Source organism: Geitlerinema sp. PCC 7407, from assembly GCF_000317045.1.
Lineage (GTDB): Bacteria > Cyanobacteriota > Cyanobacteriia > PCC-7407 > PCC-7407 > PCC-7407.
The window spans coordinates 2663107-2720777 of record NC_019703.1 but is presented as its reverse complement, the minus strand read 5'-3'; the positions used below and the strand labels follow the sequence as shown (position 1 = coordinate 2720777).

At 56.0% G+C, this 57671-nt stretch carries 40 protein-coding genes (2 of these 40 only partly in view); 12 read left to right on the top strand and 28 right to left on the bottom strand.

Annotation, left to right across the window (positions count from 1 at the left end):
- The 4 genes in view from GEI7407_RS11065 to drmD (GEI7407_RS11050) are tightly spaced (at most 49 nt apart) and all read right to left on the bottom strand, a layout consistent with a single transcriptional unit that may run on beyond the window.
- A protein-coding gene (locus GEI7407_RS11065; protein ID WP_015172256.1) for an Eco57I restriction-modification methylase domain-containing protein crosses the window boundary here: on the bottom strand, positions 1-596 show its 5' portion. Its footprint begins 3349 nt before the window's first position; the window shows 596 of its 3945 coding nt (coding positions 1-596); its start codon is at positions 594-596; its stop codon lies off the left edge, out of view.
- A gap of 49 nt (positions 597-645) precedes the next feature.
- Positions 646-2121 carry a hypothetical protein gene (locus GEI7407_RS21060; protein WP_015172255.1) on the bottom strand — a complete coding sequence of 492 codons (1476 nt, stop codon included), beginning with the start codon at positions 2119-2121 and terminating at the stop codon, positions 646-648.
- 3 nt (positions 2122-2124) lie between these two features.
- Positions 2125-5286, bottom strand: a complete 3162-nt coding sequence (drmD, locus tag GEI7407_RS11055) for a DISARM system SNF2-like helicase DrmD (protein ID WP_015172254.1) — start codon at positions 5284-5286, stop codon at positions 2125-2127.
- Between the two features lie 18 nt (positions 5287-5304).
- Positions 5305-8562 (bottom strand): DISARM system SNF2-like helicase DrmD, encoded by a 3258-nt coding sequence (drmD, locus tag GEI7407_RS11050; RefSeq protein ID WP_015172253.1) that lies wholly within the window; start codon positions 8560-8562, stop codon positions 5305-5307.
- 356 nt (positions 8563-8918) lie between these two features.
- Here drmD (GEI7407_RS11050) and GEI7407_RS11045 point away from each other — a divergent pair, with 356 nt between their 5' ends.
- On the top strand, positions 8919-9398 hold the full coding sequence (locus GEI7407_RS11045; protein WP_015172252.1) for a hypothetical protein: 480 nt from the start codon (positions 8919-8921) through the stop codon (positions 9396-9398).
- A gap of 414 nt (positions 9399-9812) precedes the next feature.
- Here the strand turns inward: GEI7407_RS11045 and GEI7407_RS11040 are convergent, their stop codons facing one another.
- Entirely contained in the window at positions 9813-11327 is a 1515-nt protein-coding gene (locus GEI7407_RS11040) for a leucine-rich repeat domain-containing protein (protein ID WP_015172251.1), read from the bottom strand.
- 314 nt (positions 11328-11641) lie between these two features.
- Entirely contained in the window at positions 11642-13216 is a 1575-nt protein-coding gene (locus GEI7407_RS11035) for a B12-binding domain-containing radical SAM protein (protein WP_015172250.1), read from the bottom strand.
- A gap of 649 nt (positions 13217-13865) precedes the next feature.
- Between GEI7407_RS11035 and GEI7407_RS11030 the strand changes: the two genes are divergently transcribed.
- Positions 13866-16634 carry a bifunctional acetate--CoA ligase family protein/GNAT family N-acetyltransferase gene (locus GEI7407_RS11030; RefSeq protein ID WP_015172249.1) on the top strand — a complete coding sequence of 923 codons (2769 nt, stop codon included), beginning with the start codon at positions 13866-13868 and terminating at the stop codon, positions 16632-16634.
- Positions 16635-16667: 33 nt separating this feature from the next.
- Here GEI7407_RS11030 and GEI7407_RS20195 read toward each other — a convergent pair whose 3' ends face one another.
- The 20 genes from GEI7407_RS20195 to GEI7407_RS10945 all read right to left on the bottom strand — a co-directional run bounded on the left by GEI7407_RS20195 (position 16668) and on the right by GEI7407_RS10945 (position 40477).
- Positions 16668-17831 carry an HNH endonuclease gene (locus GEI7407_RS20195; RefSeq protein WP_015172248.1) on the bottom strand — a complete coding sequence of 388 codons (1164 nt, stop codon included), beginning with the start codon at positions 17829-17831 and terminating at the stop codon, positions 16668-16670.
- A gap of 222 nt (positions 17832-18053) precedes the next feature.
- Positions 18054-18506, bottom strand: coding sequence for an HNH endonuclease (locus tag GEI7407_RS20190; protein ID WP_015172247.1), 453 nt, complete (start codon positions 18504-18506; stop codon positions 18054-18056).
- Positions 18496-18735 carry a hypothetical protein gene (locus tag GEI7407_RS20185; RefSeq protein WP_015172246.1) on the bottom strand — a complete coding sequence of 80 codons (240 nt, stop codon included), beginning with the start codon at positions 18733-18735 and terminating at the stop codon, positions 18496-18498. The genes GEI7407_RS20190 and GEI7407_RS20185 overlap by 11 nt, the downstream gene beginning before the upstream one ends.
- Before the next feature lie 341 nt (positions 18736-19076).
- On the bottom strand, positions 19077-19586 hold the full coding sequence (locus GEI7407_RS11020) for a hypothetical protein (RefSeq protein ID WP_015172245.1): 510 nt from the start codon (positions 19584-19586) through the stop codon (positions 19077-19079).
- 171 nt (positions 19587-19757) lie between these two features.
- On the bottom strand, positions 19758-20591 hold the full coding sequence (gene blaOXA, locus GEI7407_RS11015; protein ID WP_396229534.1) for a class D beta-lactamase: 834 nt from the start codon (positions 20589-20591) through the stop codon (positions 19758-19760).
- Positions 20592-20906: 315 nt separating this feature from the next.
- The gene (locus tag GEI7407_RS20180) at positions 20907-22292 is read right to left on the bottom strand and encodes a hypothetical protein (protein WP_015172243.1); all 1386 of its coding nucleotides are present in this window, start codon (positions 22290-22292) and stop codon (positions 20907-20909) included.
- A gap of 301 nt (positions 22293-22593) precedes the next feature.
- Entirely contained in the window at positions 22594-23739 is a 1146-nt protein-coding gene (locus GEI7407_RS11010; protein ID WP_015172242.1) for a glycosyltransferase, read from the bottom strand.
- Positions 23740-23791: 52 nt separating this feature from the next.
- Complete coding sequence (locus tag GEI7407_RS11005) at positions 23792-25099, bottom strand: hypothetical protein (protein WP_015172241.1); 1308 nt, start codon at positions 25097-25099, stop codon at positions 23792-23794.
- A 69-nt stretch (positions 25100-25168) separates the two neighbouring features.
- Positions 25169-26344: a glycosyltransferase gene (locus GEI7407_RS11000; RefSeq protein WP_015172240.1), complete on the bottom strand. Its 1176-nt coding sequence runs from the start codon at positions 26342-26344 to the stop codon at positions 25169-25171.
- Positions 26341-27447, bottom strand: coding sequence for an acyltransferase (locus GEI7407_RS10995; RefSeq protein WP_015172239.1), 1107 nt, complete (start codon positions 27445-27447; stop codon positions 26341-26343). Before GEI7407_RS10995 ends, GEI7407_RS11000 begins: the two co-directional genes overlap by 4 nt.
- 5 nt (positions 27448-27452) lie before the next feature.
- Positions 27453-28907 carry a hypothetical protein gene (locus GEI7407_RS10990; protein ID WP_015172238.1) on the bottom strand — a complete coding sequence of 485 codons (1455 nt, stop codon included), beginning with the start codon at positions 28905-28907 and terminating at the stop codon, positions 27453-27455.
- Between the two features lie 22 nt (positions 28908-28929).
- A complete protein-coding gene (locus GEI7407_RS10985; protein ID WP_015172237.1) occupies positions 28930-29916 on the bottom strand; it encodes a glycosyltransferase family 2 protein in 987 nt (328 codons plus the stop codon).
- Between the two features lie 41 nt (positions 29917-29957).
- The gene (locus tag GEI7407_RS10980; protein ID WP_015172236.1) at positions 29958-30962 is read right to left on the bottom strand and encodes a glycosyltransferase; all 1005 of its coding nucleotides are present in this window, start codon (positions 30960-30962) and stop codon (positions 29958-29960) included.
- A gap of 14 nt (positions 30963-30976) precedes the next feature.
- On the bottom strand, positions 30977-32107 hold the full coding sequence (locus GEI7407_RS10975) for a glycosyltransferase (protein ID WP_015172235.1): 1131 nt from the start codon (positions 32105-32107) through the stop codon (positions 30977-30979).
- A 19-nt stretch (positions 32108-32126) separates the two neighbouring features.
- The gene (locus GEI7407_RS10970; protein WP_015172234.1) at positions 32127-33257 is read right to left on the bottom strand and encodes a glycosyltransferase; all 1131 of its coding nucleotides are present in this window, start codon (positions 33255-33257) and stop codon (positions 32127-32129) included.
- Positions 33254-34399, bottom strand: coding sequence for a polysaccharide pyruvyl transferase family protein (locus GEI7407_RS10965; protein WP_015172233.1), 1146 nt, complete (start codon positions 34397-34399; stop codon positions 33254-33256). The genes GEI7407_RS10970 and GEI7407_RS10965 overlap by 4 nt, the downstream gene beginning before the upstream one ends.
- Positions 34400-34444: 45 nt before the next feature.
- Positions 34445-35908, bottom strand: a complete 1464-nt coding sequence (locus GEI7407_RS10960) for a lipopolysaccharide biosynthesis protein (protein WP_015172232.1) — start codon at positions 35906-35908, stop codon at positions 34445-34447.
- Between the two features lie 38 nt (positions 35909-35946).
- Positions 35947-36864 (bottom strand): heterocyst development glycosyltransferase HepC, encoded by a 918-nt coding sequence (gene hepC, locus GEI7407_RS10955; protein WP_015172231.1) that lies wholly within the window; start codon positions 36862-36864, stop codon positions 35947-35949.
- Between the two features lie 165 nt (positions 36865-37029).
- Complete coding sequence (locus GEI7407_RS10950) at positions 37030-39285, bottom strand: polysaccharide biosynthesis tyrosine autokinase (RefSeq protein ID WP_015172230.1); 2256 nt, start codon at positions 39283-39285, stop codon at positions 37030-37032.
- 70 nt (positions 39286-39355) lie between these two features.
- Positions 39356-40477 (bottom strand): glycosyltransferase, encoded by a 1122-nt coding sequence (locus GEI7407_RS10945; protein WP_015172229.1) that lies wholly within the window; start codon positions 40475-40477, stop codon positions 39356-39358.
- A gap of 1221 nt (positions 40478-41698) precedes the next feature.
- Between GEI7407_RS10945 and GEI7407_RS10935 the strand changes: the two genes are divergently transcribed.
- From GEI7407_RS10935 to GEI7407_RS10920, 4 genes are all read left to right on the top strand, one after another.
- The gene (locus GEI7407_RS10935) at positions 41699-42127 is read left to right on the top strand and encodes a phosphomannose isomerase type II C-terminal cupin domain (RefSeq protein WP_015172227.1); all 429 of its coding nucleotides are present in this window, start codon (positions 41699-41701) and stop codon (positions 42125-42127) included.
- On the top strand, positions 42127-43230 hold the full coding sequence (locus tag GEI7407_RS10930; protein WP_015172226.1) for a glycosyltransferase family 4 protein: 1104 nt from the start codon (positions 42127-42129) through the stop codon (positions 43228-43230). Before GEI7407_RS10935 ends, GEI7407_RS10930 begins: the two co-directional genes overlap by 1 nt.
- Before the next feature lie 212 nt (positions 43231-43442).
- Entirely contained in the window at positions 43443-44651 is a 1209-nt protein-coding gene (locus GEI7407_RS10925; RefSeq protein WP_015172225.1) for a glycosyltransferase family 2 protein, read from the top strand.
- Between the two features lie 132 nt (positions 44652-44783).
- Positions 44784-46439 carry an ABC transporter ATP-binding protein gene (locus GEI7407_RS10920; protein WP_223294415.1) on the top strand — a complete coding sequence of 552 codons (1656 nt, stop codon included), beginning with the start codon at positions 44784-44786 and terminating at the stop codon, positions 46437-46439.
- Positions 46440-46742: 303 nt separating this feature from the next.
- Here GEI7407_RS10920 and GEI7407_RS10915 read toward each other — a convergent pair whose 3' ends face one another.
- Positions 46743-48131 (bottom strand): SLBB domain-containing protein, encoded by a 1389-nt coding sequence (locus GEI7407_RS10915; RefSeq protein WP_223294414.1) that lies wholly within the window; start codon positions 48129-48131, stop codon positions 46743-46745.
- An 856-nt stretch (positions 48132-48987) separates the two neighbouring features.
- On the opposite strand from GEI7407_RS10915, the gene GEI7407_RS10910 reads away from it, so the two are divergent.
- From GEI7407_RS10910 to GEI7407_RS10895, 4 genes are all read left to right on the top strand, one after another.
- Positions 48988-49623, top strand: a complete 636-nt coding sequence (locus GEI7407_RS10910; protein ID WP_015172222.1) for a hypothetical protein — start codon at positions 48988-48990, stop codon at positions 49621-49623.
- A 540-nt stretch (positions 49624-50163) separates the two neighbouring features.
- Entirely contained in the window at positions 50164-50637 is a 474-nt protein-coding gene (locus GEI7407_RS10905; RefSeq protein ID WP_015172221.1) for a chemotaxis protein CheW, read from the top strand.
- 109 nt (positions 50638-50746) lie between these two features.
- On the top strand, positions 50747-52039 hold the full coding sequence (locus GEI7407_RS10900) for a protein-glutamate O-methyltransferase CheR (RefSeq protein WP_015172220.1): 1293 nt from the start codon (positions 50747-50749) through the stop codon (positions 52037-52039).
- A 326-nt stretch (positions 52040-52365) separates the two neighbouring features.
- A complete protein-coding gene (locus GEI7407_RS10895) occupies positions 52366-53082 on the top strand; it encodes a TrkA family potassium uptake protein (protein WP_015172219.1) in 717 nt (238 codons plus the stop codon).
- Here GEI7407_RS10895 and GEI7407_RS10890 read toward each other — a convergent pair.
- The gene (locus GEI7407_RS10890) at positions 53039-54652 is read right to left on the bottom strand and encodes a sodium:proton antiporter (RefSeq protein WP_015172218.1); all 1614 of its coding nucleotides are present in this window, start codon (positions 54650-54652) and stop codon (positions 53039-53041) included. The genes GEI7407_RS10895 and GEI7407_RS10890 overlap by 44 nt on opposite strands.
- A 766-nt stretch (positions 54653-55418) precedes the next feature.
- On the opposite strand from GEI7407_RS10890, the gene GEI7407_RS10885 reads away from it, so the two are divergent.
- The gene (locus GEI7407_RS10885; protein WP_015172217.1) at positions 55419-57044 is read left to right on the top strand and encodes a methyl-accepting chemotaxis protein; all 1626 of its coding nucleotides are present in this window, start codon (positions 55419-55421) and stop codon (positions 57042-57044) included.
- A gap of 39 nt (positions 57045-57083) precedes the next feature.
- On the top strand, positions 57084-57671 hold the 5' portion of the coding sequence (locus tag GEI7407_RS10880) for a chemotaxis protein CheW (protein ID WP_015172216.1). 141 nt of this gene lie beyond the right edge of the window; the window shows 588 of its 729 coding nt (coding positions 1-588); the start codon lies at positions 57084-57086; its stop codon lies off the right edge, out of view.

Genomic DNA, 57671 nt, shown 5'->3' with positions numbered 1-57671 from the left:
ATCGCCTGTACCGGAAAAGTCAGATGCCCCGAAGACTCTCCTTTGGGTGCATAAACCAATCGAATTTCTGTGCCGTTTACCAGCAATCCGGCATATACACCCGTCTCCCGCAGCAACCGCTCAAACTTCGCTTGAATGCTGGCCTGCCAACCATGCCCAGCCACCGATGCCGGATCATCTTCATCAAAAGGCAACCCCGGCGCAACCTCCTGGATCAGGAGAACCCATTGCTCAGTATCAGGATCACGAACCGCATAGGTCGGTTGCAGCACTTCCCCATAGCCAGGCAAAGCGACCGATAGATTCTCGGGCAACTCGTCTGGGCACAAAGCGCCAGCAAGATCGCGATCGCGCCATCCCAACACCTTCTGCGTAAAGGCCGGGAAGTTCTCGATCCAGGCGATCTTGTCGTCCGGATGTCGAGAAATCGGCTCTGTTGAAATGACTCCCAGCAATCGATCTTGCAGATCAACAAGTTTCCCGCGATCGACTACCGCCTGGGCCTTGATGAGGGCTGGCGGTGAAACGACGAGACCGATTGGCTGAAGTAGCCCAAGCCATTCCTTATGCTTAAGAATGTCTAAATCGGTTGCCATTACATTAAAACCTCAATATCTATTGATACGTTGCCGCCATTGGCAACTCTTATCCATCATCCTCACTACTTTCAGGAATCCATCTTGGTCCCTTTGCTGGAGGAGGAGTATGAGGCATTTGAGTCGGTAACTTAAACTCGGGGGCATCGTAATCAGGAATAGAAAGCCCATAGGCGATTGAGAAGCGATGAAAGTCGTCCTCCTCTAGCCCACTCATACTAAAATCGCCAGGCACAGGAATGTTTCTCATTTTGTAACGGGGCATTCCAGTAGAGCCTAGGTGAAAAGCGTCATAAGTAGATTCGATTGTATCGATATAATAGTTAGACACCATGCCGCCGCCACCCAAGAAAACAGAAATATTTTGTATTTCATGCATAGGAAGCTTGCGTCTACAGTCTCCTAGAACAGCAGCTACCTGTCGGTGTATTAGTGATTGTGCCAGTATCAAAATCTGAGTGGCATACATATTAAAGTTATCAGGCCGGAGATCATTTTGAATAACCCTGACAGGAATTCCATGCTTGTTAGCGATGACATCCCCCGACTCTGATATCTTCAGCCTCTTTTTATAGAGCTTAGAAAGCTCATCAATTTTGGCGACCCATGCTGAACTGTTATTGATAATTGAAAATTCAATTTTTCTCTCAAGATCTAATGAGCTATGAGCGATTCTCTTGGCTAAAGCATTAACGCCAACGGGTTCAACCAAGCCTGATAGAAAGTCGATTTGAGGTGTTTCATCAATATTGTTTCTGTGAAACCGGAAGGCAGCGCCCTCCATAGTGCCACCCCCAATATCAAAAAAAACATAGGTGCCTCGTTTAGCTTGACGAGAAAATGTATATGAATAAACTGCTGCTGCCATTTCAGGAACCGTAAAGCAAGGCATCTCGCTAATATCAAGGCTAGAACGCAGTTTACGCAGATATTTGTCTACCGTCGACAGAGTGACTTGACCAACGTTGTAAACACTCAAATGCCACGCAAGACAAAGCACCCGATGGAATCGTGCTAGAGCAGGAGAATCGCAATATTCAACAGGTACACCTACAATTGCACTCCAATCAACTTCAACTCCTTTTAGTAAATCCGCATTGTATCGATAAATCCAGTCTTTAGATCGCCTGATTACTCGATACAGAAAAAACGCACACAGATTCTCATAGGATTCAGGATTTGAAAGATTAACTCCTTGTACCGTCGGTAACTTCGAGGTGTACCAGTTGCTTGCCTCACGACCTGGATCAAGGCGTGCAAGCCGCATTTTTATAAAATCTACGATGAATAAATCGGGATGAGTTGTAAGGTAGTGTCTCCATTCAGGTTGGGTTAATCCAGCAATCAGACGGCCATCTGAATGTATCCCTACTTGACTGGTGATTAAGCCACCCTCGATTCGTGTAGCAGGGTTGCCAGGAATAACAACCCAGGACTCGTCATGATCGGTATCTCGAACGCAAACCTTTGTATACTGGGTTCCAAAGTCAATGCCGAGATTGAGACTTAAGCTTGATGTAGCCATAGTTTAACTTGCCTGAGTGATGAAAATTAATCCTGCTGCCAGTTCTGGATTTTTATCTTGATACTTTCGCTTCTGATCAATCTTCTTTAAATTGACTTCGCAGTCCTGCTGAACTCTCTTTAATTGGCCTTCAAAAGCTGGAATAGGGCGTAACTTACCTTCAAGCTGCAATTTCTCAATCCTTTCGCGCAGATCCCGTATTTTCCTATTGGTATAGGCTCTAATACTTTGCTCTTGCACATTGCATCGATCGGTATTTTCTTGCTCAAAGGCGTCTCCAAACTTTAAGAAGTCTAGCTGGAGCCTCTCTTCGCACTCTTCATATAATTTGAATATTTCGTCTTGATTAACGAAGTTAATCACATTAGGCTTGGGTGATCCATAAACCAAAGCTTTGTCAAGCAAAGCTTCTATATCGTTATTCAGTAACCTTGACTTGTCTTCTACTCGAACTGCTTCAAAGGCAAGACGTGTTTCTGTCCGTATTCCCTGAAATTCCCAAAGATGTATAACATAAAGGTATGTACCCGGAATACAATTCACATGTTCATTGCTAACTTCTAATGCTGAGACACTATGGAACGGATGAGAAACTCCTGCATCTTTGACTTTCTTCTCATATTCATCCCGAATCCATTGAATTAAAGGATGTGTTGAATCTAGAAACTCAAACCCACCTTTGCCCATTGACTCAACTTCTTTGGGGTCAAAAAAGCAAGTGATAGGAGCTACCTGAAGCCTTGTTGGCGTTGCAAGTCGCCTTTTGTCACAAAACAGCCTGAGATCTATTCTCGCTTGTGAAGAAAGACTGATTTCAATAAAGCCATTCTGTTTGGAAGTGATCGTTGTTTCAGGGTAATAAAGTTGAAAGAAATCGTCGATGAAGTACTTTAAGTCCGCTGGTCTTAGCCATCTACCCTGCTGGCGACTTTGAGTAATCTCATTCAAGATATACTCCCCAAAGGCCATCATGTTGCCAGCTTCCTGTTCAAGCCTATCCTGTTCCCTTTTCTTAGTCTCAATCGCTGCCAGTGTGAGGTTTGCTCTTACTTCTCGCTCGTGTTCTGAAAGATCAGGATTCAGCAAATCCAAGATAAGGGTCTCGGTTTTATCTCCTAAAATCTCCTCAAGATCGCCTATGCTTTCTCTAAATACATCGATGCGATCGTAGAGCTTGTTCAAGATTCTCTCTTCAACCGTATCGTTAATCACATAATGAATAATTGAAATTCGATTGGCAGTTTGTCCTAATCTGTCTAAACGTCCAATTCGCTGTTCAACACGCATTGGATTCCAAGGCAGATCATAATTAATTAAAAAACGACAAAATTGCAAGTCGATCCCTTCACTTCCGACCTCAGAGGAAAGAAGCACAGAAATATTTGTGTCTTTGAAAAGCTTGAGAATACTATCCTTGCTGCTTGCAATACCGCCATGAATGATGCAGCTCGAAATCCTGTCTTCCTCAAGACGTTCCCTCAAGTACTCTAAAGTGCCTCGAAAATAGGCAAAAAGAACAAACTTTTCCTTGGGATTTCTTGAAAGCTCTTTGCGAAGCAGCTTAATCAATTCTTGATATTTGCTGTCATTTGTTTTGAGCTGTTCTAGATCTTCATCAGAAAAATCAATTTCTGAAAACGGATATTGATATTCACTTGCTTCTTCTTCATCAAATAGAATCCCTAAGTCTTCCCAAAGATTCTCTGCAAGGCTTTCATTGTCGGTATTTACATATTGCCTTAATATGCCTTTTGCTTTCCATTCTCTCAAAGCGGCAACCATGCAACTAGCCATCTGACGTTGCCGTACAATTAGGCTAAACAGGGCTATTCCAGTTTGATCTCTTGCAAGTTTCCGAATTTGATGTGAAATGTGATTATAAATTTGCTTTTCTATGAGTGAAAAGCTGATAGTTAGAGGCTGTGGCGATCGCTTGACCCGATTCTCAAGCACATCTCGTTTACGACTGCGAGTCATAAACTGCCCTAGCAAGGAGCAACTTTCTAAGGTCTGACGCCACTGAATGATTTTTTCTAGATCTGGAGCATCACCCTTACGGACTTCTCCTTCGAGATTCGCTAGTCTTGAGTTTGCACGAAAATACTGATTGCTTCTAGCCTCAGACAAACTTTCAAGAAGACTATATGTATCTGGCTCTGATTGTTCGAGAGCATTTTGAGCATTAATGATATGCCTATTCGCTCGTATCATATCTTCAAATATCTGCTGATACTCAAAGTCTTCAGGGCTGACTAGATGGAGTAATTGAAAAAGATTAACGTTGCTAATTTGAATGGGTGTGGCAGTCAAGAGAACGAGATGTCTGGATGCATCACGTAATAGCTGACCAAGAGTATTGTTAGAGGTTTCTTGGTTTCTTAAATAATGTGCTTCGTCAATGATGACTAAGTCAAAGATACTAAACTCATCAGTAGCGGGATTTTGATCTAGTAGTCTTGCTAATTCAGCACGCGGGCTTGTAGTCTCCGGCTCTATCCACCGTTTTGGCGGTCGAGTTCCTTCGAGGCTGGCAATGTGAATAAAGCTACTGTTTGATTGCATGCTTCGGTTTTGAAGCATGCGTTTGACTTTATCTCGTAAGCCTTGTGCGTTAATTAATTCAGCATCTACACTAAATCTGTTTTGTAAGTCTGCTTTCCACTTCTCTCTCAACATTGCTGGACACAAAATTAATAAACGACGAGCATCTTGTCGCGCCTGCAATTCCTTCCAGATAAACGTTGCTTCAATTGTTTTGCCTAGTCCTACTTCATCTGCAATGAGCAGTCGACCTACTGGAGAATCTAGAAATTTAAGCACTGGCTTAAATTGGTGAGGATAAAATTGCGTATTGCTAGACTCCATGCTGTAAAGAATATTCGTGAGTTGACCTTTGACTTTCTCATAAATGAGAATTCGTCGTAAATCAGATAGGGAACCATAGCTGCCCTTTCTGAGTAGGTCTTGAATCCCCTCTATTTTTACAACGGGTTCTAGCTGCTCAAATTTTCTCAATTTCTTCTCATTGGGACCAAAATCTACTTCTACTAGTAACCGTCCAGCAGACCCCACTACTTTGCCAGTGGTTTTTCCTTGCTTTCCAGGATTATTTCGCATCCTTACCAACTGATTTGCTTGGCTTGGATCCCAGGAGAGGTCAGTCATAGTCATTTTCTCCACTGCTCAGTTTGATACTGGCCATAGGTACACAACACCCACCGGCTCAATTCGTTCAGCTTTCACCTGATAGGTTTGCTGAATTCGCTCCGGCTCACTCAAAATCTCTTGCTCTAGCTCAGTGACACGCTTCTCCCAGTGCCGTCGATCGCTGTCGACTTGTCGGCGCTCTTCCGAGTTAAAGAACGAGAGCTGTTGAACGTTGTATTGCTTTACTTGCTTGAGAATGCGATCGCGCTGTTCCTCCAGCAAGGTCTTCATTTCTGCGGCTTCTTTTTCGCCCCGCTGCTCTAATTTGCGCTTTGCACGTTCAGTTAACTCTGTTGCACGTCGCTTCAAATGAGGCAGTAAATCTTCAACATCCCTTTCGGTGTGAGTTTTCAGCTTGTCAAGCAAAACGTTGGGCACATTTCTTAAGCGAGGATGCGCCAGTGAATCTTCTAAAATTTGCATCACATCCTTCTTCTCACCCTCGCTTAGGGGACGGAGCTTGCCTTTGCCTCTGGCCTCTGGATCAATCCATTCGGCTGCGACAATAACGATCTCGTCATGTAAACGAGCCGCGCGATCGCCATACAGTGATAGCCTCCCAAGAATTAGTACTCGTGGAACAGGATCATCAGTGCGGCAAACACAGGCACGAGTCAACTCATCATGCAAAAATCCCTGGGAGAGAAACCGCCCCAAAAGCCGCTGGGCAATCCGGTGTTCCAAATGTAGATGCACGACCTGACCATCCAATGAACCCGGATCTCGGAAAACAACTGGACGAATGGGAGCTTCTTTCCGCCAATCCCATAGCTTCTGGGTCTTCTGTCGGGGTGCCCGAAGGGTGTCCAATGTCGTTGCCCAAGTCGAATCAGCCCCCGCTTGTTGATCGAGCGTTGGTACAAGCCACTGGCTGCGTTCTTCATCCCCAACGGCGGTTGCTGCGTCCAGCGGTTTGAGCGGTTCTGCTCCCATCAGCTCCAGAGAGACCGATAGTGTATCTCGAAAATGGCGATCGTCTAGTCCTAGCCACAGCTTGGAATCCCTAAGCATATCTTCCAGTTCCAACTGCTGCTGGTAGAGCTTGCCCTGCCGTAACCGAATCGCCTCCAACTCCTCAGTAATCCTGCTGGTACGTTCAGTAGATTCTGGGTCAGCCTTGTCTGAAGAATCGATCGCCTCTGTTAGCTTCTGAATTTCCGCCTTACGAATTCCGCTATCCAACAGCTTTGAGACATTCTTCTCCACGACAGGAGACAAACTTCCCAACTCCTCCTGGATTTGCCTGGTCTTTTTCACCAATACATCCAGCACCCTGTCTTCCACCCGCTGAGCTAGCACAAAATAGTGACAGCGAACTGTAGCCTCACGCTGAAGCTTGCGATCAATTCGTCCGTTGCGCTGCTCCATTCGGCTGGGATTCCAGGGCACGTCAAAGTGAAACAGATCGGCACAATAGTTTTGGAGGTTCACCCCCTCCCGTGCCGCATCCGTCGCGATCAAAATCCTGAGGGAATGGCGAGCCGGGTCAGCGTTAAAGGCTTGTTTGATATACTCTCGCTGTTCTTCACCCATCCCACCGTGAAAGGTATCGATGCGTTCCCCGTAGGAAGTGCTACGCGAATCGGGACCGCGATCGGAGGGGGCAATGATGGCTCCCAGTTGCTCTTCTAAATAGCGTTTAGTGTCGGTGTACTCAGTGAAAATCAAAACCCGTCGATTGAGCCAGATTGCTCCTGATTTACCTAAATCTGGACAGAGGTGTTGTCGTATCCAGTCTTCCAGCTTCTTCACTTTGCTATCGGGCTGATGCCTTGCCTGCTCTGCAATTTGGGTCATTTCCTCCAGTAGATCAAGCTCGCGCTGTGAGATGAAGGCACTTGCTACTTGAGTCGCTTTTTCCATCTGAGCGGCTTCTTCCTTCAGCACTTCGTCCTCATCCAAATCCGCTCGATCATCATCGTTTCCTGGCGATTCTTGCAGTAGAGAGAAGTTCTGATGGACAGTGGATTGTTGTTCCGCCTGCCGCTCGATTGCCCGACGATGGACTTTCAGCGTGCGAGCAAACGCCTCGATGGATGACAGCAACCGCTTCTGCAAAGAAGTTAAAACTAAGAGAGCAGCTGTTTGTGTGGATTTCGGTGCATCCTTCAGCCGTTCCTCGCGACATTGTCGATACTCCTGAAGTAGTTGGGAGAGATTCAGCTCAGGGGCATCTTTGGGTAAGTCGTCAATGATGATTGGGATAACCTCCCGCTTCGGGAAATCCGCATTGTTGATTTCCCGCAAGTCTTGCTTGAGTCGCCGCACCATTACGGCATCTAGTAGTTTCTTGCTCCGTACCGGCACGCCACGACAAAACCGTTGTGAATCAAGGATTTCGAGCAGTGCTGTAAAGCTATTAGAGTGTCCATTGTGAGGTGTAGCAGAGAGAAACAATTTGTGCTCAAACCGGGGTGCTAGGTCACGCACTGTTCGAGTTAACTGAGAGTCGATCGCATATCGTGATGCACTGGCAGGAGCTGCATTGTGTGCCTCATCCAGAATGAGCATCGACCCAGCCGAAAAATCTTGCAGCCAATCTCGCAAGGGGGCTGCGTAGGCCTCATCCCGCAGCAGTGAATGGGAAATGATAAATCGAGTGTGGGTTTTCCAAGGGTTAATCCCATATCCCCGTTCGCGTCGTTTGGCAGCAACAAAGTCGCGATCGTAGATGATGAAGGTCAACCCAAAGCGGCTTTCCATCTCATCTTTCCACTGGCGCACGACTGAGGGAGGACAGGAGATAACCACGCGCTTAATTTTCTGCCGCATCAGCATCTCGCGTAAAATCAGACCTGCCTCGATCGTTTTGCCCAATCCCACATCATCGGCAATGAATAGATTAACTCGTGGCATTCTTAGAGCTTTCCGTAGCGGCTCTAGTTGGTAAGCCTTTACTTCAATCCCGGCGCGATAGGGGGCTTGGAATAATTTGGGGTCTGTCGAGGTAACGCAGTTCCATCGCAGCGCATGGAGGTAGGCCGAGAAGTACCGAGGATTATCAAATCCCCGTTGCGCAACTGCTTTCCAGGAGCTGGCCTCAAGAACTTGGGCGTCAATTTCTCGCTCCCAAAAAACCTCTAAGATTTCGCCTTGCGCATCATCCTCGAGGCAGGCTAAGCGAACTCTGGTGTCTCCATTAACTGCTGGGTTGGCGCAAATTACATCTTCGACCAGATACTGGCGAGAACGAACGCGAACGATCTGTCCAGGTTCGAGAATCGTAGATGTCATTTGTACTCCTTAACAGTCAATAAACAGCACGCAGACTTCTAGGTCACAGATGATGGAGCTCTGCCTTCATCGAGAGGGCGATCGCCCTTGACCTAGGATGCCCACTTTTACCTACAACTAACTAAAAAGCTACAAAGGTCGAGCAGATTAGGTGAGCAGCAGCTTGGTCGATGCTCATTGTGATAGGTCTATCTGCGTCAATATTTGGAGTAGGGAGTTTATTCGTGATGAGGAGTCTCTGGAGTGCGGTAGGACTTTTGGAGTAGCGTATTGAGCTGAGACGAGGTTTGAGGAATAGGGGCGATCGCTGCTGAAGAAAGAAGTAGTTGGCGATAGTTTCTGGGTGGGAGAGTGCTATGAAATCTCTATCTTTGTGTGTTCTTCTGTCTGCTGGTGTTTTGTCCCTTGGAGCACTGCCGTCCCAGGCGATGGCTCCGGCGGAGCTGGTCGAGACGCCGCCCAATCACTCGGTTGCGATTCATCGCAGCGAGGGTAACTGCCCGGCGCAGGTGGATCTGTGGGTGCAGTCGCGCTATTACGAGGGCGGAGGAGAGTTTAGTGCTTTGGTGGATACGGCCGCGATCGCCGGTCGCGCGGTCTTTCTGGAGGCCAAGCAAGACTTTGTGGAGTTTGCCGCGCCGCTGAAGCCTCAGTATGCCTCGTGCTATGGCTATGTCGTGAGCAGTGATGAGCCCCAATATAACCTTTGGTTTTACAAGGGGTATGTCTACTTCCGGTTTGATCTCCAGTCCCTGCCCGGTCGTCCCCTTTCGGAGATCACCTCGCAGGCCATTATTGAAGACCGGCCTTTCATGCGCTGGGCGATCGCAGATTAGGAGATCTTTGAGGTGCGCTGCCGCTTGACATATCTACTAGGGCGATCGCGCGATTAGGCAATAACGCTAACTGAGAGCGCGATCGCCCGATGAAGGCAATTTTTTTATTTCTTTTTCTATCTCTCTAAGGATGCTTAATAGAGAGTTTCTAAAAAAATAAGATCTACTTTTGATCTTTCTACACTTAGTAATGCTTAGCAATAAAGTAATTTGCTGTAGCTTTAAGCTCCCAAGAAAATGAGAGTCCCCCCTTGAAAAGGGGGATTTAGGGGGATTTCCACTCTGGCCATAAAGGATAAGACTCTTGAATCCCCCTTGCCCCCTGTGAATCCCCCCCTGCCCCCTGTGAATCCCCCCTGCCCCCCTTAAAAAGGGGGGTAAGGTTCTTCTTTATAAGGAATTGAGAGATCTCTTCTAGGAGGGGTTGGGGCGAAGCTCGAACTGGCAGATAGAGTCTGGCTGGACGGGACAGACCGGAGGAGAAACGGGATTTTCCCAGAGGCCCAAGATCCGCAAGTTGGTGAGGGTGGCGAGGGCGTCGAAGTTAGTGATGCGGTTTTGCGGAAGTTGCAAAACGGTGAGACCCGTCAGCGCTGCTAGGGGGGCGGGATCGGTGATCTGATTGTTGCCGAGGGTGAGCACCTTGAGCTGGCCGAGGGAGGCAAGGGGACGCACTGAGGTAATGCGGTTGCTGTCGAGCATGAGGGTTTGGAGACTATACAAAGCGGCGATCGCCCGCAGATCCGAAATTTGGTTTCCTCCGATTGCCAGATAGCTCAGGCGGTTGAGTCCGGAGAGACTCTCGAGCTGCTGGATTTGGTTGCCCGAAAGCACCAGAGTCTCTAGGTTGCGGAGGCCGCGCAAAGGAGTGATGTCGCGAATGCTGGCCTCGGAGAGATCGAGGGCTTGCAGCGTGGTCAGTCCGGCCAGGGGCCGCAGATCGCTGATGGGCCGATTGCCCGAAATTTTCAGCACCCGAATTGCGCCTAGGGAGGCCAGAGGACCGAGATCGGTGATCTGATTAAAGCTGAGGTCGAGCTCTTGGAGCTGGGGCTGGGAGGCGATCGCCCGCACCTCCGTGAGCTGATTGGACGCCAGAGAGAGACGCCGCAGGGCCGGAATCTGGCCGCCAAATTGGAGAGAGGCGATCGCGTTATTCGCCAGATTGAGAGACTCCAGCTTTCCCATGCTGGCCGGAATCGTCACGCGGGTGAGAGCGTTATTTTCGAGGTCGAGGGACCGCAGGCTGGGCATCGCGGGCAGCGCGATCGACGAGATCCGATTGGCGCTCAAGTTGAGAGTCTCTAGGCGCGGCTGGGGCGCGAGGGAGCGGATATCCCCGACTTGGCTGCCGCTGAGATCGAGCTGATGGAGATTGGGTAGCGTAGGCAGGGTGGAGAGATCGGTGACGGTGCTCCAGCCGAGGGTCAGAGTGTGCAGGCGCTGGAGCCCTTGGAGGGGCCGCAGATCCCGCACCGGATTGCCGCGCAGATTGAGAGCTTGGAGCGTGCCCAGAGTCCCCAACACCGTGACGTCGGTGAGGTTGGCGTAGGAGAGATCTAGCGCCCGGAGATTGGGGAGACTGCTCAGGGGGCGCAGATCGCTCAGGCTGCTGTTGTAGAGACTGAGGCCGGTGAGCTGGGGGAGAGAGACCAAGGGAGAGAGATCGGTGAGGCCCCGGCCACCGAGATCGAGGGTGCTTTGGCTGCGCAGGCGGGCCGCTGCGGCTTGGCAGTCGGGGGTCTGGGCGACTTCGAGGAGCGCACTGACGGTGCGCTGGGCACCCTCGCTGAGGCTGGCTTTGTCCACGCACCAGCTCTCGAAGCTGCGCAGAGCCCCTGGCGTGGCGGGCTGGGCGATCGCCTGTCCGCCCAATCCCAAAGACAGCAGCAGTCCCAGCGTGGTTGTTTGCAGCGATCTATTCAGCACGATCGATCTCTCCCGTCGGTGAAAAGGTGAAGAGGATACTTGGAGCCTATGAAGCTCTCAGACGCGATCGCCCGCCAAAAGTTCTGCTTTTCCCTTGGCGTTCATCAAATTATGTCGGGAGTAAACACAACCAGAATCTCACCCCCAAAAAACGCAAAAGCGCCCTGGAGGGCGCTAGAAAAAGAGGCTGGCTAAAGAATTGCCCTCATCCCCCAACCCCTTCTCCCAAGCTTGGGAGAAGGGGAGATGAAGTCTCTTTCCCCTCTCCTAAACTTGGGAGAGGGGAATAGAAGGGGTGAGGGCAATCACACTGTCTAAGAGGCGATCGCCTCTGGCGTTGCTTGGCGAACCTCGGGCTCCTGGGCCACGAACTCTTGGAGCTGCGCCTCGATCTCATCGCGGACGATCTGGCGATATTCCAGGAAGTGCTCATTGTGGGCGCACACCGAGATATAGTGCTCCCACACCGCCGGGTTGCGCTTGAGAATGCTGAAGAAATGGTGCCAAAACTTCCAGCGGGTGTGGCGCTTGACGCCCTGGCGCCAGCAGACCGTGAGCAGGGCGCGTACCTCCACCCACTGGGGCCACTTGAAGTCCGGCTTGCAGCGCGGCGCTCCCAGGGTCAAGAAGCACCGATACACCCGATCCAGGAAAATCTCGGGGTCGTAGATCGTCCAGAAGGCGTCCACATACTCCCGCGCGATGTCTTCCAAGGGCCGGGTCGGCACGAAGTTCATCAGCGTGGTCTGGTTAATGTTGCCGTCGCGGCCCCGCAGGCGACCCTCTTTCTCCAGGCGGTGCCACAGCGCCGTGTTGGGCAGGGCCTGGAGCATGGCGAAGGTGGTGGTAGGGATGGCGGCCCGCTCCACAAATTCCACAATCCGGCGACCGGCTCCGGGCTTCTCGCCGTCGAAGCCGATGATGAAGCCCGCCATCACCCGCAAACCGGCGCGGGTAATGGTGTCGATGGCGTCGGTGAGGGAGTCGCGGGTGTTCTGAAACTTTTTGGTCATGGCGAGGCTGTCTTCGTCGGGCGTCTCGACCCCCACAAACACCGCGTCAAAGAAGCATTCGACCATCAGCTCCATCATCTCGGCGTCTTGGGCCAGATCCACGGAGGCCTCAGTGTTGAAGCGGAAGGGGTAGCCGTGCTCGCGCTGCCATTCCTTGAGCTCGCGCAGCAGCAGTTTGACGTTGCGCTTGTTGCCGATGAAGTTGTCGTCCACCATGAAGACGCCGCGCCGCCAGCCCAGTTCGTAGAGATAGTCCAGCTCCTTGAGGAGCTGCTGGGGCGTCTTGGTGCGCGGCTTGCGGCCGTAGAGGACGATGATGTCGCAGAACTCGCACTGGAAGGGGCAGCCGCGAGAAAACTGCACCGACATGGAGTCGTAGGCGCTGAAATCCAGCAGGTCGTAGCGGGGAACGGGGGTTTCGGTGACGCTGGGCTTTTCGCCGTTGGCGCGGTAGATGCCGGAGGTCTCGCCCCGGGCGATCGCCTCCACAAACATCGGCAGGGTGATTTCCCCTTCGTCGAGGATCATGTAGTCTGCGCCCGCTCCCAGGGCTTCCTCCGGCACTGAGGTGGGGTAGGGGCCACCCACGGCGACGCGCTTGCCGTGGCGCTTGGCCTCGCGGATTTGATCGAGCAGGTCTTCTTTCTGGACGATCATGGCTGAGAGAATCACCAGGTCAGCCCAGGCCCATTCTTCTTCGGTGACGGCCCGAATGTTGCGATCGACTAGGCGAAACTCCCAGCTCTGGGGCAAAATGGCCGCTACGGTCACCAGGCCCAGGGGCGGCAGCAGAACCTTGCGGTCAATCAGTTCTAAAATTTTTTCGTAAGACCAAAACGTTTTTGGAAAAAGGGGATAAACCAGTAAAACCCGCATAGATTTCGACACCTTTTACAACACCTCGGAGAGAAAACCTGCTGTGCGATCGCCGCTGTTGCGATAGGCCGAAAAGAAATTTCTGCCAGGAGATAACCCTATTTTGCGGGCAAGCGCACCCAAAACCGGGAGATGCTCGGCGAATCAAGCCAGGAACACAGGTCAAGAACGGAAAAAGCGATTCGCTTTGGGCGCTGAAAGGTTCGGCAGAAAGCCATTTGCCTAAAGTTCGCCTAAAGTTCGCTCTTAAAGTCCGCCCAAAGAAGTAATGACTAAAATAATTTCGTGAATGTTCGTGAAAGTTGTTCGTGAATGTTCGTGAAAGCTGTCACCTCTAAACCCTTTGAGTGTAGCCTACAGCATTTGTTCGGGAGCGCTAGGGGCGCGGGGCCAAAAGTGGAGCTGGTTCTGGGGGGTGCTGTCGCTGAGGGACAGGCGTAAACTGTAGATAAGAGAATAAGTATTTATTCTCATCAGAGGAGCTACAGAGGGCTGCGCAACCGGCCTGAGCGGCGATCGCCTTTTAGGGTCAAGACGGCATTTTGGAAAACACTTGGACTAAATTTAGCGATCGCTCAGCGGTGAATTATCGTTGGGGCAGTCCAAGCCCTTGAGACTTTTTCCGTCCAGCTGTGCCAGGGAGCTAATCATGCAGACGACGCCACGAACCACCGACCCTGCAAACGACATTCTGCGGACCGATCGCCAGCCCCTCGACGCCATCTTCCGGCCCCGGGCGATCGCCGTCATCGGCGCCACCGAGCGAGAAGGCAGTGTCGGCCGGACCCTGCTGTGGAACCTGATCACCAATGCCTTTGGCGGGACTGTTTTTCCGGTCAACCCCAAGCGCAACAGCATTTTGGGCATTAAGGCCTATCCCTCGATCGCGGCGGTGCCCGATGCCGTCGATCTGGCCGTGATTGCCACCCCCGCCGCGACGGTCCCGGGGGTGCTGCGCGAGTGCGTGGCCGCCGGGGTCAAGGGGGCCATCGTCCTCTCCGCGGGCTTCAAAGAAATCGGGGCTGAGGGACTGCGCCTCGAGCAGGAAGTCCTCCAGGAAATTCGCCGGGGCAAGATGCGCCTGATCGGCCCCAACTGCCTCGGCGTGATGAATCCCCTCACCGGCCTCAACGCCACCTTCGCCAGCGCCATGGCCCGCCCCGGCAACGTGGGCTTCATTAGCCAGAGCGGGGCGCTGTGCACGGCCATTCTGGACTGGAGCTTCCGAGAAAATGTCGGCTTCAGCGCCTTTATGTCCATTGGCTCCATGCTGGATGTGGGCTGGGGCGACTTGATCTATTACCTGGGCGACGATCCCCACACCCACAGCATCGTCATCTATATGGAGTCCATCGGGGACGCGCGATCGTTTTTGTCGGCGGCGCGGGAGGTGGCGCTGACCAAGCCGATCATCGTGATCAAGGCGGGCCGCACGGAGGCGGCGGCCAAGGCGGCGGCGTCCCACACGGGCGCTCTGGCGGGGAGCGACGCGGTGCTGGATGCGGCGTTCCGGCGCTGTGGGGTGCTGCGAGTGGACCATATTTCTGACCTGTTCGACATGGCGGAGGTGCTGGCGAAGCAGCCCCGACCCAAAGGCCCCCGCCTGACCATCATCACCAATGCGGGGGGACCGGCGGTGCTGGCCACCGACGCGCTGATCGGCTCCCAGGGCGAGCTGACGCCCCTCTCGGAGGAGGCGATCGCCACGATGAGCGAGTTTTTGCCCCCCTTCTGGAGCCACGCCAACCCCATCGACATCCTCGGGGACGCCGATCCCGATCGCTATCTCAAGACCCTGGCCGTGGCGGCGGACGATCCCGAGAGTGACGGCCTGCTGGTGATCTTGACGCCCCAGGCCATGACCGACCCCACCCAGACCGCCGAGCAGCTCAAGACCTTCCTCAAAACCCAGAAGCCGGTCCACGCCAAGACCCGCAAGCCGATTTTGGCGAGCTGGATGGGCGGCGCGGATGTCTCGGCGGGAGAGCTGATCCTCAACGGGGCCGGGGTGCCGACCTATCCCTATCCCGATACGGCGGCGCGGGTGTTTAGCTATCTGTGGCGATCGAGCTACAACCTGCGCGGCATCTATGAGACGCCAACGCTGCCCTCGGACGATGATGCCCCCGATCGCGCCCAGGTGGCAGCGGTCCTGGAGCAGGTGCGGGCGGCGGGCCGGACCCTGCTAACCGAAGGAGAGGCCAAGCAAGTGCTGGCGGCCTACGGCATTCCCACGGTGGAGACGCGCATCGCTCGCACTGTGGAGGAGGCCGTGGCCCATGCCGAGGCGATCGCCTATCCGGCGGTGCTCAAGCTCTTCTCGGAAACCATCACCCACAAGACCGACGTGGGCGGCATCAAGCTGAATCTGCCAGATGCAGACGCGGTGCGCCGGGCCTACGGTGAAATCCAGACCTCCGTTACTGAGCGGGCCGGCGCGGAGCACTTCCAAGGGGTGACGGTGCAGCCGATGATCAAGCTGGACGGCTATGAGCTGATCATTGGCAGCAGTCTGGACCCGCAGTTTGGCCCGGTGCTGCTGTTTGGTTCGGGCGGCCAGCTGGTGGAGGTGATGCAGGACCGGGCGATCGCCCTGCCGCCCCTCAACACCACCCTGGCGCGCCGGATGATGGAGCAGACCCGAATTTATAAGGCGCTTCAGGGTGTTCGGGGCCGCACGGCCAGTGACTTGGCGGCCCTAGAAACGCTGCTGGTGCGCTTTAGCCGCCTGGTCGTAGAACAGCCCTGGGTCCAGGAAATCGACATTAACCCGCTGCTGGTGCGCAGCGCTGACGCCCCTGCGCCGCTGCTGGCCCTCGATGCCCGCATGGTGCTGCACCCGGCCAGCACGCGCCTAGAAGATCTGCCGAAGCTGGCGATCCGGCCCTACCCGAGCCGCTATGTCGCGCCGTGGCGGCTCAAGAATGACCTAGAGATCACCATTCGGCCCATTCGCCCGGAGGATGAGCCGCTGATGGTGGACTTTCACGAGTCTCTGTCGGAGGAGAGCGTATATTTCCGCTATTTCCACCTGATGAAGCTCAGCCACCGCGTCGCCCACGAGCGCCTAACGCGGATGTGCTTCATTGACTACGATCGGGAAATGGCGCTGGTGGCGGAGTACCACAACCCCGAAACCCAGAAACCCCAGCTCTTGGCGATCGGGCGTCTGAGCAAGCTGCACGGCACCCAAGATGCGGAGTTTGCGATGCTGGTGAGCGATCGCTGGCAGTGTCAGGGACTCGGGTCGGAGCTGCTGCGGCGACTGGTCCAGGTGGGGCGCGATGAGCACCTCCAGCGCATCACGGCGGAGATCCTGTCCGACAACCAGGGAATGCAGCATGTCTGCACCAAGCTGGGCTTCCAGCTCCAGCCCACCGCTGACCCGTCGGTGATGTTTGTCTCGATCGATCTATAGGGTGAGAGATAGAAAGAGGGCGATCGCTGTCTTTTAGAGATCTCGAAGAAGGCGATCGCTCTCATAGTAATTAACTACTAGCCTTTCAATCTCAGACAAGCCAGGATGACGCAGCCTACCCAAATTGTGATCTGTCAATTGAGAGAGAGATAGTTCTAATCCTTTCTTTAAAGATTTAACGAGAACAATACAAATACCATCTCGCAGATCTTCAATCTGTTTGCTAGTCAAGTCTTGTCTTTTTGCACAGACAATCGCCCAGTTCATTCTTCTATTTAGATTAAGATTTACGATAACTCCTTGAGGAGAAGGGAAAATTGTGATTGTAACTCCGTAAGGGATGCCATGATACTTCGTAAGAAATTGATTTGGATCTGAATTAGAGAGCTCTTTTTCATAATGAATATTTGGCTCTACATTTCCCTCTTTGAACCACAGAGCCTTATAGAGTTCCTCGGAATACTCTGAATTTCCTGCATGACGACCAAATAAAACATGTGACATGCCTAATGCAAGTTTAGCCATAAAACGCATATGACAGCGTCTGTCAATTAATATCTCACTCCTACGTCGTTTTCCCGATTTACACTGGTTGAGTATGTATTGAATTCGTAAATCGTCTAATTCATCTGGTTCGGAAAAACCAATAGCCCTGAGATCGGCACCTTTGATTTTGGTACACATAATTTTCTTGACTGGACGATCCGCAAAAGCATTTTTAAAAGCTCGCCAAGTTTGCAAGATATCTTCTTGTGACCTTTCAGAGCATATAAAGTAGGCTCTAGACGGTACTTTTTTGCCTGTTCTTGGATTACCACCAGAATACGAATTCATCCGCTTATCTTGTTCTCTCACCCAATAGACCTGCTCTCCTAAAGGTCCCTGCCAAGCTTCACATATCTCATTTTCCTCCATCTCAGGAATGATCAAATCTGAGATTCCCTTACATGTGAGAGGTAATGCAATAGCTTTCTCAGAGTTGAAGAAAAAATATTCAGACTCTTTTAGTGTATCGAAGACAAGAAAATCTTTTTCAAACGCTGCATCTACAAACAGCCCAAGATTGCTGTTGCACTTCCTGCATACATCTCTTGTTTTTAGCTTGTCAGGTGCCTGCGCACCGCCGAGAAACTGAGGAATAATATGTTCTAGCGTGAACCCATCATCAGATTTTTTGCAATAAATGCAGAGACACATGAGTGACATTTCATGGCAATCGTGATCTCCATACTAGATCATGTGCTTGATTACTTGCTGCTTAGATATCTCGAAAACAGCGATCGCCCCTGCAATAAATGAACTATGCTTTGGAACCTGTTTTGATAGTGAAATGCAGTGGCGGTGAGAACTTTGAATTTTCCCTAAAGTCCCTTGGCTGTCCGCTGTCACGTAGGGTTAGCTGGCTCACAATCATCTTTTTTAAGCCTGACACGGATTATCTGCTGGAGGGTGCAATCCAGTTTGCGTCCAAAATCGTCTCGCTGCTCGAATGGAATCGTTCTCTACATAGCGGTTATCGTTCAAATCAAGACGAATGCAAGTTGCGCGACCTGTTGGCGTAGTTCCTTCTATTAAAACTCCCTGATCTCGCCAGATAAAATGATCGGCCCACCTCTGTTTACGAGGATTAAAAATGGGAACGATGTCCTGAGTCTCCGGATCAATGCCAGCCACAAAGTTGTAGCGCCTCTCATTGCAACGACGACAGGCAAGTGCAAGATTGTTGAGCTCATCAGAGCCGCCCAAGGATCTGGGAACGAGATGATCGATGGTAAAGTGACTAGCGCTCAAGCGCTCTGGGGAATGACAATACTCGCAAAGATACTTGGCGCGTTCTCGAATGGCTTGCTTGAGTTCGTCACTAATGGGCATTTTGAGCAGCAAGCATTGCGTTTATATGGGTAAAAATACGATCTAGTTCTCCAATTGCATCTAATTCAGCGAGTTCATCAAGAGTGATTTGATCAGATTTTTTGATTTCTAGAAGATTTTCCATTCGCGCCTGAAGAGAGTCACTGAATCTGAATAAATTCCAGTTGCCAACTTTTTCGAGCTGGATTTCATGAATTAGAGCTGATGGACTTTTAAGAGTTGTAGCCATTTGACCCCCAAGACATCAAAGTTTTGCAAACCAGGCTGTGTCAACTTCTACCGACTCAATTATTTTGATTTTGACACTAAGTCCTGACTCTTTCAATCGTTGAACGAGCTGCTTGCCATCGATGCAAAGCCCAAGATGCGGAGTTTGTGATGCTGATGAGCGATCGCCCTCTCATCCTAAAACTCAAAGCTGTTAATCACCAAACCCCACAGAAGATCAACGAGCAATGCGCGCTCATTAATCTCTCGAAGCTGGTGGTTTGATATAGGAATATGGACCGAAGCATCTCGGGCCATCACCCGCTCAAGGCGAGCGCTCATCAGCGCTTTGATTTAAAGGCTTTAGAGGCCGCGTGACTTCTGCTGCTCGGGTTCACAAAGCGCCTCAAAGCCTCCCAAACCGTAGGCGTCGTCATAATCAAGTTCTGTGAGATGGTCGCGTATCTGTCTCGGCACCGAGCAATGGTACACCTGGCGACTGGAACGGGTGACATTGCCAACCGAGTCGATGAGGTAGTGGATGGTCCGGACCTTGGGAGGGGCGGTTTTCATTTCAAAGGCGGCATTCCGGAGAGTCTCAAAAGCCACCACAGTACAGCTTCCTAGGAGCTCTGGATCTTGAGAGTGAACGACTAAGGTTAGAGCCTGGCTCCCCACCTCGGGCTTGCTCCAGCGATGAAATGTAATGATCTCGCGGGTATCCCGAATATAAGAGCAGACCCATTGCTCAGCTCCCTCTAGGTAGCTGTAAAGCGTCTGAACATTGTCTTTCTCTGTTTCTGCCCATCCTGCTGACTGAAAAGTGAGCAAAAAAAGCGGCAGGCTACCTATGAGAAAAAACATGGTTTTCATGACGCAAGGTCCTCAAGATAGTGAAACTTGTAAACGAAAGCTGCTTGCTCTGAGTTGGTGACTGATATACAGAACTATAAACGACAAAAGGGCGATCGCTGTCTGAATCTCTAAAAGACGGCGATCGCCCCTGCAATATTAATAAACTCTGCTGCACTGTAAGCAAGTTGATTACAGCACTGCTAGATCTTGAAGGCAGCGACGCGTTAACTCCACTCGGGCTGCGGGGTCGCTCTCATTCCGAATGTCGATGTTGGTGGCAAAAAAGTAGACATTCTTTCCCTTCTCCACATAGCCAACATACCACCCAATTTTTGGGGTTACGTCATCTGCAACCCCCACCCAGCCCGTCTTTCCAGTGATTGTATAGTCTGGCGTTTTCTCCATGATCAGGATGTCTTTGACAATAGAGATCGATCGCTCAGAAAAGGGTAAATCATTCGTGTATAGACGGCGGAGAAACTGGATTTGCTCTTGGGGGGTGATTCGCAGATCTCCCCGGAGCCAGAATTGATCAATATCTTCGCTTCCACCAATCTGTTGGTTTCCGTATCCCACTTGGGTCACCCATTCTTGCATCCGGTCGTGCCCCACTTTGCGAGCCAGAACCTGATAGAACCAGATGGCAGAAATCTTGATGGCCTCTCTCATATTCAAGTCCCGATTCCAGACGGGAATCTTTCTGGAAATTCCGTCCCATGTCAGAACGGCAATTTCATCAGAAATGACTCCGGTTTCGAGTGAGATCAGAGAGTTGAGAATCTTGAAGGTTGATGCAGGCAAAAAAGCGGTTGTATTGCGCTGGGGGTTGTGCTGAAAGACTCGATCGTTACTCGAGTCGTAAATTATGATTGAGCCCTCAACTTCCAAATCCTGGAAGTGTCGCCCAAAATCTAAGTTTTGAGCAATATTTGCGGCAGGCAGCGTCACGATTGTTGACTGTTCTGGGGCCGGTGATGCTTGCGTTGCCTGAAAGAGGGTAAAGACAATACAGATCAACGAAATAAGAACAATCCCTGCAAAGCGAACTGCTCGGCTCATAGTCCTCCTTGTCGATGCTGTCTTAATGTGAGCAAACAAGAGTTATGCTCGGTGAACAAAATCTTGCTTGCTCTTAGCTCGCGATCGATATGTAGGACTATAGACGAAAAGAGGGCGATCGCTGTCTAAACCTTTGGCATAAATATACAGCGATCATCTTGTAATAAGTGAACTAGATTGTAGATCCTACTTCCTCCGTGCTTAGCGGTTCTAGGTATCTTTAATTAAGCACCAGTAGCCTATCTAAATTTGCTGTACTCAAGTTGTTTGCTGCCTAAGCTACCAACTTGACTCTCTCTGGGAAAGGTCATAACGAGGTTGGATTCCCTGAGTTGAATATAGGCTTCTCTTTCTATATTGCCCTCCATAACCAATTCTCCACAGAACTACCTCATCTACCCATTGGATTGCTTTTTGTACAACCTCCCATTCCTCAATTGCAGTTAGATTGCTAGGTTTGAGTCCTGCATGAGTTGCATTATTGCGAATTCTAATGAATTTTATAACAAGGTCCCTGTCGCTAGATATACCAATTCGTTGTAAAAGAGTATCAATTCTATATTCACTAATTCCATTGTATCCGTTGCGAGATGCTAAACTTCTATTGTTAAAATCTTTTTCTTGTTGACTTGGATTAGAAGCATCATCAACTAAAACTAAACGTGCTAAATTTTCTAGCAATGTTCCAAGTGCATTGGCAACAACAGGTAAAAAAACATTTCTTCTACGTCCAGATACTCTTGGAATTGCTTGAAAGTACCACTCCAAAAGAACAATCCATTTCTCCTTCCAATGAGTGGTTTGCAGCATTCGTTGAAAAGTTGGAAAACATTGAAGAAGATCTAATAAGTCGTTCATGCCAAAATATCTAATGCAACCTTGTCCTAGTTCTTCTTGCGGAACAATGAGAGGCGCTTCAGCTAATGAGGCTACATCTTCAATTACTATTTGACCCTCCTCCATGTTCACGAACTTCCTTGCAACTGCATAAATCGATTTAATATATCCTCCATTTATATATGACAGCATTAAACATAAGTCTGAGAGAATTGTGCTGGCGTCAGATAAAGATTTATTTGATAGCTCCTGAATTTTTGTGGAATGTTGTTTGCTTTGAAATAACTGAATCTTTAAAGTGATCATTGATCCTCTATTCTGAGCTTCTGGCTTCAGCCAATCTAGAGCATCTTGGTTTGTGGAAAGTTCAATGCTCCAATTGTTACTAATTTCTACTAAGAAAGATTCACATTTTAATGCCTTACTGACATCTGCAAGCTTACAACCTGTAGCCTCTCTTAAAAAATCTGTATTCGGTAGATAAAAATCAAAATAGTGAGCATCTGCGTTTATATCTCCATATAAAGCTCGCTCTGCATAGCCTCTAATTTGTTGTCTTCTGCCGCCTCGAAATGTAAATGTTGGCTTCTCAACTACAAACTGAGGATCTGAACCATTCCAAGACGTTAGTTTTTGAGATGTCCAGTTAAGAGAGGTAAAGTCAGAGTTATATCCTCCTCGAGCTGCTTCGAATTCCCAGTGAACTCGTGGAGTTTGATGAATTGCTAGCCAAACCGTTAAACGGCCTTCAAGATTATCTATACATCCAATATTGTTAAATAGTTCTATGTTGTTCCCTTGGCCTATTAATTCTTCCTTGAAAAACATTTTTTGCTTATTTCTCCCTGTCGCTCAAAAAGCAATACTATCTAACCAAAACCAATCTTGGATAATTCTATGAAAATCTTTACTACTTCATTTGCTGACACTGTAATCCTTTAAGGATTGATTATTGAAATTACAAAAATATAACGACCGACGTAAAAATGTAAATTACTGTTCTTTCTTAAAATTTTGAGTTGATCTTGAGAATATTTGATGCTTCAAGATAAAACTTCCGCGAGATATGCAAACCGTCTCTGTATTGTGAGTGAATACAGAGGCGGTTTGGGGTTGTATGGAGACGGGGTTAGCTGGCTTGGCGGGTGGGCTGGGTGAGGAGGTCGGCGAGGACCTGGAGATACTGGTCGGTGATGTTTGCTACCGAGAAGGACTGGGCGCGGGCGATCAGCTCTGGGGAGTTGCGGGGTTCGTCGAGGGTCTGGAGGACAGCGCGGGCGATCGCCTCCGGATCTCGAGTCGGCGTCAGGCGACCATAGCGGCCATTTTCCAGGATTTCGGCGGGGCCACTCTCGCAGTCTGTCGAGACCACCGGCGTCCCTGCGGCCAGAGCCTCCGCCACCACATTCCCGAAGCCCTCAAAGATCGACGACAGCACAAACACCGACGCCTGGGCCATGTAGGCGTAGGGGTTTTCGGCAAAACCGGGCAGCGCCACATCGGCCTCCAGGTTGAGCGATCGCACCAAGGCCTCCAACTGGAGCCGATCTTCGCCCTCACCCAGGATCATCAGGCGGGCCGGACGCTCCTTGCGCACCCGCGCAAACGCGCGAATCAGCGTCGGGAAATCCTTCTGGCTGACCAGACGGCCGACCCCCAGCAAGACCGGCGGCTCCCCGGGCGCGAACCAGGGATGCTCGACCGGCTCCTGCGTCTTGGCCAGCACCTCCGGCGTGACCACCGGGTTGTAGATCACGCGCACCCGATCTTGAGGAATGTGGGTCATCCGAGCCACGTCGGCGGCGACGCCCGCAGAGGCCGCCACCAGCGCATCTGCCCAGGGATACATCAGGCGCACCAGCTGGGGGCGCACCCGGCCAAAGGTGTGGGGCTGGTGATCGCGGAACTGCTGGGACAGGTTCGTCTGCACGCACATCACGACCTGGGTAGGCACCCCCGCCAGCCGCCGCGCCAAGGTGGCAGAACTCACGATATCCAGAGCCGAAAAGAGGGCCTCGGGCTGCTCGCGCTGAAGATAGCGCTGGAGGGCAAAGGTTTTGGAGACGACGACGGGCGATCGCGCCTGGAGATCCACCAGGCGCACCCCCGCTGGGATCTTTGAGAGATAGGCGCCCTCTGCCTCCGCCACGACCAGATCGGTTTTGAGGCCACGCTCCGCGAAGCCCTGGGCCAGGTGCATCATGGCGCGCTCGGCACCACCGCCCGCCAGAGCCGGCAAAAAAACGCTGACAGAAGAGACAGGATTCATCGTCATGGGGGCTTCTCCTAGAAAAATGGGGGTAAGACAGTCGAAAAGGCCTAGCAGCCTAGGCTGTGCGGGGCACTAGCTCGACCACCAGGGGATGGTCCGGCACGCTGAGGCTGAGCTGAGCGCCGTTGGTAAAAGAGGCGATCGCCGTTTCCGACTCCAGAGGGAGGTAGGTATTAGCGGTGACAAAAGGCTGCGCCAAATTCAGCGTCACGGTCTTAGCTGCTGGGCTCAGCACCTTGCGGTTGCGCAGCCCAAAGCCCGGCACCTCTTGCCACAGCACTAGATAAAAGCGGCCATCGCTCTTTTGCAGCAGGGTGTGGTGAACCTGTTTGGTATCGCCGCTCAGGTAGTACTGCATCGTTTGGGGGGCAACCACAGAGCCGCCATCTTCCAGCAACGCCAGCAAATTTTTTAGAGACGTAAAGGCCGGTTTGGGCGTGCCGTCGTTGCGCAGCAGCCCGAAGCGCTGCTCTTGCTTCTCGGCTTTGCGCTCGTCAATCAGCTGATAGAGAAAGGAGCGCACAATGCCCCGGTTGAAATACTCCAGGGCGAGGCGCGGCGCGTAGCGGCCCACCACCTCCTCGGGAACACCGGGCTGGGAGGCGCGGCGATCGCTCACCGCCGTGTGCCAGCCGCACTCCGTCGCCACCAGGGGCTTGTCAGGTCCGGTGACTGCCTGGGTTTGAGGGATCCAGCGCGTGTCGAGGTCCTGACTGGGCAGATTTCCCCCGGCGTAGCTGTGCATATTGCCCATGTCTCCGGCCTCCAGTTTGCCAAGCTTCCGGCCATTCTCCGGAATCGCCAGGGACGGCAGAAGAACCGGCAGATTTTGGGTGTCGGGATTGGCCTTGAGGGCGCGGTAGAGGCCAGTTTGGTAGTTGCGCACCCCGTCAGGAAAGGCCAGCCCCTGGTAGCGCAGCTTGGGGTGGACGTCCCATTCGTTGGGGCCTTCCACCGCTTCCACCGCGCCGAGCACCGGCTGCAACCCTTCGGCGATCGCGTTATCCGGGGTGAGGCCGTCGCGGGGGTCCATGACCAGGGTGGCCCGAATGCCGTAGCTGGCTAGGTCATTGAGCTTTTCATAAAAGCCCTTATTTTTGCCGCCATCGCGGATATGGTGCACCCCGAGCTCGAGCAGGCGGGGTTTGATGATGTCGTCATAGTGCTTGTAAGCGGTGTCGAGATAGCGCAAATGGGTGGCGACACCCACGGAGTTGACAAAGTCAGCGGCGGGGCGGGCCGTCTCGGTCTGCCACTGGGCGCTGGGAGACCAGGCGATGGGCAACATGACCAAACCCACAGCCAGCAGACTCAGCCAGACGGGTCGAAGGTGCCAGAGCCATCGGAGCAGAAGGCGTTCCATGGGAGTGAATGGGGTAAACAATAGGAGGGACTCGAAGTCGGGCGGGCGGAGGACCGCTAGCCCGAATGCTCAGGGCTTGAGGACGCTGGCGGGAAAGGGCGATCGCCGGTCGGGGGCGATCGCGGCGGTGAGCACCTGGGCCACCTGGGCCTGAATGGCTGGCAGCCCAAAGCGCTGGCGGGCCTGACGGCTGGCCTGCTGGGCGATCGCCCGGGCTCGCTCGGGGTCGCTCTGGCAGTCGGCGATCGCCGCCGCCAGGGCCAGGGTCGCGCCGGGGCGCACCAGCCAGCCCGTTTCGCCGGGGGTGATCAGCTCCGTGGCGCCCCCCGCATCGGCGGCGATCGCCGGTCGCTGGCACAGCTGTGCCTCCACGATCACCCGCCCAAAGGGCTCGGGGGCCGTGGAGCTGTGAACCACCGCGTCGCAGGCCTGCATCAGCGGGATCACATCGGGCCGAAAGCCGAGGAACTTCACCCGGTCCTGGAGGCCCAGGGCCGCCACCTGATCCTGCAACTGCTGGGCGTAGGCCGTCTCGCCAAACAGGGCATCCCCCACAAATAGGGCCGCCACGCTCTCGGGCAGGTGGGCGATCGCCTCCAGCAAGACATGCTGGCCCTTCCAGGGAGAGAGGCGGCTAAAGTGCCCCACCACAAAGCGATCGCCCAGGCCCAGCTCGGCCCGCAGCGCCGGATTGGGGGCCGCCTGGTAGGGCTCCAGGGCGAAGCCGTTGTAGATCACGCTGACCCGCTGGCGATCGCCCCCGGCCGCCACAAAGGCCTCCCGAGTCGCCTGGGAGTTGGCGATCACCCGCGCCGCGAACCCGTTGGCCAGCGTCACTGCCAGCCGCCGCGTCAGGGGGCTAAAGTGCTCCGGCGACAGGATGTCGTGGAGGTGATAGACCAGGGGGCGGCGGCTGAGGGCGCTGGCCAACGCCCCCACGACCAGGGCCTTTTGGGTATTGGCGTAGATCAGGTCGTAGTCTCGGCTCAGGCGGGCCACCCGCCCCGCCAGGGGCACCAGCGCGCCCACGCTGCTCAGGGCCTGCTGCCAGCCAGCGTCTTTGCGCACCTTCAGGGCCTGCTCGGTTAGGACCGTCACGTTGACGCCCGACTCCTCCAGGCGCTGGCGAAAGGGGCCGTCGGCCAGCAGGCCCACGGTGCTGTCGGGATAGGGCCGCACCAGGTCCAGCAGACACAGCTCGGCCCCGCCCAGATGCCCGCTTTGATCGAGAAAGAGGATTTTCATCGCTGAGCCTCCTTGGCTTGAGAACGAGACGGCACCAGCACCTGGCGCAGCAGGGTATTGAGGGGGGCCTCGATCAGGGCATAAACCCCAAAGCCCAGCCCGACGGCGATCGCAGTAATCCCCAGGAGAACCGGCTCACTGCCCCAGCGCGGCAGGCCGAGGGCGATCGCCCCCTTGAGCAGCACCGACAAACCGGCATAGTGAACCAGGTACAGCGAGTAAGACGCATCTCCCAATTGCTCGAAAAATTTCGGCACCGGTCGCGGCCGGTAGCGATCGCAGGAGGCCGCCCCCAGCACCATCAGCCCCGAGGGCAGGCCGTAGGCGACGACGTCGCTCACGGCCAGGGACCCCGCGTGATCCGCCGTCGCCGCCAGCCCAAACATCGCTACTCCTGCCATCAGCACGCTTTCTGCTTGGGGGACCGGCTCCCGCAGCACCCACAGCGCCGCCCCACAGCCCAGGGCAAACTCCAGATTGTGCCGACTCAAAAGAAAGCCCAGCCACAGGCCGGGCTCCACCAGGCTGAAGCGCTCCAGGCCAAACAGGCCCAGAGACGCCGCCAGCCACAGCCCGACAATCACCCGCGATCGCCGCCAGGGCAGAGCAATCAGCACACTAAACATCAGATAGAAAAACACTTCGTGGCTGAGGGTCCAGCCCACAATCACGATGGGAAAGTGGCTCTGGGGAATCAGCAGCAGAGACTTCACGATCACGTCGAGCTGGCGCTCGTGGCCAAAGCCGAAGGCCGGCGACCAGAAATACACCGGCAGCACTGCCAAGGTCACCAGCCAGTAAAGGGGATAAATCCGGGCGAACCGCTTGATCAAAAACGTGCGCAGCTTGGCTGGCTGGCCCCAGTCGCCCCGATGGACGTAGCAGATGATGAAACCGCTCAGGACAAAAAAGAAGTCGATCCCCGCGCCGCCAAAGGCAAAGCGATCGCCCAGAAAGCTCAAGCCCAGCTTGCTTTGGCTAAGCTCTGTGACGTGAAAGAGAACCACCAGCAAAGCCGCCAGCCCTCGCCCTGCCTGAATCAGCGTCAGCTTGGGCCGAACCGGCGCGATCGCGCTATTTCCAGCCGAAATCTGTACGGTCATCAGAATCACCGTTGGTGTTGAGAGAGAACAACTGAGTCCACAGCCGGGAAGGGCTCTAGCCCCTGGCGGGCGATCGCCGCTTGGTGCAGCAGGTACTGCCGCCCCGCCATCCCCATGCCCACAAAGCCCCACAGCAGCACCCCGAAAATTCCGGCCAGCACGTGGTTGAGGCCGATCTGGGCAAAGATCGCCAGGGCGATCGCCCGCGCCGCACTGCCAAAGGGATCCAGGGTCTTGGCGGAAAGCTGAAACAGCCGAAACATCAGCATCCCCAGCCCTCCCAGGTAGGGCAGCGTCCCCAGCCACCCCAGGGAAAACAGCATCGCCAAAATGCCGCTGTCATTGCTGCCCAGGCTGTTACTTTCGAGGACAAAGCCCAGGCCATTGCCCAGGCCCTGGGTCAGAGCCCGCCCCATCAGGGCGCTGTAGCCCTCGACCCGCGCGTTGTAGCTGACGTCGTCCTGGGTATTGCTCAGGGAGTCCAGCCGCTGGCCGATGATGTCAGCAAAGGGCGGCATCGCCGCCAGGGGCACCACGCACAGGGACATCACGGCGATCGCCACCACCAGCCGCATTTGCAGCCGGGGCCGCAGGGACGGCACAAAGGACACGATCGCCACCAGCCAGCCCAGCCACGCCGATCGCGCTGCCGACAGCAAAAACGACAAATAGCCAACCCCCGCTGCAGGCATCAGGCCCGCGCTCCGGTGATTGAGCAGCAAAATCAGTCCCGCCATCATAAACACCCCAAAGGGCTGGGGCGAATTGAGCGTGCTAAACACCCGAATCCCCAGCGGCTCCGGCGTTCCGAAGGCCACCGCATTACTGTTGATCAGCCAAAAGCGGTCCCACTCCGGCGCAACCAGATACTGCACAACCCCGTAGGCCCCCGTCACCAGCACCCCCCAAAAAAACACCCGCTCAAAGTTCTGGCGCATCTGGGGATACTGCCCCCAGTGGACAAACAGGTGAAACGCCAGCATCACCGGCATCAGCCACTCCAGCAGGGACACCGTCGCCCCCAGCCAGGGATTGGTCAACAGGCCAATGCAGTAGGCATAGAGGACCGCCAGGGCGCTCAGGATAAAGGGCAGGCCGCCGCGATAGAGCATCGTGGGGAAATAGCGGCCAAAGGTCAGCACCGTCAGCAGCGTGGCAAAGTAGGGGGCTAGCAAGACGATTCCCTGCTCGTCCCAGCCGCTGCGGTAGTCGATCAGGCGGCGAATCCACGGGCTGAGAATCCAGGTCCACCACGTGAAGCCCAGGTACAGCCGGGGATAGCGGAAATACAGCAGCGTCGCCACCCCAAAGGTGCCAAGGGGAAAGAACAGCCGCAGCAGGCCCCCGGCCCCTGCGAAGGCGCCCAAAATCGTCACGCCGAACAGGGCCAGGATGGCGGTCCAGGCAAGGGCTGGCTGGAGTCCCAGCGGTGGGCGGTTGGGAGAGCGGCCGACGACCATCGCGAGTGTTTTCCTCAAAATTTCACTGGGAGAGCAGCCGTGCCGGGTTGGGCACCGAGGCCAGGGCGGGGACCCAGCGCTCCGGGAGCCAGCTCAGGCCCCAGGCCGCCAGGGCGCGCAGGTTGAAGCCCTGGGCGCTCAGGGCCTGCTGGAAGTAGGGCCGCGCCGCCGCGCGATCGCCCGCTCGCAGCAGGCCAATGCCGAGGTTGGTGTGCTCCTCGGCCCACCGCCGCCGAAACTCTGGCCAGAAGGGCCGCAGCTGCTCGTCTGCCCCAAAGCGCTCGTAGCAGGCGATCGCCGCTTGGGCATTGCGAATTTTGGTTTGGGGATTGGGGCTGCGAAGTATCGAGATCGGAGACTGGCGGTACATGGCCAGCCGCTGGGGACAGTAGTAGGCCCCACCGCCCGCCCGACAGGCCAGATAGGCCGTGAAATAGTCCCAAAACACCCCTGCCACCGGCAGCTGCTCCCAGTCCACGGCGTCGCGCCGCAGCACCGTTGCGCAGGCCACAAAGGCCGACTGATCCACCACCACCGCTTCCCAGCAGGGCTGATGAATCCCAGGCCGCAGGCGATCGCGCTTTTCCTCGCGGCTCTTGCGGGCGGTGGCCTCGGGGTCCAGGCTGCCGTCTTCGTGCACCAGAGCGTAGTCACAAAACGCCATCACCAGCTCGGGCTGGGCGATCAGGGGCGGCATCAGGGTTGCCAAAAACTCGGGGTGCCACAAATCGTCGTCATTGAGGCTGGCCACCCATTCCCCTTTTGCCTCCTGAAAGGCCGCCATCGCGTTGCGGGCGATGCCGAGGTTCTGGGCATTGCGCCGCAGCCGGACCCGCGGATCGCCAAAGGATGCCACCACATCTGCTGGGCTCTCGGCGCTGGCGTCGTCCGAGACGATCACCTCCACCTTGGAGTAGGTCTGGGCCAGCACGCAGGCGATCGCCTCCCGCAGATACTCGGGGCGGTTGTAGGTCGGAATAATCACGCTCACCAAAGGCATTGAAGTCATAGGGCCTCCTCCAGGGCAGTCTTCAAAGCGATTTCTCAGGGTTACTTGCTGGCAGGCTGGGCTGTGGCTGGTGCTGTGGGGGCGCTCTCGTGGGAATGGGGCGATCGCCCCCAGCGCCGCAGCGATCGCCAGGCCCCCAGCACCTGCTCGTATCCCGCCCGTCCCAGCCACTGCCGCCCCCGGACAATCAGCCCCAGCCGCACATAGTTCCGGCTAAAGCGCAGGCCTGGATAGTACGCCAGCGCCTGACGGCGCAGAGCGAGGGCTTGGTCATAGTCCTCCGTCAGCAGCGGCTTCCAGGCCACAGACAGGTAGGCCCGTCCCTTGGCCCGCTGGCGCAGGTCCTCAAACTCTGGACCCAGATCGCCCAAACTCTTGTCAATCACCCGTAGACGGTGCTCCAGGTGAAAGGCCAGCCGGTTGGATTTGCTGCTGGGGCGCTGCCGATAAAACGTCAGGGGCTCGCGAATCACGCCCAGGGAATAGCGCGTGGCAATGCGCACCCACATGTCCCAGTCCTCGGCGGACTTCAGCGCCGGGTCAAACTGGCCCACCGTCTCAAAGCACGATCGCCGCAGCAGAGGAGAGCTGCCGCAAAACACCAGGTTTTCCTCGGCGATCTGGGGCCACACAAAGCCCTCCAGGTCGGAGGCCAGCAGGTGCTGAGTGAGGCGGCCTTCGGCGTCCGTGTTGAGCACCCAGGTGTGCACCCAGCCCCGCTCCGGATGGCTATCTAGGTAGGCCACCTGGCGCGCGAGCTTGGTGGGGTGCCACAGATCGTCGGAGTCCAAAAACGCCACATACTCGCCCTGGGCATGGTCTAGGCCCCGGTTGCGGGCGGTGGCGCAGCCTTGATTTGGCTGGGACAGATAGCGTAGACGCGGCTCGCCCAGGGCCTCGGCCCAGGCAGCAGTGCCATCGGTACTGCCGTCATCCACCAGCAAGATTTCCCAGTCGCTGAAGGTTTGCTGGCGCACGCTGTCTATCGTCTGGGGCAGATAGGCGAGGGCGTTGTAGGTGGGAATGATGACCGAAACTTTGACCATGACTTCCTTGGGGACTAGCGAGAAACCGGAATGGGCGATCGCCCGGGCGCGCTGGCGCTCAGGTTGGCGGTCACAGTGCGAATGAACCGCTCGACCTGCTGCTGGGGGTCAAACTCGGGCCGCTGGGCATTGGCGAGGGCTCGGGCCGCGCGATCGCTGTAAACCTGGGGATCTTGGAGGGTGCGCAGGGCCTCGATATAGGGCGCTGGGTCGTTGTAGGGATCGGCCAAAAAGCCCCCGTCGCCCACGGTGTAGGGAATGCCGCCCCGCTGGGCTGCCACCACCGGAATGCCGTTGATCTGCGCTTCTAGAATCACCCGGCCAAAGGTCTCGATGAACTGGGACGGGGCCAGCAGGGTGCGGGTCACTCGGTACACCGTGCGCATGTCGGCCTGGTTTTCCCAGATCGTCACGTTGGGGAGCGATCGCGCCGGTGCCAGTAGGCTCTCGAGGTAGTCGTCGCGCCGCTCCGACCATTTGCCCTTGACAAACAAAAATTCCTGGTCCGGCAGCTGGCGGGCGACCTCCAGGGCGATGTCTACCCCTTTTTCGGGCACCGGATTGATGAAGGTAACGTAGCGGCGCTGGTGGTCGCTGACCCGGTAGCGGTCCGGATGGACAAAGGGCAAAATCACCTCGATGGGCCGGTCGGTGACCCGGGCCAGGCCCTCGGCGGTGTGGGGCGCGTTGGCGATCAGGTGAAAGGCTTCTGGAATGACCGTGGTGTCGTCGATGAGGTAAAGGTTGCGGGCGAAGTAGAAGCTGGGAAAGCCCCGCTGGGCAGCGCGGCTGAGCAGGGGGCAGTGGACCTGAAACTGGCTCAGCACGGCGTCGGGCTGGAAGGCGTCCAGCCGCTGGTCGAGAATCTGCTGCCAGCGCGCCTCATCGGCGAACTTGGTGGGCTGGCGCCAGGCGGGGTAGCCCAGGTCGTGGTCGAGAAACGGGCCGAAGGGCGATCGCAGCTGGCCGAGGGCTTTGAGCGCGCCCCGCCGGAAATAGGGCGATCGCAGGGAGAGGCCGCACAGCACCTCGATTTGCCAGCCCCGCTGCTGGAGCTGCTCAAACAGAAACATCGCCGATCGCTGGGCACCGCCAGAGGAGTCGGGAAAAAACGGGGGTGGATTGACAAAAAGCAGTTTGGTCATAGCTCAAAGGTGGAGGGGGTCAACGTCGGGCTCGGCGGTGGGCGATCGCCTGCCGGTAGATCTCGTGGAGCTGGGCACCGATGGGCTCCCAGTCGTAGCGGCGGGCTTGGGCTTCGGCCCGGGCGCAGTACTGCTGCCAGCGATCGCGCGGCGTCATCAGCGCCCGCCGCAGGGCCACGCCTAGATCGGCGTCTTGGTCATAGCAGAGGCCCTGCTCGCCATCGGTAATCAGCTCCGGCAGCGCGCCGCGCTGGGGCACCACCACCGGCCGGCCAAAGGACAGGGCCAGCAGCGCCGAGCCCGAGTTGAGAATCCGGCGGTAGGGCAGCACCACCCAGTCCGCCGCCTCGAGGTACAGCTGCACCGCCGCATCCTCCACAAAGTCCAGGTGCAGGCGCACCCGCGGATCAGCGGCGGCTTCGGCGGCGATCGCCTCGCCCAAGGCACCGTCACAGGCCCCCGCGATCACCAGCACCGCCTCCGGATCGTCGATGGCCCGAAAGCAGCGCAGCAGCTCGTCCACGCCTTTGTAGGGCTTGATGTGGCCCAGGTGGAGCAGCACCCGCTGCTGGGGCCGCAGCCCCAGGCGCGATCGCGCCTCGTCTCGGCTGAGGGTGTGGGGATAGGCCCCGATGTAGTGGCCGTGGGGCACGCAGTGGACCCGCTTCCAGCGGCCGTACTTCTCGCCCAGCTCCTGGCGGCCGTACTCGCTCATCACCAGCACGTCATCGCACAGGTGGGCCAGAGCCCACCGAAATAGCTCCTCCGGCCAGGGAAAGGCGACGTCGTGGGAGCGGGAGTTGTGGACCGTCCACACGATGCTCACGCCCTGGCTCTGGAGATAGCGCAGATTGCGGAGGCTGCCCAGCAGCAGTCGCCAGGAAGCGAGGGGCCGGGCGGGGTCGTATTTGCAAAAGCCCTGAATCCAGTGCAAGTGCAGGATGTCCCCCCGGCGAGGGTCTGCTTTGAGTTCTGCGATCGGCCGGCGGGGCTCGTAGGGCTGCACGGTGACGCCCTGGCGGCGCACCGCGCCCCACAGACAACTTAGGTAGGGGTTGCCTGCCGACTCGAAGCTGGGGGTAAGCACTGTCAGGGCTTGGGGTGAGGCTGGATCGGCTGGGCGGGCGATCGCCGAGAGGGGCAGCTTCATCGGGCACCTCCCAGAACTTGGGCGATCGCTGCTTCCACCGAGGCCATGGGCTGGCGGTAGCGCTGGATTCCTTGCCAGACGGACTCCCGCGCCGCCGCGCGATCGCGTAAAAGGTCGTCCACCTGGGCCAAAACGGCGGCCTGCTCCACCGCCTCCAGGGGCAAGGTGCGATGGCTCTGGTCGATTTCGGCCATGAAGCCGCTCACCTTGGGGTCGTAGGCTAGGCCCACCACCGGCACCCCTTGCCCCGCCGCCAAAATCAGCGAGTGCAGCCGCATGCCGATCACCCCGTCCAGGCTCGACAGCAGCCGGGTCAAGTCCTCCAGGCGCGGAAAGCTGCGGTGGACCACGCAGCGGGCCGAGTGGCGGCTGTACTGGAGCAGTTGCAGGGTAGCCACGTAGTCATCGTCCCAGGGGTGATAGTGCTGGGAGTGGGTGCGCAGGGGCAGGAAATGCACCACGGCGTCGTAGCGCTCCACCAGCGCATCGGTGACGGCGGCCAGCTCCTTGAGCAGGGTGGGGCCGAGGTGCGGGTCCACCGAGGGGCCGCGGCGGGCCAGGTGGCGCACCGAAATGCCCAGGTGGGGCGATCGCCCCACCTGAGGCAGGGGAGCGGGCTGGCCGGACAGGGCCGCTAGGGCCAAGTCGCTCATCACCTGGACCGGCTGACGGACGCCGAGGGCCTGGAGCTTGGCCTGGGAAGCGCGATCGCGCACCGCCACCAGGTTGACGCGGTTGAGGACGGCAGGAATCAGCGCCTCGCTCTCGGGCCGGAAAATTTCCCCGACGCTGAGGCCCAGGGCCAGGGTGGGCCGCCCCAGGGCGATCGCCCGCTGCATGGGCTGGAGCCAGCGCTGGGCGATGGAGCTCTGCTGACTATCGCGCAGCAGGTCGCCGCCCCCCAGCACGAAAGCCCGACTGCCCAGCAGCTGACGCCAGCGCCCGAAAGCCGCGCGGCGACCCTGACGGGCGATCGCCGAGACGCCGTAGCGCTGGGCCGTGTCCGCCGGGTCGTCCGAGAACACCGTGACGGGGTCAGAGTCGGGCAGCAGCGTGAGCAGCCCGCTCAGCATGGCCTCATCGCCCAGATTGTGGTTGCCGTAGAAGCCGCAAATGGTAATGGCTTGGGATGAACCGATCATCTGTTTGCTTCGCTGTTTGCTTGGGTGTGTGGATCTGGGCATTCCCTAGGTTTTGCGCCATCGGCGATCGGGCAGCGCCGATCGCACCAGGTCCAGGGCGCGACGCGACAGGTCTGGCGCAATCACGAACAAAGCCGCGCTGTAGACCAGCCCGCCCGCCAGGACGTAGACGCTCACCGCCGCGCCCAGGGGCAGCCAAGGGCTCAGGGCTGGCTTGAGCAGGGCGATCGCCCCCACCATCAGCCCCGCCCCGGCAAAGGGCGCTGCGTACTGCCGGAAATAAGTCTTGAAATCCAAGCGAATCAGGCGATGCACCACCCAGACGGTCAGGGGTGCCATCAGGTAGCCCCGCAGCACATAGGACGCTGCCACCGCCACGATGCCCCAGCGCACCGCGATCGCGAAGGCCACCACATTGGCCAGAGCCTGCACACAGTTGAGCGCCAGGTTCCAGCCCGGTTTGCCCAGGGCCATGATCATCGGCCCGTTGTAGTAGAACCCGGCGTACAGCAGCCCAATCCAGCCCAGGATTTGCATCACCGGAATGCTGGGCCGCCACTGCTCCCCAAACACCAGCACCACCAGCTCCGGGGCCAGGGCCGACAGCCCTAGGAACACCGGAAACGCCACCAGGCTGGTCATCTGGATCGCGCTATAAAAAGCGCCTTTGAGGCGCTCTGGCTCGGCCTGGAGCTTCGAAAAGACGGGCATCGCGGTTTTTTGGATGGTGCCGATCATCAGCTGGGACAGAACCAGCAAAATCCGATAGGCCACGGTGTAGTAGCCCAGGGCCACCGGACCGAGAAAGTAGCCAATCAAGAAGTCATCGGCGCGGCGGTTCAAAAAATTCAGGGCGTTGATGCCCACCACGTTGATGCCGTAGGAAAACAGCTCGCGAAAGTGGCGGCGCGAAAACCGCAGCCGGGGCCGCCAGTCGCTGACCTGCCACAGCACCGCCACGCCCACGACGCTGTTGGTGAGCTGCTGCCCCACCAGGCTCCAGACGCCCCAGCCGGTCAGGGCCATGGCCACGCCAGTCGCACCGCCCGCCAGCAGGCCCACCAGCGATCGCCAGGCCAGGGTCTTGAAGGCGAGCTCCCGGCTGAGAATGGCCGTCTGGACGCTGTTGAGGGCGCCCAGGACAAAATTTAGGGACAGCCAGCCAATAATCGGCGTGAGCAGGGGCTGCTTGAACAGGGCGGCGATCGCCCCGGCCGAGGCAGCGCTGGTGATCGTCAGCAGCCCGCCGATCAGAACATTGGTCCAGAATGCCGTGTCCAGGTGGTCTGGCTCGAGTTCACGCCGCTGGACGATCGCCTGGGAAAAGCCCTGGTCCAAGAAGACCTGCATGAAGGCAAAAAAGACACTTGCCAATGCCACGAGGCCAAAGTCTTCGGGGTTCAGTAGTCGCGCCAAGACCAGGAACACGATAAACGAGATCGCCTGACCGCCCCAGTTCTGGATGGCCGTCCACAAAACCCCTCGCAGTGCCTTTTGCTTCAAACTCATGGTGCGTGCTGAATAGTGGGTGCCTAGGAGTCCTCGATCTAGTACGCGCCGAAGCCAGACAGCACGCGGGGCACCGTCATCAGCAAGATCTTGAGGTCACGCCAGGGGGACCAGGCCTTGAGGTACTCCAGGTCGCACAGGTTCACCGCATCCAGATCTCGCAGGTGCGATCGCGCCGTCACCTGCCACTCCCCCGTGATGCCCGGCAGGGCATTCAGGCGGTGCTGGAACTCGGGGCGAATGCGCACCGCGTCGTACAGCGCCCAGGGCCGCGGACCCACAAAGCTCATCTCGCCCCGCAGCACATTAAAGATCTGGGGCAGCTCGTCCAGGCTGTACTTGCGCAGCCACGCGCCCAGGGGCGTCACTCTGGGGTCGTTTTCCTGCTTGTGCAGCCCCTCTTGGTGGCCCATCACCTGGTGGTGGAGCTTTTCGGCCCCGACGATCATGGTGCGGAACTTGTAGATGCGGAACAGGCGGCCCCGCTCACCGACGCGCCACTGGGCAAACAGCACTGGTCCCGGCGACTGGAAGGCGATCGCCGTCGCGATCGCCAGCAGGATCGGCGCCAAAGGCACCAGCATCACCAGGGCCAACAGGCGATCGCTCAAGCGCTTGAGGCGCCACCACAGCGCTGCTTGCTTGTTGGGCAGCTCGGGCGTGCTGGGCACCCGCAAAAAGATGGTCTTGCCCGCTTGGGCACTGGCATCGGCCCACAGCCGCAGCTGGTCTTCGCCCAGGTCCGGCGTCAGGCTGATCAGCCGCACCGAGGAGTGCTCTAGGCACTCCGTCAGGCGATCGCCGTGGGGGGACATTTCCGACTCTGATTGGCCGGGCGATCGCACCAAGAGCTGATTTTGGCGCCACATCAGGGAGCAGGGGAGCGACTCCGGCGCGCGATCGCGCGCCGAAACCGGCACCAAGGGACCTTGGACTTTCAAAGACAATGCATTCATAGGAACCTCGAACGTTTCACTAGGGGGTTTAGTGGTCTTCGGTCAGTTGTTCTCGATCGGTGTCAGTGAATGATGCTCAATCGGCTGTCTGGGATCGGGCGCCAGCGGGGGCAAGCCGCCAGCCCAGCCTGAGGCCAAGAAATGGGCCTTAAAGGTTCACAGCGCCTACATGGGCAGCCGCTCGGGCGCGCTGTAGCCTACATAGGGGGTATAAGCCGTGCTGGTCGCGCCATTGGCAATCATGCCGATCACGTTCAGCTGGTGGAGGGTGTGGGCGGCTTGGCCCAGCTCGGTGCGCGTCACCTGGCCGATGCGGCCCACCAGCATCACGCCCTGACAAAACGAGCCCGCCAGCATGGCATCCACCATGCCCAGCACCGGCGGCGCATCCAGCACCACCAGGTCGTAGGTTTGCTCAAACATGGCCATCAGCTCCGCCATCCGCCGAGAGCTCAGCAGCTTGGCTGGATCGGTGGGCGTGGGGCCTGCCGTCAGCACCGAGATGTCGCTGTCGTGCCCCGAGGGCTGGATGTCGCCATGCTGGAACAGGGCATCCCCCGATAGCAGTGACGACAAACCGCGATCGTTCGGCAAATTGAGCTGCTTGTGCAGGCTGGGGCGGCGCAGGTCCGCATCAATCAGCAGGACCCGCTGGTGGAGGCGCGCCGCGCTCATGGCCAGCCCCATGGCCAGGGTGGATTTGCCTTCCCCGGCGAGGGCCGAGGTCACCACAATGGACTTGAGAGGCGAGGCCGCGTTGAGCAGCTGGATATTTTGGTAGATGAGGTCCATCGACTCCCGGAAGGGCGGCCAGTGAATCACCTCAAGGGAAGCAGTAGTGAAGGTTTCGCTGCGGCGCAGGGGCAGCTTGATGGTGGGCTCGGCGACGCTCACGCTCCGAGGCAGCTCCGGGATCATGCCCAGCAGGGGCAGCGGCACCTGCTTCTGGAGATCGTCGGAGGTGTGGACCGCGTCATCGACCCCCTCGCGCACAAAGGCCGCCACAGCGCCCAGCATCAGCCCCGCGACGGCCCCCAGCAGGAGATTGCGCTGGAGGTTGGGGGCGATCTGGTTGCCGGTGCGGGGCTCCTCGACCACCTGCCAGTCAAAGCCGCCCCGGGCGATTTCCAGGCCCAGCTCCTGGCGGGCCTTCAGGAGTTCCTGGAGGGTTTCTCGCCGGAGCTGGAGCTGGGGCTCGAGGCGACCGTACTCGGCCAGCAGCTGCGGAAAGCGCTGGAGCTCGCCGGTGAGCTGCTGCTCGGTTTGGCTGAGGCTGCGGCCCCGAGCCTGGAGCGCTTGGAGGCGGGTTTGGGTTTCGACGAGCTGTCCCGCTAGGTTGAGGTCCAGCTCGCCCATTTGGCCCTCGGTGAGTAGGCGATCGCCCTGGCTAGAGGTGCCGGTCGAGGTGCTGCTGAGGACGCGCTGGGCCTCCTGCTGGAGCAGGGCGAGCTGGCGCTGGCGCTTGTCGATCACCTGCTGGACATAGGGCGAGGCGTCCTTGAACCGGAGGCGCTGCTGGGCGAGCTCGATCTCGGTTTTTTGGATCTCGTTGAGCAGGGCCTGATAGCGGGTCGATTCGCTCAGGCGGGAAGCCAGGAGGGCCGCCTGGGGCGATCGCCCCAGCTGTCGCTGGAGAGAGGCAAACTGCGCCTGAGTCGCCTGGAGCTCGGCCTGATTGGTCTGCTGCTCCTGGCGAGTGCGGCTGAGGGCTTCCAGAATGGTCTGGGACTGGGCCTCCGGGTCGATCAGGTTTTGGTTTTTGCGGAAGGCCTCGAGGGCGGCCTCTGCCTCCCGCACCTCCGCCTGCACCTTGGGCAGCTGGTCATTGATAAAGGCCAGACCCCGCGACAGCCGCAGCTCCTGCTGCTCTCGGTTGTAGTCCTGGTAGACCTTCTGCACCGCCTGCAAGACCGCCTGGGTTTTCTCCGGGTCGTCCCCGGTGTAGATCGCCTCGAAGATCTTGGTTTTGGTCTTGTCGTCCTCGACTTGGGTGACGATCAGGGCCTCTTTGAGATGGCCCACGGTGATGTCGGGATAGGTCGGCTTGAGCTGGTCCACGGCCCGCTGGAGCAGCTGGGAGCTTTTCATCAGCTGGAGCTGGGTCGAGTAGTCGAGCTTGACATTAGAGTCGGTAAATTGCCCTTCCGAGGCGCGATCGCCGTTTTGGTCCCGGCCCTGGTAGTTGGACTCGACCAGCAGTTGCAAAGAGCTTTGGTAGACAGGGGTTGTGAGAAAGGTCAGGCCAGCGGCGGCCGCCACCACGCTGCCAAAGACGCCCAGGAGCCATAGGCGGCGACGGGCGAGAACCGCGAAGATTTGGCCGTAGCCACCGTCGGAGTCGCCGGAGTCGGTCCACCGAGGATCCGTGACGGGAGAGCGATGGGGCGCGAAGTTGCCGGGAGTGTGAGGAACGAGTGCCATGAAACCTGCCTAAAGCAATTGCGTGGGCGATCGCCCTAGAGTGGATGTGTCTTGTCGGCCTGCAAGACCGCTAGAGCGCGGCTTGCTCAGTGAGCTGCGGGAGCCGGAGCGGCTGGATCGCCTGCTCGATGGCCCCTTCCACCTTGCTGAAAAAAGCCTCCTCAGAAAACTGGCTGAGGGCGTGCTCGCGAATGCTGTGATAGTTCCACGGGATGTCCTGGGCTGCGAGGAGCGCGCTGTGAATATCGCCGGGGGTTTGGCGACGAAACAGCAGCCCCGTTTTGCCGTGGACCTGGGTGTCGAGGACGCCGCCCGCGCCGTAGGCGATCACGGGCGTGCCGCTGGCGTTGGCCTCGACGGGCACCAGGCCGTAGTCTTCGAGGGCGGCCACGATGACAGCGCGGGCGCGGGCCATCAGCTGGGTGCGCTCCTCATCGCTGACGTGGCCCAAGAAGGTGATGTTGTCGAGGGCGCGGGCCTGAAGGCGATCGCGCTCGGGACCATCGCCCGTGATCACCAGGGGCCAGCCCAGCCAGTTAAACGCCTCCACAATCACGTCAATGCGCTTGTAGCTAATCAGTCGAGAAGAGACCAGATAAAAATCTTCTTTCTGATCGCAAAAGACAAACTTTTGACTGTTGATCGGGTAGTTCACCACGGTGGCTGGTTTGCTGTAGACCCGCTCAATCCGCTGGGCCACGGTGGTCGAGTTGGCGATATAGAGATCGGGCTCCTGAGAATAGCGCAGGTCATACTCGCGCATCTGGCGAAAGACCTGTTCTAGCAGGGGAGAGAAGCGCTGGTAGGCCGCAAATTCCCGCAGATAGGTTTTGGTATCCCACAAAAATCGGGTGACATTGTGGCAAAAGCAGATGTGGATCGCATCGGGCCGCTTGCGCACTGCCTTGGCGAAGCTCGTGCTGCTGCTGATGATCAGGTCATAGGCCTGGAGATTGAGCGCCCGAAAGGCCGGGAAGTAGAAGGGAGCCAGGAGACGAAAGTTTTTGGTGGCACCCGGAATCCGCTGCAAAATAGTGGTCTGGACCGGGCGATCGCCCAGGTCGATACTCTGCTGGGGATCATAGAGAGACGTAAAAACATCCGCGTCGGGGTAATGCTTGCAAAGCAGCTCAAAGACACGCTCTGCACCGCCCCGCTGCGTCAAGTAGTCATGAACGAGGGCAATCTTCATGGCTAGTGCTGTCGGGGATAGAGTGGACTGCGATCGCTGCGGCCGGGCCGCAGACGGGGGGCTTCGCCAGTCAATTTAGGTGAGATTTTTGAGATTTGCGGGACGGAGGAACAGCGGTGCGATGGGTCGCTGTGGCTAGGGGCTTGGGGTGGTTCCGGATGCGATCGCGATCTGAGAGGAGGCGGTGCCAGATCCAGTCTGAGCCGCGCTTGAGACAATCAGCACAGATATCACCGTAGCGATTGCCGCGATCGTTACAGACAATCACGCGAGCTTCTGTACTTTGAAATACCTGGCTGCACAAAACGCAGGAATGTTGAGACTTGGATGACGAACTATTGCACTCGATCTGTAGTTGCATGAACAACTCCTGTGGCCACTCGCCACTCAAAAATAGACACAAAAGAGATGGACGTTAGCCGAGAGATCGGGATGTTTTGAGTAATACCAAAAGAATATTGAGGTAGATCGCGTTGGGCCTTGGGAGCCGACCTGTGATGCCTAGGGCTCTACCAGGCTCAAGAACACACAGGGAAATCAGGAAGAACAAAACTCGTGAAAGATTGGTAGATACCTGGCGTCTTCTACGGCGGCCTGCACTTCGCCTAGAAGCGGGTAGACGACCATCTAAGCGATCAAATTCACGGATTTCGCTGATTCATGAATTTGTTGCTGATTGTCAAGCTCTATCGAACGATACGGAGTTTCCCAGACCTCAAGCATCAACCCTGAGAGATACTTTTGAGATGGAAATCTTGCCGGAAATCTCTCTTGGGCTATATAGACGCAATGATTTTCACGATTTTTCTAAAAATCAGATTTTGTCAGGGAACCTCCGAAAATAAAGCGCGTCCCTGAGACCTAGTGTGTGAATTTTCCCTGTCTGGGAGCGATCGCGCCAAAATCTGTCAAAGACGCTTTGGAAGGAGGTTTTCGGCTCTCTGCTGACTTCTAGATCAGACCCCAGAAGGGATCATTTTCCTTCTCTCTCTGCTAGACTGCCTGAGCTATCCTTTTCTCGGTTTCCGCAGTTTCTGAATTCTTCTCGATCGGGTTCTATGCTGCGCTGCTTTATTCTCTAGCGCTCCACCTCGATCGCGGGTTGATTGTCAACGCTCACGACCTACCCTACTGAAGATCAGACCGCTCCGGGCTGTCGTTTAGCTTTCTTTTACTTTTTGGACGGCTGCTCGGCGCTACTCAAGACCTAAAGGAGAAACGATGGTGGCTCAGTCACAAATAGATCCATCCTCTGAGTATGATGCACCGATCGCGGCTGTTGCTCTGGCCTCTGTAGCCGCTACAGAGCTGCGACCTTGGGGATCTTTTACGGTGCTAGAAACCGGGCGCGGCTACAAAATCAAGCGCATCGAAGTGAAGCCCAGTCATCGCTTGAGCCTGCAGATGCACCATCACCGTAGCGAGCACTGGATCGTGGTTTCGGGGACAGCAAAGGTAACTTGCGGAGAGGATGTTCGTATCCTTTATTGTAATCAGTCCACGTATGTTCCGCAGTGTGTGAAGCACCGCTTGGAGAATCCTGGCGTAATTCCACTGGTGCTCATTGAGGTGCAAAACGGTGAATATCTAGGAGAAGACGATATTACTCGCTTCGAAGACGATTACGCCCGTCAAGCAGCTATTCAATAATGCGTATCCTCCATCTGTTGAATCACGTCCAAGAAATTGGCAACGGCATTGTGAACGTGGCAGTGGATTTGGCCTGCGCCCAGGCCTCGGCGGGCTGCACAGTGGTCGTCGCTTCGGCGGGAGGCGGCTACGAAGATCTCTTGGCGCGCCATGGAGTCCGCCACGCGCTGCTAGATCAGCGCCGCCGTCCCAGCAATCTGCTGCCCATGGCGCGCCGCTATCGGGCGATCGCCCAAGAGTGTCAGCCGGACATCGTCCACGCCCACATGATGACGGGGGTGGTGCTGGCGCGATCGCTGCGAGGCAATCAGTCTTATAGTCTGGTCTCCACGGTCCACAATGAGTTTCAGCGCAGCGCCATCCTCATGGGCCTGGCCGATCGCGTGGTGGCGGTCAGCGAGGCGGTGGCGCGATCGATGATGCGGCGCGGCGTCCCGGCGGCGAAGCTGCGCGTGATCTGCAATGGGGCGCTGCACACGCCCCGCCAGCGCCGCAATCTCGATCCGCTGCCTCTCCAGCGACCGGCGATCGCCACGGTGGCCGGCATGTATCACCGCAAGGGCATCGCTGAGCTGATTGAGGCCTTTTCTCAGGTGGCAGCCCAGTTCCCGGCGGCCCATCTCTATCTCATTGGCAATGGACCGGATCGGCGACAGTTTGAGCAGCTAGCCGCCCAGACTCCCTGGGGCGATCGCATTCACTTTGAGGGCTTTCAGCCCGATCCCCAGCGCTACCTTCAATCCACCGATATTTTTGTGCTGGCGTCGCGGCGAGAACCCTTTGGGCTGGTGCTGGCGGAGGCTCGGGCCGCAGGGTGTGCCGTTGTTGCCAGTGATGTCGACGGGATTCCTGAGGTGCTAGAGCACGGCCGGACGGGATGGCTGGTCCCACCGGCTGACAGCGAGGCGATCGCCCAGGCCCTGACGGCGCTGCTCCAAGACCCGACGCAGCTTGCCTACTGGAAGGGCCGCGCCCAGCAAAATCTTGACTGGCTCAGCGTTGACCGGATGCACCGGGAAACCCTGGCGCTCTACGCAGAACTACAGCCCTCTCAAAGTGCTATTTCTCATGCCCAAAAGTCTCTCACACCGATGCAGCGCTGAAGCTTGATTAGCTTAGAGACGTTTGGGAGAGATCCCAAGACACGCTATCGATTCCCAATACTTTCGTCTCTCTAAGGGCCTTGAGAGATCAAGCCGATGGGATTCGCAGAGAGATAGTTGTCAAATTTTTAATTTGAGTCCTGAAGTGCTGCTTTCGCGGGGCGATCGCGCGATCGCGTGATGCCTTGAGAAAGACATTGCGAGGTTTAACTGTGCAAAATTTTTCAGAATTGCCGCTGGTATCGGTGATTATTCCGGCCTATAACGCGGAGGCGTTTATTGCCCGTACCCTGGAGTCAGTTCTGGCTCAGACCTACTCCCACTTTGAAGTATTGGTCGTGGATGATGGCTCGCGCGATCGCACCGCAGAAATAGTCCAAGACTTTGCAGAGCGCGATCGCCGAGTGACCCTGATCCGGCAGGAGAATGCGGGGGTGGCGATCGCCCGCAACCACGCCATTCAGCGAGCCCAGGGAACCCTGATCGCGCCGGTAGATGCAGATGACATCTGGTATCCCCAAAAGCTCGAAAAACAAGTTGCCTGTCTCCAGGCCCAGGGGCTGGAGGTGGGCCTAGTCTATTCTTGCTCGGTGCTCATTGATGAAGACGATCGGATCTTGGGCCGTTATTCTCGCCGCCAGAAGTTCAAGCCGGGGGGACCCATTCTCGCCTCTCTGATTTGCTCTAATTTTCTGGATAACGCCAGTTCTCCCTTGATTCGGCGAGAGTGCTTTGAGCGCATCGGCGGCTATGATCCGACCCTCAAAGCCCGCAATGCTCAGGGGTGCGAAGATTGGGATCTCTATTTGCGAATTGCTGAGCACTATCACTTTGCAGTGACGCCAGACTATCTCATCGGCTATCGCCAGTCCCTGGGCAGCATGGCGACCAATAGCGTAGCGATGGCCCGGTCCTATGAGTTTGTGATGGAGGCGATCGCCGCTAAGCATCCCGAAATTCCCCCTGTGATCTATCAGTGGTCCCGGGGGATGTTTTATGAGTATTTAGCCGGTAAAAGTTTTCAGGGCGGCGATCATTGGCGAACCTTGACGTGGCTGGGCCATAGCCTCCAGCAAGACTGGGGCATTCTCCTGCGCCCTGGGATCTATCACATGTTGCTCTTGTGCTGTATCAAATTGCTGGTGTTCCCGCTCAGCTCGCTGATTTGGCCAGATCATAGGTCGTGGATGCGCTTCCGAAACCGCTTTCGCTTGCCTCAGCGATCGCTGTCGATCGAGGAAATTAATGCCTCTATCGGAGCGACTGCCCCTCGCGTCTGGAAACCCTACGACTATCTGCTGATCCGTCGCCTCCAAACCACGCAGGATCTGGCCCGTTTATGGGGCCTTTCTTACCTAGGAGCGAGCCCCCAGCCTGCGATCGCCAATCTCTCTTCTGATCTCTCTATCTCCGCGTCCTAAATGCAGGAAGCTCAAGCAATCCGAAAATTATGGCCGCTGCTCAAACTCTATCCCAGCGCCATCCCTGTGATTGTGCTGACGGGGACTTTGGCCTCTCTTTCTGAGGGCCTAGGTATTAGCTTATTTATCCCTTTGCTTCAGAGTTTGATCCAGGGAGAAACTGCGCAGCTTCCTCCCTTTTTGGCCAGTATCACTGCGCTATTTGAGACCTTTGCGCCTCAGACTCGCTTTCTAATGATTGGCGGGCTGATCTTCACAAGTATTCTGCTCAAAAGTCTGCTGCTGTATGGCAACACGATCTTCTTTTCGTGGCTAAATTGGCGAATCAGCCACCGCCTGCGGGCCGGGATTTTTCAGCAGCTTTTGCGGGTGAGCTATACCTTTCTCGATCGCTATCCCTCGGGTAAGTTTCTCAGCACCCTCGATAACGAGACCTGGCGCACCAGTCAGGCGCTTTCGGGCTTGGTCTCTCTGGTGATTAGCGCCTGCACGGTGATCGTGTTTGGGGTTTTGCTGCTCATGATCTCGTGGCAGCTTACCTTGCTGGTGTCGCTGATGATGGTGATGATTTCGGTTGTGATCCAGCTCCTCACCCGCCAGATCAAGCAGGTGGGCAAGCAGGCTGAGCAGGCAAATGCTGTCTTTGTGCAGCGGATCTGGGATGGCCTGCTGGGGATGCGCGTGATCCGAGCCTTTGGGCGAGAAGACTATGAGCAGCGGCGGTTTGAGCAGGCCTCTCAGCAGGTTTGCCAGAGCTTTATGCAGCTCGATCGCATTCAGGGGGCGGTCAGCCCCGTCTCAGAAGTTCTCTCGACGGCGCTGTTGACCTGTGCGCTGGTGATCGCGCTGCAGAATCCCGCTAATTTGCCAACGTTGCTGACCTTCATTTTTATGCTCTACCGCCTTCAGCCCCACGTGCGGCAGATCGATGGAGCCCGGGTCAATCTCATCTCTCTATCCACGGCGGTGGATGATGTGACCAGTCTCTTGGAGACCCACGATAAACCCTATATTCAGTCGGGATATCAGCGATTTTGGGGATTGCAGCGAGCGATCGCCCTTAGAGGCGTCAGCTTTCGCTATCATCCCCAGGAACCAGAGATCTTGCAGCATCTCACCCTGACGATTCCCCAGGGAAAAACAACTGCGATCGTCGGTCCTTCGGGAGCCGGAAAGTCAACGCTCATTCACCTGATTTGCCGCTTCTATGACCCGACAGCGGGTGAGATCTGGATAGACGATCAGCGTTTGCAAGATCTCCACTTGCCAGACTGGCGGCGACACATCGCCATCGTCAGTCAAAGCGTACATATCTTTAGTACGACGATCCGAGACAACATTGCCTACGGCTGCCTAGAGGCAACGGAGGCGGAGATCGTTGCGGCGGCCCAGAAAGCTCACGCCCACGAGTTCATTACTCAGTTGCCCCAGGGCTATGACACCGTGGTGGGTGAGCAGGGCATTCGGCTGTCGGGGGGCCAGCGTCAGCGGATTGCCCTGGCGCGAGCGATGATTGCCCGCCCTAGCATTCTCATTTTGGATGAGGCGACGAATGCCCTCGACAGCATTTCAGAACATCTCATCCAAGAGGCGATCGCTGCTTTTAGTCAGCAGTGTACGGTGATCGTGATTGCGCATCGTCTATCGACCATTGAGCAAGCGGATCAGATCGTGGTGATAGAGTCAGGCCGCATTCGCGAGCAGGGAAGCTTTGGCGAGCTGCTGCGGCAAGATCAGCTTTTTGCCCAGCTCTATCGCCTCCAAAATCGCTCTTCTTTCTCGCTTTAATGCTGGATCTGGTTTTTCGAACGCTGCTTTGATCTAGTATCCCGATCTCACCTCAACATAACCATGGAAGATATCTGAGAAGAATTGCCCTCATCCCCCAACCCCTTCTCCCAAGCTTGGGAGAAGGGGAGCTGAAATTTCTTGTCTCTCGCCCAAATTTAGGCAAGAGACAAGGGGGGAGGGTAATAACAAGGATTGGAGCACTTTTTAGAAATCTTCTTAGATCTCCATCAGCGAGCGATCGCCTGCTGATGGTTTTGTATAGAGCCTTTCTGAACTCTCTGGAATAGAAGGCGAGTGATCCTATAGGCCCAGCAAGCGGAAGAGGCCGAAAACGCCGCTCAGGGGTGAGAGAACGGTTCCGATGGCGTCGGAAAGACTAGCAACGTTCGAGCGTCCCACCACGATCGTGTCGTTGTTGCGCAGAGCGGGGTTGGTTTCTTCGCTGATACCGGCTGCTAGATCGATCTCGATTTCGCGCTTAGAGACTGTGCCGTCCGGATTGAGGCGGACCAAGGTGACCTCGCTCTTTTTCGCGCGCCGGTTGTTGAAGCCGCCCGCTGCCAGCACGGCCTGATTGAGGGGCGTGTTGGGGGGGACCTTGACGCCGCCCGGATTGACGACCTCACCCACCACATTCACGGTGATTTCATTGGGTGAGAAGCTGGCTGAGGCTAGCTCGGCGGCTTCCTGGGGAGAGAGGGCCGTGGCCGTGGGCACCACAATGGTGTCTCCCTCCTGGAGGGGCAGATCTTGCTGAAGATCGCCCGAGGCCAGGAGATCCCAGAAATTAACGGTGATGAGCTGCTCGCCGCCGCTGCGCGTCAGGCGCTTGATCTGAATATTGCGAATATTGGCAGACTGGGTGATGCCCCCGGCTTCCTGGATCGCCTGAGTGACGGTGGGAATGGGGAGCCGGGTCGCGTTGCTGACCTGGGTGCTGTTGGGGCGGTTGTCGAGGACGTGGGTGCCGGGGCGGTTGACCTCGCCGACGACGGCGACCTGCATGGGGCCGGCGTTGGTGGCGGCGAAGCTGGTGGCGGCGAGCTGACGCGCCTCTGCTAGATCGGTGCTGTCGGTGGCGGGAATGAAGATGCTGTCCCCATCTTGGAGCCGCAAGTCCTGACTAATGTCTCCGGTGCTGGCCAAGGCCCACAGATCGACGGTGAGGACTTCTGCGGCGCCAGAGCTGCCGGGCTGCTGACGGCGCACCTGGACCTGCCGCACGTCAGCGGCCTGGGTGACGCCGCCGCTGAGCTGAATAATCCGGGTGACGGTGGGGACGCTGCCATCGGAGGCGGCGCTGGCGGCGGCGAGAGTGTAGGTGCCGGGACGGCTGACCTCACCGGCGATCGCCACACTCACGGGCCGCGCGCCTAGCAGACTCACGGTCACAATGGGCCGCTGCAACAGCCCCGAAAACCGCTCAGAGACTGCCGCCGCTGCTTGCTGGAGGGTGCGACCCTGCACGGCCACTGGACCCACTTCGGGGAAGTTAACCGTGCCGTTGGGCAGGACGAGATACTCGCCGGTATATTCAGGTACATTGAAAAAATCAACCCGTACTCGATCGCCGGGTCCGAGCAGATAGCCATCCTGACCAGTGATAGGGGCTGGGCTGGGGCCTGAGGGCGGCGGGCTCTGGGCGATCGCTGCTAGAGGCGTGCCAACTAAGACAAGGGTCAGGGCCAAAACGGTAGGGTGCGTTCCCCTTAGGGGCGATCGCTGGTGAGGCGGGGCCAATGGTGTGATGGAACGAGAAAAAATACCCATGGATTGTTTAGACCCAAATGTGAACCAGAGAACTTCCAAAAGCAAAAACCGCGATCGCTTGGTCACTCGAAGGAGTGCTGCTTTAGCGTGGTGCTTTTGAGCAGTCCGGACACCCTAGAAGTCTGAACCGAAGAGAAGTTCCCCCAAAAACGGCCAGAGCCTTACAAATCCGTCTCAAGATACAGCTTGGCTCCATCTTTGGGCTGAGCTCCTAAAACAATAAAACAGCCGATCGCTGCTTCAGACAAAAGAAAAAATAGCCTCTAACGGCCTTACAATTTCTGTCGTTCTGTCACTCAGAAAGCGATCGCTCCCTGATTTTGGGCTTGGGTTTTCTACAAAACTCGATGGACTTGATGCAAAAACGGCATAAAGTACTCGATAAATGTATCAATTAAAACACTTAATTTGCGTAAACTCACCTTGAAATCAGACGAATTTTAAGCCTAAAGGAAATAAAAATTGATGACCAGATCGAAAGAAAATAGGCCTGAAATGCATAGATTTGTGCAAGAATCTATCTGACGGTAGAAGACCAAAAATACTTGCACTGGTGATCTGAATAAATCAAATCTACTCAGATCTCAAGCCTCGGCGACCAACACAACAAGGTTTCGCCTGGTCTTCGCTGAGATTCTACAAATTATAGCTTCACCAAATATTTTGATAGGTGTTTGCTTTAAAAAGCGCTGATAAAACTGTGGAAAACTCGGTCAAAAAACCCCTCGTCTCTCTGTAAAATCATCAGTACGGCCCAGCTTATTGGGAAGACCTGATGGTGACTCAAACTGATCGCATGGCTATTGATCTAGATAAACCAACCCTACAGCAGGTCTTAAAGCTTGCCACTCAGCTCAATACGAAACATCGCCTAAAAATTGTTTCTGAGCTTGTTGCTACGCTCGATTCAGAGCAGCTTGAAGATCTTGTGCTTGCCGTGGAAGAGGCCATCACACTGCGGGCGATTTTGGGAGAAGAATTCGTTTGTGACCACCAGCCAAAGGGTCGCAAAAAAATTGAAATCAAGCACATTAGTGGCCGCTCCTACGCCTACGTCCGCTGGCGCGATCGCTCCCACTCAGACCAGTACCTGGGGCCGCTGCCTTTCCTGCCCGGCAAAACCTATCGCCTGACCCACAAGCTAGATGGCTCGGTGAAAGTGTTTACGGTGCTGGACTGCAACCTGGACGACGAGGAGCAGCCTTACCTCTTGCTAGAGCAAATTGAGCCCTACCCGGCCAAGAAACGCTATCGATACCCTGAATGCCTCAAGCAGGTCTTTCACAAGCGCCAGTGGATAGTAGAGCTTTTGCCGGTGACCCCTAGCGTGACGCCAGAGGTGACCGAGCAGGTAGGCCTTGCGAGCCGCGCTTCTTCAGAGCGCCGCCCGGTGAAATATATTCTTTCCTAGGTCGCGCGCTCTAGGAGCGCACCCATATCCGCTAATAGTCGTAAGACAAAGCTAAGCGCGATCGCTCAAAAGCTCTCCTAGAGAGCGCTTGCAGGAACTGCATCCAGCTTCACAGAATCCGCCTCATAGCGGAAGCCTGAACATCACCCTTACCGATATCTTGATAGAAGAACATCAGGAGTCTTGATGAGCCTCTGACCTTACCGGCCAGGGGCTTTCTTTCTAGGCAGATTTTCAGAATTTTCGGGATTTTCGGAGGGAGCCTCCAGCGATCGATCGAGCCAAAGGGCGATCGCAGGCAACCCAGAGAGAACAGATTGGGGCCAAGCATCCGTGCGGCAGTCCCCCATTAAGCTTTGTGAACTGCGTTGTCCTGGTTCAGATCGGCGAAAGAGTGAGTGGCACACTGAAGCCAAAGCCGATCGAGCCGGGGCAAGCTAGGAACAGAAACGAATCCCATTGCGGCCATTTTTGGGCAGCGTTAGTTTTTGGAGCCCTCACTCGGGAGCGGCAAATGATCATGTCTGGAGGTGCTGGGGGATGCTGATGCTGATCTTCTGGGTAGAAGACGACCGCTATGCGGTGCCCGTTCACCAAATTGTGGAAGTGGTGCCCCTGGTGAAGCTGCGAAAACTCGCCCACGCTTCGGGGGCGATCGCGGGGGTGCTGCGCTACCGCGATCGCCTGGTGCCCGTCATCGACCTGAGCCAAGTCCTGCGCCATCAGCCATCCCAAAATCACCTCAGCACTCGGATCGTGCTGGTGAACTCAACCCTGGGTGATGCGCTGCCCGAACCGGCCGTGGTGGGGTTGATGGCTGAGCGAGTGGTCGAAACGGCAAATTATGCGGTCGACCCGGGTGCCCAAGTGGGAGGGGCTCAGGTTTCTTACCTCGGACATATCCTCGTAGAGGATCAAAGCCTGATCCAGTGCCTTGATCCTGAGGCTTTGTTGGCCGACTGGTCCGGGCTGCTGCTGCCGCTCTTGCAGCAAACGAGTGGGGTTCTCCGCTGAGGGGCTAGAGCTTGCTGCACAAACTTAAATCAAGGGACTCCCGGTTTGAAATGTTGGTTTGATAGGTTGACAGAAAGTGCTTGGATCCACTGATTGCCCTCCCCCACCTATGGCCTATCCCTCGATTGAGTCCTGGATTCGACAGCAGACAGGCCTAGAAGCGAACCTAATCGGCGTCAACCGCTTGGTGCGCGCCGTCAGGCAGCGTATGGATTTTTACCAGCTAGACTCTGTTGATCTCTATTTGAATCGGCTCAAGGTCTCTGCGCAGGAGTTAGATATTCTGCTCGAGCAGATCGTGATTCCTGAAACTTGGTTTTTCCGCAGCCGCGAGTCTTTCCACTACCTCAAAGAGTCTGTGCTCAAGGACTGGCTACCCCAGCATTCTGCTTCTAGGCTGCGGGTGCTGAGTGTGCCTTGCTCGACGGGTGAGGAGCCCTATTCCATCGCGATCGCCCTGCGGGAAATCGGGCTGACCAGTGCCCAATTTCAGATCGACGCGATCGATATCAGCCGACAGGCGATCGCCCATGCGTTGCGAGGAATTTATAGTCCCCACTCATTTCGAGGAAATAGCCCCTCTTTTGGAGCGCGCTACTTTGAACCGACGCCAGAGGGTTTACAAATTCAGCCCCTTTTTCGAGACTCGATCCATTTCTCGGTGGGTAATCTTCTTCAGCCTGCTTTTTGGGTTGATAAGCCTCTCTATGACATTATCTTTTGCCGCAACCTGCTGATCTATTTCGACGGTGAGACGCGACAAAAAGCGAGCCAGATGCTCTATCGCGCTCTCAAAGATCAGGGCGTGCTGTTTGTGGGCCACGCAGAGATGAGCCAGATCTTTGGCCAGCGCTTTACACCCGTGCAGTATCCCTTTGCCTTTGCCTATCGCAAGTCTCTCCCTCCCAAGGTGGGCGATCGCCCGAAGCCAAAGCCCGCTGAGCGATCGCTGCCGACGCTGGGAACCGTGGCACCGCAGCCTTCTGCTCCCGGTCTGTCTCTCCCAGGACTGTCTCTGGTCTCCAGTGGGCGATCGCTCCCGAGCAAGCCCCAGCCGACGCCGCAGCCTGCGACCCCAGAGCCAGACAATCTCTTGGCCCAAGCCCGCACGCTAGCCGATCAGGGAAATCTCTCCCAGGCAATCTATCTCTGCGAGATATTTTTGCGAAGCGATCGCACCAACGCAGACGTCTATACTTTGCTAGGACAGCTTCAGCAGGCCAGCGGCCAAGAAGTAGAAGCAGAACAGTCTTTCCAAAAGGCGATTTATCTTCAGCCACGGGCCGAAGAGGCATTAGTGCATCTGGCGCTGTTGCGGGAGCAGCAGGGAGATACGAGCAGCGCGACCCTGCTGTGGCAGCGAGTGCATCGACTGCGATCGCCCCAGGCCGACCTGCCTTGAAACTAGACCTAATTAGATTTGATGGCTATCTTCTGGCGATCGCGAAGCGATCGAGTGGGCAGGCACTCACCTAGAAGACTTTTTGCAGCGTTTTGCACCGCAAAGAGAGATCTAAATAAAAACCCTTGCGGCGCTATTAGAGATCTGGGTAAGAGACGCGTCCAGCTTTCTGCCCCAGACTCGTTCTCACTGTGTGCAGCTCAAAGAACATAGATATTAGCCCTTAGATTGCCAAGGCTAAAACCAACTCAACAATCTATTTTGAGTAGACTAATCATGTTAAATCTAAACATGCATAGGTTCATTTTTGAGGATATTCATTCGCGATGTATGTAGTAATTGGCGGTGCAGGAATGATGGGCTTGGGCCTAGCCCAACAATTATTAAACCAGGGTCATACAGTGGCCATCATCGATATTGATCCCCTGGCCTGCCGCTTTGCGCGGGAGAAAATTGGCGTGATGGCCTTTGAAGGCAGTGCTGTCAGCACGACCGTTCTCCTCGAAGCAGGCATTCGTCAGGCCAATGCAGTGGTCGCAGCTCTGAGAAGTGACGCCCTCAATTTAGCGTTGATCACGCTCTCAAGAAGCTACGGGATCTCTCATATCGTGGTGCGGATGCGCGATCGCGAGTTTTTGGAAGCCTATCGTCTTGCCCAAGCCAGCCACGTGATCAGCACAGTGGATTTGGCCGTCGCAACGATGGCAAACGCAATCGAATACCCCGAAGTAGAGTCGATGATGCACTTTGAGCAGGGGCAGGTAGAGGTTTTAAAGCTTCCGGTGCCCAGCGGCTGCTATGCAGCAGGGCGTAGTCTTGCTCAGATCGCCCAGGATCCTCGTTTCCCGACCGGTTCCCTGATCATTGGCTATCAGCACCACTCCTGCGCAAATCTGGAAATTCCCAACGGCAACACGGTCCTAGAAGCGGGCTCAACCATCCTGGTTGTGACCCGCTCCGAATCAGTCCACCCCATGATCGACTTTCTGGGAATTCACCCTAGTCATCTTCCAATGAAAGAAGTTTCTCATCCAAATTTTTGATGTAAGGCTGCACTAGATCCTCAGGAACGATTCGTTTGCGGAGGGCATCGCGAACGGCTCCTTTTTCGGCCAGCAGCAGCTGTCGTCGAATAGTGTCGAGTCCGCTGCGATCGCTCTTGAGCTGACCTGCTCGATATTGGTTGTGCAGATCCCGCAAGACCCGCTCTGATTGGGCAACCCGCGCTTGATAGGACGCCCAGAGTTCTTCGTATACAGCCTTGGGCAATACCCCTGACTTCAGCAAACTATCCAGCTCATCTTGGGCTGCTTTCGCAGCAATGAGTTGAATCTGGAGCTCTCCAACTTGCTCCATCGCGTCCGAGGATTTGCCGATCTGGAGTCGCTTGACCAGCCAAGGTAAGCTGAGCCCCTGCCCCACTAGGGAGAACAAAACTGCACCGAACACCAGCGCAATAATGCTTTCCCGTCCGGCCAAGGTGAGGGGAATGCTCAGCGCTAGGGCCATGGAGAGAGAACCCTTGATGTTGCCCAAAAATAGAACGTGTTGCCAGCGCAGAGGAATGGGGCGATCGAACCAGCGCAGCCCCGCCAGCAATAGGTAGACAGAGAGAATCCGCCCCAGCTGGTACGCCAGAATCACCAGCAAAATAGAAGGCAAAATCCTCCACAGGGTGCCGGGATTGATCTCAATCCCAATCAGCAGAAAAATAAACGTATTGACGCCAAATCCGGCATATTCCCAGAAGCTCAGCAAAGACATGCGATCGGAGGCAGATGTGCTCTGAGGCAAGCCGAGATTGCCAAAAATCAGTCCGGCAATCACGACTGAAACAGCCCCGGATACTCCTAAAAATTGGCCGATCTGAAAGGTTCCTAATGCTAAAGCACCGGTCAACAACAGGCTGCTCAAAGGATCATTCAAGCGAGCAAAAATAGGCAGGCTTAAATAGCCAAGTATCGCTCCTAAAAGTGCTCCGCCTACTGCAACAATTAGCAGCTCTTTGATTCCTTCTGCGGCGGTTAAAGAGCCGGTTGTGTAAACAATGAGAATTAAGTTAAAAGAAACTAGAGCCGCCGCGTCGTTGAATAAAGTCTCTCCTTCAACAATGGTCGAGAGCCGAGAAGGGACGCGAATTTCTTTGAAAACGGCAATCATTGAAACGGTATCGGTGTTGGCCAGAATGACTCCGACCAGCAACGCAGGAATCCAGTCTAGACCCAGACTGTATTTCACAATAGTCGCGATGATTGCGGATGAGAAAATCGACCCGGGACCGGCTAAAAGGGTAATGGGTTTAAAAGTACTGCGAAGACGGCTGATATCGGTATTAATGGCCGCTTCAAAAATTAGAATTGGCAGAAAAAGATTGAGAACGAGAGAAGGATCTAGCCCAACCTGCTGCGAAAAAACCTCTGTAATGGGCAATCCTGCTAGCACCAACCCTGTGACGTAGGGAATGCGCAACCGCTGGGTCACCAGAGCAACGACAGTTGCGATCAGGAGCAAAATAATCAGAACAATGACCAGTTCAGGAATGCTACCTGCCGCTTGACTACTTTCAATAGAGTTGCTGTCTAGTGGATTTTGCTGTGCGACAATCCATCCCATTGCTGATCCTCCCATAGATTTCTTTTTTCAAGAGTCGTGAGATTAGCGATCGCTGAGTTTCTGTTAGGGAATTTAATCCGGCTCGAAGTAAAGATACTGCATAGGGTATGATAAACCAAATATTGCGAAAACTTTGTTTTCTCAGTAAGTATTTAATTTTTTTGAATGATTCAACTGAATTTTATTATCTGTATTTATTCAGGTTAAATTGTCGAGTTTTTGATTAATTCTGCTCTATGATTCTTGGTAAAGATATTAATAAAATTATCAAAAATAGTAATTTATCTTAAATATCTAATTCGGTTGATTTGAAAATTAATTTTCGATATTGATTTAGATTGTGCTGGCCCTAAAGGCAAAATTAAAAACTAAGCAGCAAAAATCTAGGGCGATCGCTGATCTTCATTTTTTTCTATGACCGTCCTCAAAAAGCACCGCTGTCTATCGCTGGCTCTAGGATAAGAAATACTTAAGATTCTCTCTACTCTAGACTGAGACCGTTACGGTACAAATGTAACTTTAGAGAGATGTGGAGAGGTCTGTTAAGGGCTGCTGATTTTGGGCATATTGGGTCTAGATGTCTTGCCCAAGGAGATATAGACCTCAATCATCGTGTTTTTGTGGGAGAAAGGGAGCCGCATGGGTGCTTGAGCCAGCGCTTGCGATATGCCTTCCGTTTGCTTTCTCCTCGGCGAGTCAAGATCTAGGTCGCAGCCTATCTTTGGGGGCGATCGCGTTTTATCTACTCGGTAGGAATTTTTATTGAATGTTCGCCAATCTCAAATTGCGAGACCGCACGCTGCTCGGTTATGCAGTGCCTACTGGTCTCATCTTTATCTTTTGTGGACTGGTTTATTTAACGGCTAGTAAAACGATCCACACGTTTAATCAGGTAGATTCATCCGAAACGGCCATTCTGGGGGCCAATGAAATGGCTCAGGGCCTGATGAACCTCGATCGTCGGGTTCGCCGCTATCTCCTGACAAACAACAGCACGGAAGTGGATCAGCGTATAGCCAGTGATATCGAGCGCATCAATGACGGAGCCGAGTCGATTGGAGCCGTCGTGACCGATCCGGGCCAGGAGTCTCGTCTCCAGGAAATGCTAGTCCTGAGCGAAGAGGTCCAGACGGTTACCCGAGATATCTTGGCAGCAGGCCGAGGGGGAATCAATCCCCGATTAATCCAGAGCTATCTCGATCGCAGCCGAGAGCTCAACGATCGCTTTGAAGCGCTCTACGAAGAGTTTGTAGAGACTGAACAGCGGATCTTAATTGATAATATCCAGGCGACGCGATCGACCTTGAATCTATTGAGTGGCTCAGCGGTTTTGACTGCGATCTTGTCCTTGGCGATCGCCATCTATGCGACCTTTCTCATCGCCAAGTTTTTGGGATCGCGCATCACCCGCGTCGTGCAGATGGCAGAGCGCATCTCCGCAGGCGATCTCACCCAGTCTGCCTCCGGGGAGACCAGCAGCAAAGACGAAGTAGGACAATTGCTGACCGCCTTTGAAGGGATGACCCTCAACCTCAATACGCTGGTGCGTCAGGTGCAGCAGTCGGGGATCCAGGTCACCACCTCCGCCACTCAGATCGCCGCCTCTGGCAAAGAGCTTGAGGCGACGATGACGGAGCAGGTGGCCTCGACCAATCAGGTGGTGGCGACGGCCAAGGAGATCGCGGCCACCTCCGCAGAGCTGCTGCGCACCATGGATGAGGTGACGGCGATGGCTGACGCGACGACTGGCGCTGCTGACAACGGCCAGCAGGGGCTCAGCCGGATGGAAATGACGATGCGCCAGCTAGCAGAGGCCACCAATTCGATCTCTTCTAAGCTGGGGGTCATGAGTGAGAAAGCCAACAACATTAATAATGTGGTGACTACCATCACGAAGGTGGCTGACCAAACCAACTTGCTGTCTCTCAATGCGGCGATCGAAGCGGAGAAAGCAGGCGAGTATGGCCTGGGGTTCGCGGTGGTGGCCCGAGAGATTCGGCGGCTGGCCGATCAGACCGCGGTGGCGACCCTGGATATCGAGCAGATGGTCAAGGAAATGCAGTCTTCGGTTTCGACCGGGGTGATGGAAATGGACAAGTTCGCCCGCGAAGTCGATCGGGGGGTAGAAGATGTGCGCAGCATCAGCTCGCAGCTGGCCCGCGTGATCGAGCAGGTACAGGCGCTGGTGCCGCAGTTCTCCCTGGTCAATCAGGGAATGGACGCTCAGTCTCAGGGGGCGCAGCAGATCAGTGATTCGATGCTGCAGCTGAGTGAGGCGTTTCAGCAGACGGCGACGTCGCTGCGAGAGACCAATAGCGCCATCGAGCAACTCAATGATGTGGCCCAAAATCTGCGTCGAGAGATTTCTCGCTTCCAGGTGGCGAGCTTGTAGATCGCAGACGGAGTATTTTGCTGGGTTGGGAGAAGCGCGATGGCGATTCTGGATGCTTTTGATCAAGATAAGCCGGTGTCCCTGGAGGATCACTGCTGGAATCGGATCGGGGTGCTGGGCGATCGCACGTGCCCGGAGCTGATCCAGGTGACCCACTGCCGCAACTGTCTGGTTTACCGGCTGGCGGGCCGCAACCTGCTCGATCGCGAAGCGCCCCGGGGCTACCGCCATGAGTGGACTGAGCGGCTCTCGGGCGATCGCCGCTTGGATGAGGCGGGCGAGCAGCCCCACGCCCTCAGCCCCCAGGCGCTGGTGTCAGTGGTGATTTTTCGGCTGCGCCAAGAGTGGTTTGCTTTGGTAGCGCCGCTGTTTCGGGAGGTGGCGTCCCCGAGCGTGATTCGGACGCTCCCCCACCGCAGCAATCAGGTGCTTCTGGGCCTAGTGAATATTCGCGGCGAAATCCAGCTCTGCGTTTCCTTGGCGGATCTGCTGGGGCTCGAAGGCAGTGAGGGGCCGTCTCGGGCGATTAGTCCGGTGGTCTATAGCCGCTTTGTGGTAGTGGAGTTTGAGGGGAGTCCGTGGGTGTTTGCGGTGGATGAGCTGTACGGCGTCCATCGCCTGGATGTG

Excerpts from the sequence above, each read along its gene's own strand:
- hepC (WP_015172231.1), bottom strand. The coding sequence starts at position 36,864 with ATGAATGCATTGTCTTTGAAAGTCCAAGGTCCCTTGGTGCCGGTTTCG.
- GEI7407_RS20180 (WP_015172243.1), bottom strand. The coding sequence starts at position 22,292 with ATGTTTTTCAAGGAAGAATTAATAGGCCAAGGGAACAACATAGAACTA.
- GEI7407_RS10890 (WP_015172218.1), bottom strand. The coding sequence starts at position 54,652 with ATGGGATGGATTGTCGCACAGCAAAATCCACTAGACAGCAACTCTATT.
- GEI7407_RS10950 (WP_015172230.1), bottom strand. The coding sequence starts at position 39,285 with ATGGCACTCGTTCCTCACACTCCCGGCAACTTCGCGCCCCATCGCTCT.
- GEI7407_RS10995 (WP_015172239.1), bottom strand. The coding sequence starts at position 27,447 with ATGACCGTACAGATTTCGGCTGGAAATAGCGCGATCGCGCCGGTTCGG.
- drmD (WP_015172253.1), bottom strand. The coding sequence starts at position 8,562 with ATGACATCTACGATTCTCGAACCTGGACAGATCGTTCGCGTTCGTTCT.
- GEI7407_RS10935 (WP_015172227.1), top strand. The coding sequence starts at position 41,699 with ATGGTGGCTCAGTCACAAATAGATCCATCCTCTGAGTATGATGCACCG.
- GEI7407_RS11010 (WP_015172242.1), bottom strand. The coding sequence starts at position 23,739 with ATGACGATGAATCCTGTCTCTTCTGTCAGCGTTTTTTTGCCGGCTCTG.
- GEI7407_RS10885 (WP_015172217.1), top strand. The coding sequence starts at position 55,419 with ATGTTCGCCAATCTCAAATTGCGAGACCGCACGCTGCTCGGTTATGCA.
- GEI7407_RS11045 (WP_015172252.1), top strand. The coding sequence starts at position 8,919 with ATGAAATCTCTATCTTTGTGTGTTCTTCTGTCTGCTGGTGTTTTGTCC.
- GEI7407_RS10975 (WP_015172235.1), bottom strand. The coding sequence starts at position 32,107 with ATGACCAAACTGCTTTTTGTCAATCCACCCCCGTTTTTTCCCGACTCC.
- GEI7407_RS10985 (WP_015172237.1), bottom strand. The coding sequence starts at position 29,916 with ATGACTTCAATGCCTTTGGTGAGCGTGATTATTCCGACCTACAACCGC.
- GEI7407_RS11030 (WP_015172249.1), top strand. The coding sequence starts at position 13,866 with ATGCAGACGACGCCACGAACCACCGACCCTGCAAACGACATTCTGCGG.
- GEI7407_RS20190 (WP_015172247.1), bottom strand. The coding sequence starts at position 18,506 with ATGCCCATTAGTGACGAACTCAAGCAAGCCATTCGAGAACGCGCCAAG.
- GEI7407_RS10910 (WP_015172222.1), top strand. The coding sequence starts at position 48,988 with ATGGTGACTCAAACTGATCGCATGGCTATTGATCTAGATAAACCAACC.
- GEI7407_RS10905 (WP_015172221.1), top strand. The coding sequence starts at position 50,164 with ATGCTGATGCTGATCTTCTGGGTAGAAGACGACCGCTATGCGGTGCCC.
- GEI7407_RS10960 (WP_015172232.1), bottom strand. The coding sequence starts at position 35,908 with ATGAGTTTGAAGCAAAAGGCACTGCGAGGGGTTTTGTGGACGGCCATC.
- GEI7407_RS10965 (WP_015172233.1), bottom strand. The coding sequence starts at position 34,399 with ATGATCGGTTCATCCCAAGCCATTACCATTTGCGGCTTCTACGGCAAC.
- GEI7407_RS10900 (WP_015172220.1), top strand. The coding sequence starts at position 50,747 with ATGGCCTATCCCTCGATTGAGTCCTGGATTCGACAGCAGACAGGCCTA.
- GEI7407_RS11020 (WP_015172245.1), bottom strand. The coding sequence starts at position 19,586 with ATGAAAACCATGTTTTTTCTCATAGGTAGCCTGCCGCTTTTTTTGCTC.
- GEI7407_RS20195 (WP_015172248.1), bottom strand. The coding sequence starts at position 17,831 with ATGTGTCTCTGCATTTATTGCAAAAAATCTGATGATGGGTTCACGCTA.
- GEI7407_RS11000 (WP_015172240.1), bottom strand. The coding sequence starts at position 26,344 with ATGAAAATCCTCTTTCTCGATCAAAGCGGGCATCTGGGCGGGGCCGAG.
- GEI7407_RS10990 (WP_015172238.1), bottom strand. The coding sequence starts at position 28,907 with ATGGTCGTCGGCCGCTCTCCCAACCGCCCACCGCTGGGACTCCAGCCA.
- GEI7407_RS21060 (WP_015172255.1), bottom strand. The coding sequence starts at position 2,121 with ATGGCTACATCAAGCTTAAGTCTCAATCTCGGCATTGACTTTGGAACC.
- GEI7407_RS10945 (WP_015172229.1), bottom strand. The coding sequence starts at position 40,477 with ATGAAGATTGCCCTCGTTCATGACTACTTGACGCAGCGGGGCGGTGCA.
- GEI7407_RS20185 (WP_015172246.1), bottom strand. The coding sequence starts at position 18,735 with ATGGCTACAACTCTTAAAAGTCCATCAGCTCTAATTCATGAAATCCAG.
- GEI7407_RS10895 (WP_015172219.1), top strand. The coding sequence starts at position 52,366 with ATGTATGTAGTAATTGGCGGTGCAGGAATGATGGGCTTGGGCCTAGCC.
- GEI7407_RS11005 (WP_015172241.1), bottom strand. The coding sequence starts at position 25,099 with ATGGAACGCCTTCTGCTCCGATGGCTCTGGCACCTTCGACCCGTCTGG.
- GEI7407_RS10980 (WP_015172236.1), bottom strand. The coding sequence starts at position 30,962 with ATGGTCAAAGTTTCGGTCATCATTCCCACCTACAACGCCCTCGCCTAT.
- GEI7407_RS11035 (WP_015172250.1), bottom strand. The coding sequence starts at position 13,216 with ATGCGGGTTTTACTGGTTTATCCCCTTTTTCCAAAAACGTTTTGGTCT.
- GEI7407_RS10970 (WP_015172234.1), bottom strand. The coding sequence starts at position 33,257 with ATGAAGCTGCCCCTCTCGGCGATCGCCCGCCCAGCCGATCCAGCCTCA.
- GEI7407_RS10930 (WP_015172226.1), top strand. The coding sequence starts at position 42,127 with ATGCGTATCCTCCATCTGTTGAATCACGTCCAAGAAATTGGCAACGGC.
- drmD (WP_015172254.1), bottom strand. The coding sequence starts at position 5,286 with ATGACTGACCTCTCCTGGGATCCAAGCCAAGCAAATCAGTTGGTAAGG.